Below are 56,066 nucleotides of genomic sequence, written 5' to 3'. Positions count from 1 at the left end.
CGTTGCTGGCTGCCACGCTGGCGCTCCACGCCAGCGAGAAGGACAAGCGGATCGCCACCGTCACCTTCTTCACCACCCAGACCGACTTCACCCATGCGGGCGATCTGAAGGTCTTTGTCGACGAGGAGCAGATCTCCGCGCTCGAAGCGTCGATGAAGCGGACCGGCTATCTCGAGGGTTCGCAGATGGCGACGGCGTTCAACATGCTGCGCGCCTCGGACCTGATCTGGCCCTATGTCGTGAACAACTATCTCAAGGGCAAGGATCCGATGCCCTTCGACCTGTTGTACTGGAACTCCGATTCGACCCGGATGCCGGCGGCCAACCACTCCTTCTACCTGCGCAATTGCTATCTCGAGAACAATCTTGCCGAGGGCAGGATGAAGCTGGCCGGCCACACGCTGAACCTGAAGGACGTGAAAATCCCGGTCTACAATCTCGCGGCCAGGGAAGACCATATCGCCCCTGCCCGCTCGGCCTATGTCGGCTCGAAACTGTTCGGCGGCGAGGTGACCTATGTGATGGCGGGCTCGGGCCATATTGCAGGCGTCGTCAATCCGCCGTCCTCGGGCAAGTACCAGTACTGGACCGACGGTCCGCCCGACGGCGAATTCGACGACTGGGTGGCCGGCGCGACCGAAACGCCCGGCTCCTGGTGGCCGCACTGGCACGACTGGATCGTGGCGCAGAACGACAAGACCGTGCCGGCCCGCGAACCCGGCGGCGGCAAGGTCAATCCGATCGAGGACGCACCCGGTTCCTATGTGCGGGTGCGCGCCTGATCACACGACGGGGATCGTTCCGCCGTCGATGACGTGATCGGCGCCGTGGATGGCGGACGCACGCGGCGAGACCAGGAACGCCACCAGCTCCGCGATCTCCTCCGGCCAGGCCGGACGTCCGATCGAAATGCCGCCCAGGGCATCCATAATCCCCTGCCGCGCCGTCGCCTCGTCCGTACCGCCGCTTCGCGCAAGTCGCTCGACCATCCGGTCGGCCGCATCGGTGCGGATCCAACCCGGCGAGACGCTGTTGACCCTCACGCCGAGCGGACCGAGTTCCTTGGAAAGCGATTTCGAATAGCTGACGAGCGCCGCTTTGGCCGCAGCATAGGGCGTGGTCGAATCGTGGAGCGGGAGGCGGTGCTGGATCGACGCGACGTGGACGATGGCCCCCTCGCGCCGCGCGATCATGGCGGGAACCAGAAGCCGGTCCAGGCGGACCGCAGGCCAGAGATTGAGCGAAAAGTCGTCCTGCCAGACATTCTCGGTCGCAGCCCGAAAGCCTCCCCCAGGCGCAGCCGAACCGCCCAGGCAGTGAACGATGATATCGACGCCGCCAAACTCGGCCTGAACTTTCCCGGCAAGGGCCGAAATGCCGCTTTCCTGTGTCAGATCGGCAGCGACGAACAGTTCGGCGGGGCTGTCCGATACCGCGGAACGCGCCTCGGTGGCCACGCGCGCGCCGGCTGCGGCGAAGCGGCGGACGATTGCCGCACCCGCACCCTTCGAGCCTCCGGTCACCAGGACACGGCGGCCGGCGAACTCGTCCGGATGGACGCTGAAGACCGGCGCGTTCATGAACCGATCTCCAGCGTGACGATCCGCTCGCCCGAAAAGGCGAAGCGATAGGTAAGGTTTGCGGGCGACCCGGGAAAATTTCCGCTGACCCGGGCGACAACCACAAGCGTTTCGCGCTCCCGGCGACTTTCCACGGGCTCGCTGAGCTCGTCATACCTGGCACTCGTTGCTGCCATCCAGGCAGCGATTTCGGCGTGCCCCCGGTGCTTTTCGGTTTCGTCGCCGACAACAGCGTCGCCTGTGAAACCGGAAAGTGCGCGTTCCGGATCGCGGGCATTCTTGCCGTCGAAATAGGCCTTTACCGCGGTGGGGAGATTGACAGGCATCGGGGCATCCTTTTCCAATTCCGGTTACGGAGTTTGATCTGCCACCAAGTTGGTTTTATGCTGCAGGTATGGCAAGAACCGACGAAAAAGTAAGGTACATACGAAAAAGTAAGTCTGATGCGCAGCCCCCCGGAAGTGGGGCGGCACGCGTCGACAATGCCTTGCGAAAGCTCGAAGGGCGCTGGAAACTGGTGCTGCTGTTTCACCTTTTCGGCGGCAAGGTGCTCCGTTTTTCCGAGCTCGAGCGCCAGACGCCCGGAATTTCCCAGAAGATGCTGATCCAGCAGCTGCGCCAGCTCGAGGCGGACGGTATCGTCCGCCGCATCGTTTATCATCAGGTGCCGCCCAAGGTCGAATACGCACTCACCGATTGGGGTCAGGCGCTGTGCCCTGCGCTCGATGCCCTCGTCACCTGGGCCGAAAGCAAGCCGGAAAATGCCGGCATCGAGACCAACTGAGCAATCCATGCAATTTCCCACTCCCCTGACGCCCGCGCGGCTCGTCCGCCGCTACAAGCGCTTTCTCTTCGACGCCGAACTCGAAAGCGGCGCCTTCATCACCGGATCCTGTCCGAACACCGGCTCCATGCGCGGACTGACGACGCCCGGATCGCAGATCTGGCTGGAAAACCACGACAACCCGAAGCGGAAATATCCGCACAGTCTCGAAATCGTGGAGGCTGACGGCACGCTCGTCGGCATCAATACCGGCCGGCCGAACAAGCTGGCGGAGGAAGCCATCCGCGCCGGACTGATCGGCGATCTCGGCGATTACGCGGAGCTGAAGCGCGAGCAGAAATACGGCGTCAATTCGCGTATCGACATTCTTCTCGACGATCCGGAGAAGGGCCGCGCCTATGTCGAGGTCAAGAACGTGCACTTCCGCCGTCGTGGCCGGATCGCGGAATTTCCCGACAGCGTGACGAGCCGCGGCGCCAAGCATCTCGAGGAGATGGGCGACATGGTCGAGGCCGGCCATCGGGCGATCATGGTCTATCTGATCCAGCGTGCCGACTGCGACAGTCTCTCGCTCTGCCGGGATCTTGACCCGGCCTACGGGGCGGCCTTCGATCGCGCCATGAAACGCGGGGTTGAAGCCTGCGCCATTCGGTGCAAAATCACCCCGGAGGAAATTCGGCCCGAATTGCGCATTCCGGTCACCGAGAACCTCGTCAACGAAGCCCGCTGACAAGCGGCGGCAACTTACGGACAGCATCCCCGATGGTCACCTATATCGACGCCGACCAGGCAGTTCAGAAAAATACCGGTCAGATCCGGCTTTACGGCGCGGAGGCTTTCGAAGGCATGCGCAAGGCGTGCCAGCTGACCGCCCGTTGCCTGGACGAGCTCGCGGCCCTCACCAAGCCCGGCGTGACCACCAACGAGATCGACCGCTTCGTCTTCGAATTCGGCATGGATCACGGGGCGCTTCCGGCGACCCTCAACTACCGCGGCTATACCAAGTCGACCTGCACCTCGATCAACCATGTCGTCTGTCACGGCATTCCGAACGAGAAGCCGTTGCGCGAGGGCGACGTCGTCAATATCGACGTGACCTACGTGCTGGACGGCTGGCATGGCGATTCAAGCCGCATGTATCCGGTAGGCGAAATCAAGCGCTCGGCCGAACGGCTTCTGGAAATCACCCATGAGTGCCTGATGCTCGGCATCGCCGCGGTCAAGCCCGGCGCCCGCACCGGTGCGATCGGCGAAGCGATCCAGACATTTGCCGAGGGTGAACGCTGCTCCGTCGTCCGCGATTTCTGCGGCCATGGCGTCGGACGGCTGTTCCACGACGCGCCGAACATCCTCCACTACGGCCGCGCCAACGAAGGCCCCGAAATCCGCGAGGGCATGATCTTCACCATCGAACCGATGATCAATCTCGGCCGGCCGCATGTGAAGGTGCTCTCCGACGGCTGGACGGCGGTCACACGCGACCGCTCGCTGTCCGCCCAGTACGAGCACACGGTCGGCGTGACGGCGGATGGCTGCGAGATCTTCACGCTCTCGCCAGGGGGGCTCGACAAGCCCGGCCTGCCAAAATGACATCCAGGCCGCCGCTCGAAGCTGACGACCAGACCGGCGGCGAGCCCGACGAACGCGGCTATTTCGGCGACCATCCCACCCCCGCACCTCCCTCCCCGTCATCCGGCCGCAAAGCCGGATTGGGCAAGGCCGCCCACTATCACGGCCACCGGGACCGGCTGCGCGAGCGGTTTCGCCAGACCGGCGACCGGGCGCTGGCCGACTACGAACTCCTGGAACTGCTGCTTTTCAGCCTGATCCCGCGGCGGGACACAAAGCCCATCGCCAAGGCGCTTCTGGACCGCTTCGGCTCTTTACCCGAGATCTTCGGCGCGCCGATCGAGCGGCTGATGGAAGTCAGCGGCATCGGCGAGATCGTGGCCACCGACCTTAAGCTCATCGGTACGATCTCGCACCGCATGCTCAAGAGCGAGATCAAGGCGCGGCCGGTTCTGGCTTCCTGGAACGCGGTGATCGACTATTGCCGCGCCGCGATGGCCTTCGAAGCCCGCGAACAGTTCCGCATCCTGTTTCTCGACAAGAAGAATGCGCTGATCGCCGACGAGGTGCAGCAGACCGGAACCGTCGATCACACGCCGGTCTATCCGCGCGAGGTGGTCAAGCGGGCGCTGGAACTCTCCGCCACCGCCATCGTCCTCGTTCACAATCATCCCTCGGGCGACCCGACCCCGTCACGCGCCGATATCGACATGACGCGGATGATCATCGATACCGCCAAGCCGCTCGGCATCACCATCCACGACCACATCATCATCGGCAGGAACGGCCATGCGAGCCTGAAGGGACTGCGGCTGATCTAGGCGCCATCACGCGATGCTGGGGCCAAGACCGCCTTTTCCGCAGCCGCCTTTCGCCGTCCCACGACATGCTCGCGCCAGACCGTGAAGGCGCCAGCGGCGATGACGATGCCCGCGCCGATCAGCAGATTGAGGTGGATCTGCTCGCCGAAGACGAGCACGCCGATAAAGCCGCCGACGACGAGCTGGAAATAGCTCACTGGCTGAACTGCGACGGCATCAAGATATTCGTAGGCCTTGATGAGGAAGAAATGGCTGCTCATTCCGGTCACGCACAGGATCGCGATCCAGACCCAGTCACCCGGCGTCGGATCGGCCAGGAAGAACGGCCCGATCACGATCAGCACCAGCCAGCCGATAATGCCGGTATAGAGAAAGCTCGTCATCGAACTGTCGCTACGCCCCGCAAGCCGCGTCGAGACCGCATAGGCGCCCATCATCACGGCTCCGCCGAGCGGCCAGAGCACATTCCAGTTCAACGCGTCGGAGGCATCCGAAAACCCGGGATTGAGCAGGATGACCACGCCGACGAGCCCGATCACGATGGCGAGCCAACGCCGCCACCCCACCCTTTCGCCCAGCACCGGCATCGACAGAAGCGCCACGAAGATCGGACCGGAAGCAAAGATCGCCTGCGACTGGATGAGGCCGACAACCGCGAAGGCCTGAATGGCGACGACGATCTGAAGCACCAGCAGAAAACTGCGAACAACCTGGACCACCGGACGCTTGCTGCGCGAGGCCGCCTTGATGCCTCCCGGCGCCCGGGCCGCCAGCACGAGCGCGAAGCCGGCAAAGGCGAAATAGCGGATCATCGCGATGAAGATCGGCGGATATTGCTCGCCGAGATATTTCGAGATGCCGTCCTGAAGCGCGAAGATCGTGACCGCGAGAAAAGCGAAGGCATAGCCGTATTTGCTGGAAGTCATCAATTCTTGCACCGAAACCGTGTCGCGCGGGGATGGCGCGAGTTTGCACACTTTCGGCGGAAGCCCGCCAGGGCTTTCCGATAGATGCGCGTGAGCCGAACCGTCTCCCTAGCACGACAATGGCCAGAGCGTGACCATTCAATGCCGAATTGCTGCCATGCGGGGCCCGAACAACGTCCCTTTGACAAATCTCCTACTGCGGTGCAGCGTAACGGCTCAGTCAGGGGAACAATCCGAAGATTCGGGGACAGATCATGCACAGCTACGATCTGGTGGTCGTGGGCAGCGGGCCCGCGGGACGCCGCGCAGCGATTCAGGCAGCCAAACTCAACAAGAAGGTCCTGGTCATCGAGAAGGGAACGCGTGTCGGGGGCGTGTCCGTTCACACCGGCACGATTCCCTCCAAAACGCTGCGCGAAACCGCGCTCAACCTGACGGGCTGGCGCGAGCGCGGCTTTTACGGCCGGGCCTACCGCGTGAAACAGGAGATCAGCGCCGCCGATCTTCGCCGTCGCCTCCTGATCACGCTCGACCATGAGGTCGACGTGCTCGAACACCAGTTCTCGCGCAACCGCGTGCACCAGATGCGCGGTACGGCGCGGTTCGTCGACGCCCACACGCTCGAAGTCACCAAGGATGACGGTGAAGTCGTCCGGATCGACAGCCGGTCGATCCTGCTCGCCGTCGGCACCAAGCCCTTCCGTCCCGCCCATATTCCCTTTGACGGCAAGTCGATCGTCGACAGCGACGAGATCCTCGAGATCGAGGGCCTGCCGCGCTCGATGATCGTCATCGGCGCAGGCGTCATCGGCATCGAATATGCCACCATCTTCTCCGCGCTCGACACCGCGGTCACGGTCGTGGAATCGCGCGACACCATGCTCGACTTCATCGACAAGGAGATCGTGGACGACTTCGCCTATCAGCTGCGCGACCGCAACATGAAGCTGATATTCGGCCAGGCGATCGAGAGCGTGGTCAAGGACGGCGACCGCTGCCACGTCACGCTCCAGAACGGCCGGCGGCTGTCTGCCGAGATGGTGCTGTTCGCGGCCGGTCGCGTCGGCGCCACCGAAATGCTGGATCTCAAGAATTGCGGACTGGAAGCCGACAAGCGCGGACGCCTCGCGGTCGATCCCCTCACTTTCCAGACTTCGGTTCCCAACATCTATGCCGCGGGCGATGTGGTGGGCTTCCCCTCGCTCGCATCCACCTCGATGGAACAGGGACGAATCGCGTCGCGCCATGCGGTCGGCGTTCCGGCGATCGAGCCGCCGAAATTCTTCCCCTATGGCATTTATGCCGTGCCGGAAATCTCCACCTGCGGCTTCACCGAGGAAGAGGTGATCGAGCGCAAGATCCCCTACGAATGCGGGATTGCCCATTTTCGCGAGACCTCGCGCGGTCACATCATGGGCCTCGACACCGGTCTTCTGAAACTGATCTTCTCGCTCAAGACGCGCCGGCTTCTGGGCGCTCACATCGTCGGCGAGGGTGCGACCGAGCTCGTCCATATCGGCCAGGCGGTGCTCAATCTGAAGGGCACGGTCGACTATTTCGTCGAAAACACCTTCAACTACCCGACGCTCGCGGAAGCCTACAAGATCGCCGGCCTCGATGCCTGGAACCGGATGGGCGAAGCGCCGGGCCACGCGACAGGCGAAGACCCGGAATAGGCCGGGCATGACGATCCGCCCCGGCTTCCCGGGACGGATTCGTCCGAAACACCTGTCCGGCAGGCCCCGCCGGCCTCATCCCAGTCCTGCAATCCCGTCGAGCCGGGCGACCTGGTCGTCGCTCAGGGAAAACGTCGCGGCCGCCACGTTTTCCCTCAGATGCGCGCGCTTCGAAGTGCCGGGGATCACAAGGATGTTGGGGCTGCGCTGAAGAAGCCAGGCGAGCGCCACGGATTGCGCCGACTTGCCCATTTCGGCGGCCACGGCGCTCAGCGCTTCGGCCTGGAGCGGGGCAAAGCCGCCCAGCGGGAAGTAAGGCACATAGGCGATCCCCTCTTCGGCCAGCAAGTCGATCATCGCATCGTCACCGCGATTGGCGAGATTGTAGAGGTTCTGCACGCAGACGATAGGCGCGATGTCCCTCGCCGTCTCCACCTGTGCCATGTCGACGGTACTGATCCCGATGTGACCGATCAGACCTTCGTCCTGCATCCTGCGCATGGCCCGCATGGGGGGAACGATATCCACACCGGGACCTTCGAGGCGCAAATTGACGATCGACATCTTATCGAGACGGAGGTTTTCGAGATTGTCCTCTACGGACTTGCGGAGAAAATCCGGCGAGCAGTCGAGGATCCAGTCGCCCTTCTCATTACGCCATGCGCCGATCTTCGTGACCAGCGTCAGCTTTGCCGGATAGGGAGACAGGGTCTCGCGGATCAGACGGTTGGTGACGCGGGGACCGTAGAAATCGCTGGTGTCGATATGGTCTATTCCGAGAGTGATCGCTTCGCGCAGCGTTGCGCGGGCTTCCTCGGGATCCTGCGGCTCGCCGAAGACGTGCGGACCGGCGAGCTGCATCGCGCCGTAGCCCATGCGGTTGACGCTTATTCCGGTGCTGGGAAAGGTGAAGCGGCCTGCTGCCGCGGCGGTGATTTGCCGTGTCATGTCGAACTCCTTGCTTTCCCCATATGGCTGATCGGTCTTTCATTGATAATCAGGGTCATTCCGAATAGTTTGTCCGGCATGGCGAACAATCCATTCCAGCCCTCACTCGATGACCTATCCGTCTTTCTGGCGGTGGCGACGAGCGGCGGATTCCGCACCGCCGCCAGGCATCTTGGCCGCTCCCCCTCCACCGTCAGCGACGCGATCTCGCGCCTCGAAGGCAAGCTCGAGGTTCCGCTCTTCGCCCGTACGACGCGAAGCGTCCGGCTGACGGAGGCAGGCCAGGCGCTCGCCGCCCGCCTCGACCCGCTGATCGCCGAAGCACGCGCCGCACTCGACGAGGCCGCCAGTTCGCGGTCGCGGGTGCGCGGACGGCTGAAGCTGAATGCGCCGGGCGCGGTGATGGTCGATATCCTGCCGCCGCTGGTGGCGAGCTTTGTCGAAAGACATCCGGACGTGCAGGTCGAGATCGTCGTCGATGACCGCTTCGTCGACATTGTCGCGGCAGGCTGCGACGCGGGCATCCGCTATGGCGAGCATCTTGCCCAGGACATGATCGCCGTGCCGATCGGCCCGCGCCGGCAACATGCGGCACTTGCCGCCTCCCCGGACTATATCGAGCGCTTCGGCGCCCCCTCGCACCCGCAGGAACTGCTCGGGCATCACTGCATAGGCGGGCGATTCGCAAGTGGCGCACTCACCCGCTGGGAATTCGAGAAGAACGGTGAGACGCTGATCGTCGATCCTCCATCGCGGGTGATCGTCAGCCTCGCAGGCCCCCTCGCCCTCGTGGATCTGGCGCTCCAGGGCGCCGGGCTCGTCCAGACCTTCGGCAACTGGCTGGAACCCCATTTCGCCAGCGGCCAGCTCGTTCCGGTCATGAAAGACTGGTGGGACGAATTCGACGGCCCGAAGCTCTATTTCTCGAGCCGGCTGACGGCAACCCCGCTTCGCGCCTTCATCGACCACGTTGCCGCCAGCCGCTGAGAGTCACCATCAACCTCTTATCGAGATCATTTTCAGCGATCTGACGCTCGCTGAGGCTCCACAAGGCCAACTGGCTTGGCGCAGGAACCGAAACGGGGCTCGTGTCTACAGTTCAACGATCAGCGGACAGTGATCGGAGACTTCCGGCGACCGGATGACGTCGAAGGACTTCACCGCAGCGGCATCATCGACCAGCATGTAGTCGGCGAATTTTCCGGCCTTGGCGTAGGATGACGTTCGTGTGCCCTCAAAGCCACGCCCGGTCACCAGTTCCTCCATGCCGGCCTCTGCCAGCAGGCGCAGCGTCGCGCTGTCAGGTTCGACATTGAAGTCGCCGCACATAACGACGCGGTCACCGGGTACGGCGATCTGCCGGGTCAGCGCAAGGAAGCGCTTCGCCTGTTCCAGACGCTCCGGCGTATCGCCCTTGCCGCCAAGATCGCGCAGCCCCTGCATGTGCGAGACCACGACCGCGCGTTCGCCCACATGGTCGAACAAGCGAATCGCGTGCGCATTGCGTGATCTGGGATGTGCCCCGAAGCCGTCCGCTCCATACCCCTTGTGGACGAACCCCAGGGCCTGGCCGATAACCGCAGACGAACGGTGCACAAAAGTCGCGAGGCCCCAGCGCGACGGAACCGGTCGATCGCCGTCCCAGAGATCTCCCTGCGCCGCCGGACAAAAATACGCTTCATGATGCGGTAGCGCTCGTCGGATTTCAGTGAACAGGTTGGCCTGCTGGGGGAGCACATGGTCTTTGTCGCGATATTCCAGCCACGCGCGATCGGTCTCCGGGCTGTCGATGATCTCCTGAAGGCAAAGCACCTCGGGCGCCGAGTTCCCGAGATAGGACAGGAGCTGTGCATGCATTGTGCCGCCCCAGGCATTCAGTGACATGATCCGCATCTTCCCGCTCCTCTCGGCTCCATTCCAACCCATTCGTCCAAAAAGAAAAACCCCGCTGTCTCCAGCGGGGTTCTTTAGCTCGGCCTGGCGGCGCCGCTTATTCGGCAGCGTCGTCCTTCGCGGCAGCCTTTTTCTTCGGCGCGGCCTTCTTCTTGGCCGGCTTGTCGTCCTTGACGGCAGCCAGCTCGTCTTCTTCCTCGGCCATCAGCTCTTCCTTCGAGACCTTCTTGTCGGTCACGTCGAGAACGGTGAGCATGTGGTCGATGGTCTTTTCCTCGAAGATCGGAGCGCGCAGCGATGCGACGGCGCCCGGGGTCTTCTGGAAATATTCGTAGATCTGCTGTTCCTGGCCCGGGAACTGACGGACCTGGTTGTACAGGGCACGGTTGAGTTCGTCGTCGCTGACTTCGACGCCGGCCTGCTCACCGATCCGCGACAGCACGAGGCCCAGACGAACGCGGCGTTCCGCCAGCTTGCGGTAATCTTCGCGCGCGGCTTCCTCGGTCGTGCCTTCGTCCTCGAAGGTCTTGCCGTTGTCGGTGAGCTCCTGGTTGATCTGACGCCAGATGTTCTCGAACTCGGCATCGACCAGCTTGGAGGGGCTTTCGAACTGATGACCGGCATCGAGCGCATCGAGAATCTGACGCTTCAGCTTCTGACGGGTCATCTGGCCGTACTGGCTCTCGATCTGGCCGCGAACGATCTCGCGCAGCTTGTCGGCGCTTTCCACGCCGAGCTTCTTGGCCAGTTCGTCGTTGATCTCGAGTTCACCGGGGGCAGCCACTTCCTTGACGGTGATGTCGAAGGTGGCTTCCTTGCCGGCCAGGTGAGCGGCCTGGTACTCGGCCGGGAAAGTCACGGTGATGACCTTCTCGTCGCCGGCCTTGAGACCGACGAGCTGTTCCTCGAAGCCCGGAATGAAGCGGTTGGAACCGATGACGAGGTCGGCATCCTGATCGGCGCCGCCGTCGAAAGGCTCGCCGTCGAGCTTGCCGAGGTAATCGATGGTGACCTTGTCACCGTCCGCGGCCTTGCCCTTCTTGGTTTCGAAGCTGCGGGCGCTTTCGGCGACGCGGATGACCTGCTCTTCGATTTCGGCGTCCGGAACATCGACCACTTCGCGGGTGATCTTGATCTTCGAGATGTCGGAGACTTCGAAAGCCGGGATCACTTCGTAGGCCATGGTGAATTCGAAGTCGGCATTGCCGGCCAGAATCGCTTCGGCTTCCTTCTCGTCCTCGGTCATCGAGATTTCAGGCGTGGTTGCTGCCTTTTCGCCGCGCTCGGAGAGAATCTCGGTCGGCTTCTTCTGGATCGTCTCGTTGACCAGGTCGGCCATGATCGAGCGGCCATAGACCTTCTTGAGGTGGCTGACCGGTACCTTGCCCGGACGGAAGCCGTTGATACGGACCTTGTCCTTGGCGTCAGCCAGCTTCTCGTTCATCTGCGATTCCATGTCCTTGGCCGGAACCACGACTTTGAGCTCGCGCTTCAAGCCTTCGGACAGCGTTTCAGTCACCTGCATGTTCAAACCTTCATCTGTTCAGGGCCAGCATCCGCAAAACCTCCGTTTTGAGGACGCTGAACCGAAATTTCCGACACCGTCTGGTATCTTCGTCAGCCTGCCCGCGGGTTCTCCGCCGGCCCTGCTCCGGCCGGCCCCGTCGCAGTGCGCCGTTGGACCTCCGGGACTTCATCAATCTGGTGCGGGTAGAGAGACTTGAACTCCCACGCCTTACGGCACCAGAACCTAAATCTGGCGTGTCTACCAATTTCACCATACCCGCGCTCAGCGACGGCTTGGCCGCCGCCTCGGAACGCGGGCGTCTCTATATCACCCGAACCGCAGGGTTCAAAGGAAAAATGACGCAACCCGCTCTGTCCCCCAATATAAGGGGTTGCGCGACCTTGCCGCCCCGCTCGCGGGCCCTATTTCAACCGTCAGCAATGCCATTTCGCCACATCAAGATGTTTGCCATGCACCATCCGCATGTCTCATATGATAATATTGCACTGCACAAATCACCTAAAACGATCTAAATATCTTCTCAACGGAACGCGAGACGAAGCGTGAAGGCAAATGCGGCGCCAAGGCGAGACGAAGCTTACAAGCTCCTACCTCAGCTGGCGTAAATATCGCGAGACCTGCGAGAAGCTCCAGAAGCTCTCGGATAGGGAACTCAGCGAGCTCGGGATCACCCGAGGCGACATACCCTTCATCGCACGCCGCGCGGTCTGACAAAATTCGGAACGGCAAACTCCTCCTCCCATTGTCGTTTCGATGTGATTGACAACCACCTCCTCCTCCCAGGTTGTCAATTGTGCAAAATGGCGCCCACCGGATCCTCCTCCCCCGGTGGGCGTTGTTTTTTCAGCTCCCACCTTTTCATCCATCCGTCCATTGCGCAGCTGATCCATCGCGTCGTCCCGCGGGGACCGCAGGCATGCGAAAAGCAAGGCCCGATTAACCGGCCGTGCAAAACACGCATGTCTGATTTGAAGTTTTTTGCACTGCACAAACGCCCCTCGAATGCATAGATTGCGGTCAACCGATGAGGCGCGAAAAACGGCGCCACAAACTGCAAGAAAGGAAGACACCATGAACATCCGCAAGTCCTTCCGCGAATGGCGCATGTACCGCGAAACCGTTTCCGAACTGTCCCGCATGTCCGATCGTGAACTCTCCGATCTCGGCATCTCGCGCGGCGACATTCCGTTCGTTTCGCGTCGCGCTGCCCGCTAAGACGCACAGGCTCCGAAACCCGGAGCAGCAAGACTTTCGGTCTGATCCGATTCAAGGCGCCCTCCGGGGCGCCTTTTCTGTTTGCCGTGGGCTTGTCTTTTTATGGGAGGCCTGTCTTATTGCCGGAAGTCTGGCGCATCGTTTTCGCTCGGAGCAATGGCGAATTCGCTCCTGAAAAGTAAATGCTGCAGCCGTCGAATTTCTGCTCAATAAATAACCACGCCCAAGAATGCGCCTTCCGCCTGTGCGAGCCCCTCACGCCGCGCATGGCAGGTTCGCTTTCTTTGCGCTGCACAATTTCGATGCAAATGCCTATATGCGGGGCATACAGACATAGCCCCGGGGACCCGGGAAGAAACCGAGGACAAGACCATGAAATTCATCGAAAGCGCACGCAACTGGATGCGCAGCCGCCGCACCGTCAACGAACTCTCCAACCTGTCGAACGACGCTCTGGCCGATATCGGCCTGACGCGCCTCGACATTCCGACCGTCGCCCGTCGCCTGGCCCGCTAAGAGCTGCGACAGCACGGATCGTGTAAAACGGCGCCCTCGAGGCGCCGTTTTCTATTTCGGCACACTGTCTGCCTCCATTCGCCGCGCATCGTGATCGCCGCCCACTTTATCGCCCGCGCCAAAGCGTGCTAATCCCCGCCCATGACACACAAACAGATCGACCCCATCCATGTCGTCGGCGGCGGACTCGCCGGTTCCGAAGCCGCCTGGCAGATTTCCCGCCGCGGCATCCCGGTGATTCTGCATGAAATGCGCCCCGTCCGCCCCACGGAGGCGCACAAGACGGAAGGTCTGGCGGAACTCGTCTGCTCGAACTCCTTCCGCTCCGACGACGCGACCACCAATGCCGTCGGCGTCATCCATGCGGAAATGCGTCTTGCCGGTTCGTTGATCATGGCTTCGGCGGACAGCCACCAGGTTCCCGCCGGCGGCGCGCTTGCCGTCGACCGCGAAGGTTTCAGCCAGGCCGTCACCGCCGAACTGGAAGCCAACCCGCTGGTCGAGATCCGTCGCGAGGAGATCTCCGGCCTGCCGCCTGTGGAATGGGGCAGGACGATCATCGCCACCGGCCCGCTGACCGCGCCGGGCCTCGCCGAGGGCATATCGGCAGAGACCGGCGAAACGGCGCTCGCCTTCTTCGACGCGATCGCGCCCATCGTCCACACCGATTCCATCGACATGTCGGTATGCTGGTACCAGTCGCGCTACGACAAGGTCGGCCCCGGCGGCACCGGCAAGGACTACATCAACTGCCCGATGGACAAGGCCCAGTACGAGGCCTTTGTCGACGCCCTCATCGCCGGCGACAAGACCGAATTCCGCGAATGGGAAGGCACGCCCTATTTCGACGGCTGCCTGCCGATCGAAGTCATGGCCGAACGTGGCCGGGAGACCCTTCGTCACGGTCCGATGAAGCCGATGGGCCTGACCAATGCCCACAAGCCCGACGAAAAGCCCTATGCGGTCGTCCAGCTCCGGCAGGACAACGCGCTCGGCACGCTCTACAACATGGTCGGATTCCAGACGAAGCTGCGCTACGGCGCGCAGAGCGACATCTTCCGGATGATTCCGGGACTGGAAAATGCCGAATTCGCGCGTCTGGGCGGCCTGCACCGCAACACCTATCTCAATTCGCCGGTGCTGCTCGATCCGACGCTACGGCTGAAATCGCGCCCCGACATTCGCTTCGCCGGCCAGATCACCGGGTGCGAGGGCTATGTGGAAAGTGCCGCGATCGGGCTTCTGGCCGGTCGCTTCGCCGCGGCCGAAGTGCTGGGCGAGGACATGACGCCGCCGCCGGTCACCTCGGCCTTCGGCGCCCTGCTCAACCACATCACCGGCGGCCACCGCGTCAGCGACGACGAGCCGGGCAAACGCTCGTTCCAGCCGATGAACGTCAATTTCGGCCTCTTCCCCCCGCTCGATCCGGGTGCGATCGAAAAGCCGGAAGGCCGGCGCTTCCGCGGCAAGGAAAAGGCACTCGCCAAGAAGCAGGCCATGGCCCGACGGGCGCTGGCCGATTGCGCGGCATGGCTGGGAATAGAGCGCGCTGCCGACGCAGCGGAATAGCTACTCCCCCGGCGCCACGCCCGCCTGCCGGGCCTGAAGAGTATCCGCACCCGGCAATCCGGGCGAACCGGCGGTCTCGGGATGGCGGGCGACATAGTCCGCCTTCAGCGCTTCCGACCCCATGCGCGATCCGTCATGGCTCCATCCAGGCGGCGCAACGAGATAGCCGAGGCGCTGTTTCAGCGTCAGTCCCGGACGGCTCGCATCCTTGAACATGTCGACCCATTCGTGGAACGCCACCCGCAACGGATTGTAGGTGCCGATATTCTTCACGATGCCGTAGCGCGGCATGTCTTCGTCGAGTTCGGGCACGAAAGTGCCGAACATCCGGTCCCAGACGATCAGCGTCCCGGCATAGTTCGAATCGAGATAGCGCGGGTTGGTGGCGTGGTGCACCCGGTGGTGCGACGGGGTGTTGAAGATGAACTCGAAGGGACGCCACATCTTGCCGATCGCCTCGGTATGGATCCAGAACTGGTAGACGAGGTTGAGGCCGCCGACGAAGACGATCAGCAGCGGATGAAAGCCGACCAGCACGAGCGGAATGCGCAGGATGAACATGCCGGTGAAGGTCGATGTCCAGCTCTGCCTGAGCGCCGTCGAAAGATTGTAGTGCTGCGAGGAATGGTGGATGACGTGCTCGGCCCACACCCAGCGGGAGCGGTGCGCGATGCGGTGATAGATGTAATAGCGCAGGTCATCGAGGATGAAGCAGACCGCAATCGCCACCCATGAGGTGCCCCAGTCGGTGATGCGGAACTGCCAGGCCCAGAGCAGCACACCGTAGGCAATGAAGCCGAGCAGCAGCCCGGACACGACATTGCCGGTTCCCATCAGGAGCGAGGTCAGCGTATCGCGGGTCTCATAATCGCCGCGGTCCGGCACCAGCCGTATGATCGTAAGCTCGACCAGTATGGCGAGAATGAAAAACGGTATGGCCAGTTGGGTGACGTCCGGCAGTGAATTGACGTCGAATGTCATCGCATTTCCTCCGAATGCCGAGAAACATTGCTGCTACGTCCGTGGCGGCTCCTCCTCGTGCGCTGCCATTGCGAACGTACCGCACAGCCAGAGCGAGACTTCCGCCGCGTCCTGCTCCGATTCGAAATGATAGACCCCACCGGGAAATCCCGCCTCGCGGAAATCGATCTTCAGTGCCCGGGCGTCGTCCATCGGCCCGACGTGGATCGAGCCGGCCTCGATCAGACGGGCAACCGAGTGGTGGCCCATTTCCTGCAGAAAACCGGTCTTGCCGCCATGAAGCCGGTAGAAATGCGCACGGCCATCGGTCGTATTGACGACCGATCGGATCGCTTCGCCCGGATAGACGCGATTGAACTCGATCAGCGCGGTGCCGGTATCGGGGTCGTCACGCTTGACCCAGCGTCCGGTGACGTGAACCATGAAGATGATGAATATGATGCCGCCGATGACAAGCGCGGCCAGCACTTCCAGTGCCATGAACGCTTCCTTCTCCTCCGGTCACGTCCCGCGCGCGCCGCCTGGGCAGACTATGCCGCGAGGCGACCGCGTGTTGCAAGATCGATCGGATATGCGCTCAAAGCGTGTTGCGTCGCGCAAAGCGCCACATCTGCCACTGACGGGCGAGCAGCGAGGGCTGCACCGCGCGGCTGAGCGCGGCGGCGCCTGCCTTTCCGGCACGTCTGAAAACGAGATCTGCCGTCGCGACCGGCAGGAAGGCACCCCTGCCCTCTTGCGGCAGGCCCTCGAAGCTCTCCCGAGCCTTCGCCAGATGTTCACGCCCGAAAGCAACGAAGCCCGATATGGCGGCGCCAAGCGATTCGGTCCGGTCCTGCGCCAGGAAGCTTTCCCGCTCGAGCCCGGTCGCAGACAGCAGATCGCCGGGCAGAAAGACCTGGCCGCGCGATGTATGGACCGGCAGCAGCATCAGGTGGCCGGCGACAGATTGCGCCACCCCCGCATGGCCCGCGGCCTCCGCGTAGCTCTGTGAGCTGTCGGGATCGAGGATCATCGCCGTCATCTGGATCAGGACGGAAGCGGTGTGACCGGCATAGGCCTCATAGGCGCCGCGGTCGGGCATCGGGTCGTCGTACAGATCGAATTCCCGGGCTTCGAGCATGCCGAGAAATGGCTCGCGCGGCAGATTGCGCCGGTCGATCATCTCGATCAGCGCAGTCGCGGTCGGGTTGGCTGCCACTTCCTCGGATCGTTCGCCGCTGAGCGCGTCGCGCCACCATTGCAGGCGGATCTCGCCGGCGATTGCCTCGCGGATGCGATCGCGAATGGCCGCGATCTCCGCATTGAACAGATAGAGGGCCGCAACATCGGCCTGAACCGCCTCGGGCAGAAGCAGGCATGCGAGATAGCGGTCGCGATCGACGGACCGGAGTTCGTCACGCAGTCTGGCGAGGTCGGCCATCAGACCGCGATCAGCGCCGCAGCCACCGGCCGCGATTCCGCCAGCATCACGTTGAAGGTTCGGACGGCCGCACCGGTGCTCATCGGGTCCGACGAGATGTTCCTGCCGCGCAAAGCCGTTTTCAGCTCAGGATCGAGAAGGCGGATATCCATGCCGGTGCCCACAAGGAGGAACTCCACCTCGCCGGCCTCGGCCAAAACCTTCTGAAGCGTCTCGGTGTTGATCTCGGCCGGGTCGCTGACGTCCCAGCCGTAGATGCCGGAAGGAAGGCACAGAATCGAACCGCGATGCGACATGTCCGCGAAACGGAACCCGCCATTGCCATAGGCATCGATGGGGGCCCGTCCGGGGAAATGCGCCTCGCGTAATTCGATTCCACCGGCCATCAGGCTGTGCTCTTGGCCGGTGCGGTCTTGTCGTCGGCCGCGTCGTCGAAGGCATCAGGGCGGAGCTTGAAGAGGATCAGCACCGGTGCCGCGATGAAGATCGACGAGTAGGTGCCGACCGCCACGCCGAAGATCATGGCGAAGGTGAAGGAGCGAATGACCTCGCCACCGAATGCATAGAGCGCAACGAGGGCCAGCAGCGTCGTCAGCGACGTCAGGATCGTCCGCGTCAGCATCTGGTTGATCGACAGGTCGATCAGCTCGGGCAACGGCTTCTTCTTGTAGCGCCTGAGGTTTTCGCGGACACGGTCATAGACGACCACCGTATCGTTGAGCGAGTAACCGACGATCGTCAGCACGGCCGCGATACTGGAGAGATTGAACTCCACCCCCGATATCACGAATATGCCGATCGTCAGCACCACGTCGTGGAGCGTGGCGACAATCGCGCCGAGCGCGAACTGCCACTCGAAGCGGAACCAGATATAGACGAGGATCGCCATAAGGGCAGCGATCACCGCGATGGTACCGGCGCGCGCCAGTTCCCCCGACACCGTAGGCCCGACGACCTCGACGCGGCGGAAGTCATAGGCGTCTTCCAGCTCGCTGCGAATCGTGGTGATGACGGACTGCTCGGCATTGTCGCCGCCATCCTGCGCCTGGACGCGGATGAGAACCTCGCGCGGGCTGCCGAATTCCTGCACCTGCACGTCGCCGAGATTGAGCTCGGAGAGACGGGCGCGGATATCACCGATATCGGCCTGTTCCGCCTTCGACTGCAGCTCGATCATGGAGCCGCCCTTGAAGTCGATGCCGTAGTTCATGTTGACGGTCGCAAACAGCACCATGGAGGCGACGGAAAGAGCTGCCGACGTCATGAAGGTGAAGCGGCGAATGCCCATGAAACGGATGCGGGTATCGCCCTTCAGGCGATCCAGCAGGCCGCGCGGCAGCACCTTGGGACGACGACGGCGTACCCATTCGGCCACCAGCCAGCGGGTCAGCGTGAATGCGGTGAAGACCGTGGTCACGATACCGATGGCGAGCGTGATGGCAAAACCGCGGACCGGACCGCTGCCGAGATAGAACAGGATGACGGCCGCGATCAGGGTCGTGATGTTGGCATCGAGAATGGTTGCGAACGCACGGCTGAAACCGACATCGATCGACTGGATCAGCGAACGGCCGGCCTTGTGCTCTTCCCGGATGCGCTCGTAGATGAGCACGTTGGAATCCACCGCCATGCCGACGGTCAGCACGATACCGGCGATGCCAGGTAGCGTCAGGGTCGCCCCGAGCACCGTCAGGAGAGCGATGATCATGATGACGTTGGCGATCAGCGCGACATTGGCGACCAGACCGAGGAAACCATAGGCCACCAGCATGAAGCCGACCACGAAGATCGCGCCGATCACGCCGGCGATCTCGCCGGCTGCGATCGAATCCGCGCCGAGACCCGGACCGACGGTCCGTTCCTCGATCACCGTCAGCGTTGCCGGAAGCGCACCGGCGCGCAGCAGGATCGCGAGGTCGTTTGCCCCCTGAACCGAGAAACTGCCGGAAATCTGGCCGGTACCGCCGAGGATCGGCTCGCGGATCACCGGTGCCGAAATCACCTGATCGTCGAGCACGATGGCGAAAGGCAAGCCGACATTCTGCTGCGTGATCTGACCGAAGCGCTGGGCACCCTTGGTATCGAACTTGAAGGTGACGATCGGCTCATTGGTGCGCTGGTCGAAACCGGCCTGCGCATCGGTGAGGCTTTCGCCCGAAACTTCGACGGCCTTCCTGATGAGATAGGGAACGGGCGGATCGTCGGTCGAATAGAGAACTTCCGAACTGGCTGGCGGACGACCGTCCATCGCCTCCTGCACCGGCATCGACGTGTCGACCAGATGGAAGGTGAGCTTCGCTGTCTGGTTCAGAAGATCCTTGAGACGCTGCGGATCGTCGAGCCCCGGCACCTGCACGAGAATGCGGTTGTCGCCCTGGCGCTGGATGATCGGCTCGGTGGTGCCGAGTTCGTCGATACGGCGGCGGACCACCTCGATCGACTGGCTGACGGCGTTGGAGACGCGATAATCGACCCCCTCGTCGGTCAGCGTGAGCCGCAGAAGCTGCGGCTGCGGCTCTTCCAGCGTGACTTCACGCAGGGTACCGCCGGCAAACAGGCCGGAACTCACCGGATCGGTGAGATCGCTCAACGCTTCCTTGGCTTCCCCGGTGCGGCTCTCGTCGCGGATGCGGACCTGCACAACCTGTCCGGTGCCCGAAAGCCCGGTGTAACCGATGCCGGCGGCACGCAGGGTGCGGCGCACTTCATCGGCGGTGGATTCGAGCCGTTCCTTGACGATGTCCTGGCGGTCGACCTGCAACAGGATGTGGGAACCACCCTGGAGGTCGAGGCCGAGCGTCATCTGCTGCGACGGCATGAACTCGGGAAGATTGGCGGCTTCATCCTTGGTCAGCAGGTTCGGAAACGCAAAAAACGCGGCGAGTACGACCGCGAGCCAGATCAGGACGGTTTTCCAGCGGGAAAAGTAAAGCATTGGGCCTCTCGGCGTCATCTCCGGCTCGGGCCGGATAGAAAGACGGGGCGGCCTGCATGACCGCCCCGCGGGTTCAGGGACTTATTCCTTGACCGGCTCGCTCTTGGTCCGGACATCGGCGATCAGCGAACGTACGGAGCGGACCTTGACGCCTTCGGCGATCTCGATCTCGAGTTCGTCGTTGTCGAACACCTTGGTCACCTTGCCGACGAAACCGCCGCCGGTCACGACCTGGTCGCCGCGGCGGATGTTCTTGATCATCTCTTCGCGCTTCTTCATCTGGGTCCGCTGCGGGCGGATGATCAGGAAGTACATGATGACGAAGATCAGCAGGAACGGCAGGATCGACATGACGATGTCGCCACCGCCCGCAGCGCCCGGCGTCTGCGCGAAGGCTTCGGTGATAAACATGGAAAACTCCTCAACTGGCGCCAGCAGCAGCCGGCGCATGAAATCGAGCGGAATATAGTGACGAGGGCCGCGAATGCAACGTAAAGCTTGGGCGCGCGGGGCCTATTTTCCCCGGTTGCGCGCTTTTGTCCGGGGTTATTGCGTGCTAACCGCGCCTCAGCGAGTTCATTTTCAGCCAGGAGGGGTCAGATGAACGACGAGACCGCGCGTCAGATCATGGAGAGAATCGAGAAGCTGACGCATGCCGTCGAAAGCCTCGGCGGTCCGCCCCGGGCCGACAACGACATCACCAGGGCCGACTGTTTCGTCTGGGAGCCGAAGCGCGCGTGGCTGCAGCCGGTTGGAAAACCCAACAGGATCGAACTGTCGCTCATCAAGGGCGTGGACCATGTCCGCGACATCCTGCAGGACAACACGGAGCGTTTCGCCAGGGGATTTGCCGCCAACAACGTGCTTCTGTGGGGCGCGCGCGGCATGGGCAAGTCCTCGCTCGTCAAATCGGTCCACGCGGCAACCGCCGCCCTCCCCGACATCGCAGCGCCATTGAAGCTTGTCGAAATCCACCGAGAGGACATCAATTCGCTCCCCGGCCTGATGGCCATCCTGCGGGAGGCGGAAGCGCGCTTCATCCTCTTTTGCGACGATCTTTCCTTCGACCATGACGACACCGCCTACAAGTCGCTCAAGGCGGCTCTCGACGGCGGCATAGAGGGCCGGCCGGACAATGTGATCCTGTACGCCACCTCGAACCGCCGGCACCTGCTGCCGCGCGACATGATCGAAAACGAGCGCTCGACCGCCATCAATCCTCACGAAGCCGTCGAGGAAAAGGTCTCGCTGTCCGACCGTTTCGGCCTCTGGCTCGGCTTCCACAAATGCAGCCAGGACGATTATCTCGACATGGTGAAGGGCTATGCCGATCACTACGCGTTCGGAATCGGGGAAGACGACCTGCGCGCCCAGGCGCTGGAATGGGCAACGACCCGTGGCTCGCGCTCGGGTCGTGTAGCCTGGCAGTTCGTCCAGGATCTGGCGGGACGGCTCGGCAAGCGGCTGTGAAGCCGCCTGCCCAAACGCCTATTCCAGGAAGTCTGACGGGTTGACCGGGGTCGCGTTCTTGCGCACTTCGAAGTGAAGACGCGGGGTCTTGGCGTTGCCGCTCATGCCCGAGGAGGCGATCGTCTGACCGCGGGTCACCTTGTCGCCGCGATTGACCTTGAGTTCCGAGGCGTGGGCGTAGACGGTGACGAGACCGTCATCGTGACGCACCAGAACCGTGTTGCCATATTCCTTCAGACCGTCGCCCGAATAGATGACCACGCCGTTCTCGGCGGCCTTGACCGGGGTGCCGACCGGCAGCGACAGGTCGATGCCGTCATTGCGCTTGCCGTCTTCGCTCTTGGCATAGCCGGTGATGACCTGGCCGCGGGCCGGCCAGCGCAGCTTGTCGATGCCCGTGGCCTTGGGCGCAACCGCGTTGGTATCGACCTTGGCGGTCTCGATGATGTTCGACTTGGTTTCGGTCTTCGCGGGAGCCGCGTATTCCTTCGGCTTGTCGGCGGCCGGCTTCACGGAGGCGGTCGTCACGCTGTCCGTGGCCGCAGCCGGTGCGCCGCCGGACGGGATCGAGAGCGTCTGGCCGACACGGATCATCTCGGTCGACATGCCGTTGGCGGCCTTGAGTGCCGCAACGCTGACACTGTGGCGAGACGCGATGCGCGACAGGGTATCGCCAGACTGCACGTTATAGACGCCGCCCTGGCCACCGGCCTGCGGGGCGGAAGCGGTATCGGCCGGAGCGGCCTGCGATGACTTTTCCTTGAGGCTCGGCGAGGTCGGAAGCACGGCCACCTGCTGTTCAGGGGTCGTGTTCGGCTTCGGAGCCGGCGTGCCGCGCGAGGCGGTGGCATCGCGGACATTCGGATCTGCATCCGGCGCGGAAACCGGCGCCTTGTCGCTGTAGCCGTAGACCGGGATCACGATCCGCTGACCGGCATTGACGCGCGAGGCATCGGTGATGTTGTTGGCGGCCATGATGTCCTTGACCGGCACGCCATAGCGGCGCGACAGGTTGTAGAGCGTCTCGCCGTCATTGAGGGTCACGCTCGTGCCGCCATTGCCGCTCCAGCCATTGCCGGACCGGGCCGGTGTGGAGCCGGTGGTGATCGGATCGCTCGGCATGCCGGTCGAGACGGACGCATTGCTTTCGACACGCGCGGTGCGAGTCGGGAAAGGCTGCGGCTCGGTTACCGGCCGGGTGGCCGGGCCGACGGGAATGCGGGACGCCGACTGCTCGGCCGTCGGCAGCGACTGGCGCGAGACGATCTGCGAGGACGATGCCGTCCGTGCCGAGGAGCCTACCGAACCGGTATAGGTCTGATCGTAGCCGGACTGCCGCGCATCACCGGGATAGGCCTGCGAGACACTGGAAGGCGCGGTGCCTGCCTGGGCGTAACCCGCGTTGGGAACGGAGCCGACAGGCTGCAACGCATTCGATGACGGCCCGGGGACCGAGGCGGTGTTGATGCCGTCAACGCCGCTATACATGAAGCGGCTGGCGTCCGAGCTGCAACCTGCAGCGGTTCCGGCCAAGAGCACGACACCCAGCAGCTTCAATGTCGTCGATTTCGTGATTTTCGATACATTCCGACGCATGATTTCAACCCATGAACGCAACACCAATTGGATTGAATTAAACAGCGTTAATGTTACCGCCCGGTTAAATCCTGGGCGCACATCGTGTTTTTTCGGAAAAGCCGGGAATAATCAGAGAGCCGAAGCCCGTCCGGCGATCATCGGGAGGTAGGGAACCTCGAAGAAATCCTCACGCTCGAAACGGCTGCCGATCTTGGTGAACCGCGACAGGCGGATCGTTCCGTCCTTGTCTCTGAGCGGCGCAACCATGATGCCTTCGGAGACGAGGAAGTCGACATAATGGCGCGGCATCGTCTCGAAAGCGGTCGTCACCACGATACGGTCGAAGGTCCCCTCGCCCGGAACGCCTTTGATGCCGTCACCCTGACGCGCCACCACGTTGGTGATCGCCAGATGGCTGTACCGCTGTTGCGCAAGCTGGACGAGCGTCTTGTAGCGGTCGATCGTGAGAACCCGCTCGGCAATCCGTCCGATCACACCGGCGGTGAATCCCGAACCCGTGCCGACATCCAAGACACGCTGGCCGGGCGCCAGACTGGCAAGAGAGAGAAGCCGTGCGATCAGATCCGGGCTTTCGGCGAAACTGCCGCAATCGATCGGCAGCAGGCGGTTTTCATAGGCATGCGGGGCATGGGCGGCCCCCACGAACATGGTCCGCGGCGTCTGCTCCATGGCCGAAAGCAGCGTGGTGTCGGCAACACCCTCGGCACGCAGCCGCAGGACGAGAGCGGCAAAACCTTCCTTCTCGACCAGACGAATGTTCACAGATCAGTCCTCGAACAGGCCCGAAAGCTCGTCGTGGAGCTTGTGGTCGGTCAGATCGAGCATGAGCGGCGTGACAGATATGTATCCGTTGTTGAGCGCGCCCACATCCGTTTCGATGTGATCCGGAATCGCGCGGCGGCCGAACTTGAGCCAGAAATAGGGAAAGCCCCGACCATCCTCGCGCTCGATGATCTGCAGCCCGTGGGTCAGCTGCCCCTGGCGGGTGACGGTGATGCCCTTGACGTTTTCCGGCGTGCAGTTCGGAAAATTCACATTCAAGAAACGGCCCTGCGGCAGTTCCGTCTTCATGAGCTTCTTCAGAAGTTCCGGGCCATGGGTCTCGGCCACTTCCCAGGGAACGACACGGCCGTGGTTCTCGAAATTGTAGTGCTGGCTCAGCGCAATCGAGCGGATGCCCAGAAGCGTTCCCTCGATTGCCGCCGCGACGGTCCCCGAATAGGTCACGTCGTCGGCCGCGTTCGGGCCGGAATTGATACCCGAGAGAATGAGATCGGGCGGATTGTCCTTCATGACCTTCCGGGCCGCCATGATGACGCAGTCGGTCGGCGTGCCGCGCAGGGCGAAACGCTTTTCCTCGATCTGGCGAAGGCGCAGCGGCTCCGACAAGGTCAGCGAATGGGCAAGCCCGCTCTGGTCCGTCTCGGGGGCGACCACCCAGACATCATCCGAGATGGTGCGCGCGATCTTCTCGAGCGAGGCGAGGCCCGGCGCATGGATACCGTCATCATTGGTGAGCAGAATTCGCATGGTCGGGCCGGTCCTTTCTCAGTCCGCTTTCTCGATCCGGGTGATACCGCCCATATAGGGCAGCAGCGCCTCCGGCACGGTGATGGAACCGTCTTCCTCGAGATAATTCTCCATCACGGCAATGAGCGCGCGACCGACCGCAACGCCCGAGCCGTTCAGCGTGGTCACGAAGCGCGTGCCCTTGCCGTCCGGATCGCGGTAGCGTGCGTTCATGCGGCGGCCCTGGAAATCGCCGCAGACCGAGCAGGACGAAATCTCGCGATAGGTATCCTGCCCCGGCAACCAGACTTCCAGATCGTAGGTCTTCTGCGCGCCGAAACCCATGTCGCCGGTGCACAGCGTCATGACACGATAGTGCAGACCGAGGCGCTTCAGCACTTCCTCGGCACAAGCGGTCATGCGCTCATGCTCCTCCACACCATGCTCGGCATCGACGATGGAGACGAGTTCGCACTTGTTGAACTGGTGCTGGCGCAGCATGCCGCGGGTGTCGCGACCGGCAGACCCGGCCTCCGAGCGGAAGCACGGCGTGAGAGCCGTGAAGCGAAGCGGCAATGTGTCGTGATCGAGCAGTTCGCCGTAAACGAGATTCGTGAGCGGCACTTCGGCCGTCGGGATCATCCAGCGACCATCGGTCGTCTTGAAAAGATCCTCGGAAAATTTCGGAAGCTGGCCTGTGCCGTAGAGCGCATCGTCACGTACGAGAAGCGGCGGATTGACTTCCGTGTAGCCATGCTCGGTCGTATGAAGATCGAGCATGAACTGGCCGAGCGCACGCTCGAGCCGTGCCAATTGTCCCTTGACCACCGTAAAGCGCGCGCCTGAAATACGGGCCGCCGCCTCGAAATCGAGAAGACCCAGATCCTCGCCGATCTCGTAATGTTCGGCAGCCTTGTGAGCCCAGCCGGGCTTCGCGCCGACCTTGCGCTCTTCGCGGTTGTCGTTCTCGTCGGAGCCGACCGGCACACTTTCAAGCGGCACGTTGGGAAGACGCATCAGCATGTCGTCGAGGGCGGCATCCGCCTGGCGGGTGCCCTCCTCGGCGTCCTGCATCCTGCCCTTGAGTTCGGCGACTTCAGCCTTCAGGGCTTCCGCGCGATCCTTGTCGCCCTTGCCGAGCGCCTGACCGATTTCCTTGGAGGCGGCGTTGCGGCGGGACTGCATGTCCTGCAGCGACTGAACGAGCGAACGGCGCTTCTCGTCGGCGGCTATCAGCTCGGCCGAAAGAGCTTCCGCTCCACGGCTTTGAAGCGCCTTGTCCAGCGCTTCGGAGTTCTCACGGATCCATTTGATGTCAAGCATTTCGGGTCATCCCGGCAGGAGTTTCGCGTCCGACCGGAAAGACCCCGCCTGATGCGGGCGTCAGCTGTCCGGCGTCACGTCGGAAGCTGCTTCCTCTTCGCTTTCCGCCTGCGCATCACCACGCTGGCGCTCCACGAGTCGGGCGCAATAGATGGCAATCTCGTAAAGAAGGATGGTGGGCAGCGCAAGCCCGATCTGGGACACCGGATCCGGCGGCGTCAGCACGGCCGCGGCCACGAATGCGGCAACGATGGCGTATTTGCGCTTCTCGGCAAGTCCCGTTGACGAGACGAGACCGACACGTGCCATCAAGGTGGTCACGACAGGCAGCTGGAAGACCAGGCCGAAGGCGAAGATCAGCGTCATCACCAGCCCGAGATATTCCGAGACCTTCGGCAGGAGCTGGATGGTCGCCTCGGCGGAGCCGCCGGTCTGTTCCATCGACAGGAAGAACAGCATGACCATGGGCGTGAAGAAGAAATAGACGAGCCCGGCGCCGATGAGGAATAGGATCGGCGACGCGATCAGGAATGGCAGGAAGGCCATCCGCTCGTTCTTGTAGAGGCCGGGCGCCACGAACTTGTAGACCTGGGCCGCGATCATCGGGAAAGCGAGCACCAGGCCGCCGAACATGGCGATCTTGATCTGGGTGAAGAAGAATTCCTGCGGCGCGGTGTAGATCAGCTCGATCTTGCGATCGCCGAGCCCGGCCCAGTGCACCGCCCAGGTGAATGGCAGGACCAGCAGGTTGAACAGCTGCTTGGCGAAATAGAAGCAAATCAGGAATGCGATCATGAAACCGCCGACCGCCCACATCAGGCGGTTGCGGAGCTCGATCAGGTGCTCGACGAGCGGCATGGGCCGGTCTTCGGAATTATCGCTCATGCCTTGTCATCCGTCTTGCGCGACGTCTTCGCCTTTGCGGCGGAAGTCTTGCCGCCTGCACTCTTGCCGCCCGCACTCTTGGCAGCGCCCTTCGAGGACGTCGTCTTCGCCGCTGTTTTCGCGGACGCAGGCTTCGAGGTGGCGGCACCGGTCGATCTGGTGCCGGCAGTTCCGGAAGCGGACGACTTGGCGGCGGTCGCCTTTGTCGCCGGCTTCCTGGCGGGGGATTTAGCCGAAGCCGACTTTGAGGTGGCCGACTTGGAGGCTGCAGACTTGGAAGTTGCAGATTTGGAGGCTGCAGACTTGGAGGTTGCCGCTCCCTTCGCGGGTGCCTTGGGTTCGGCCGCTTCCGATTTCATGATCCGGGCGGCGGAGGTCTTGTGCGTCGCCGGCTGTTCGGTGGGCTGGACCGGCCCCTTGAGCGGTTCGGCTTCCACCGCCTTGCCGGCCTCGACTTTCGGCTCGCCGTCGAGCTTCATGCCTGAATCAGGCACGGCAATCGGCTTGACCGTGTTCTCGAGATCCTTGCGGATATCGTTCCCGGTCTGGCGCAGCGGGTTCACCGCATCCCGGATCTGGTTCATCGGGTTGAGCGAACGGGCGTCCGAAAACGTCTTGCGCACGTCGTCGAGGTCGGCTTCACGAAGGGCCTCATCGAACTGACCACGGAATTCGTTGGCCATCTTGCGCAGTTTGGTCGTAGTGCGACCGAAAGCCCGCAGCATCGGCGGAAGGTCCTTCGGACCGACCACGATGATGAGAACGATCGCCACGACCAGAAGCTCTGTCCAGCCGATATCGAGCATCGGGTATCCTTTCCCGGAGCGGGGCCGAGGCCCCGCCAGACCGGGCGCGTCAGTCGCGCCCGGCGACCGCTACCTTCAGGCGCGGTCCTTCTGTTCGGTGGTCTCGGCGGGCTGATGATCGACGGTCTTGGCCGTGGTGGCGTTGTCGTCCTTGTCGTCGTCCGACATCCCCTTCTTGAAGCTCTTGATGCCCTTCGCGACGTCACCCATCAATTCGGGAATCTTGCCGCGGCCAAAAAGCAGAAGCACGACCACCAGGACGATGATCCAGTGCCAGATGCTGAAGGAACCCATGATACTCTCCTGTTCGAATTCCTATTCGATGTATGATGTTTGAGATCAAGATTCAAACACCAATATGTCTTTCTCGTTGACCACCAGGCCGACCTCGCGGGCGCCGGCGGGCACATCGCCCGCCCTCACCCGGGCCTCGACCCGATCGCCGCCGTCCGGCACGGCCAGCGTGACGTGCTCTTCCATGCCGAGAAACCTGCGTGCCACGATACGTGCCGGGGAGCCCTTCCCCGCTTCGACGACACCTACGCCCGAATGACGCACGGCGACCGAAACGGCGGCCCGTTCGGCGATGTCGGGGGATTTTACAGGACCGAGCGGCGTCATTGCCATTCCGTCGTGAACCTCGGATGCAAAAACGTTGATTTCCGAGAAAAAGCCGGCCGCAAAGAGATCGGCAGGCCGGTGATAGAGGTCCTCCGCCGTTCCCGTCTGCACCAACTGGCCATTGCGCAACAATGCGATGCGGTCGCCGAGCCGCATGGCCTCCTCCGCGTCATGGGTGACGACGATCGCCGTCGCCCGCGCTTCGCGCAGGATGGCCAGGGTTTCGATGCGCACGGCATCCTTGAGGCGTGAATCGAGCCCCGAAAAGGGTTCGTCCATCAGGAGAACGCCGGGACGCGGTGCGAGCGCGCGCGCCAGCGCCACGCGCTGCTGCTCGCCGCCCGACAGAAGATGCGGATAGCTCATGGCGTGATGGGCCATTCCGACGCGCTCGAGCGCGACCATGGCCTCGCCGCGTCCGTCCTTGCGCGACAATTGCGTCAGCCCGAAGCGCACATTGTCGATGATGGTCAGATGCGGAAAGAGCGCGAAGTCCTGGAACATCAGCCCGATGCCGCGCTTTTCGGGCGGGAGCGACAGGTCAGGACCGGAAATCTCGCGCTCGTTGAGAACGAGCCTGCCAGATGTCTGGGTCTCGATACCGGCTGCGATGCGAAGCAGCGTGGTCTTGCCGGATCCGGAGGGTCCGAGCAGGCACAGAACCTCGCCCGGCTCGGCCTGCAGGCTCACGCCCCTGAGGATGTGGCGCTTGCCGTAATGGTGATGGATGTCATCGAAAACCAGACGAGCGGCGAAGGTGACGCCGGCAGTGCGCCGGCTTGCCGTGCCCTGGGAAACCGGTTTGGGGGATGATTTGCTGTCGGCCACGTCGATCCACTCACTGCCTTCCGGTGTCGTCGCGGGATCGCTTACACGGTATTGCGGACCGACGAAACTGTTTCGTGCCTTGTGACACGGGGTCTATTGTCGCGCCCGGCCGCAGGCACGGCCTATTCCTCTTCCTCGCCCATCGGCGAGAGGAGGCCGAGTTCCTCGATATCCATCTGCGTGATGGGATCTTCCTCGTCCGAGAGGTCGTCATTGGCGGGCGGCTGCGGCATCGAGAAATTGGCCGGAATGCGGTTCGACAGAAGGCCCGCGCCCTTGAGCTCATCCATGCCCGGCAGATCGCGCAGTTCCTCGAGCCCGAAATGATCGAGAAACTGGCTCGTGGTGCCGTAGGTCACCGGACGACCGGGCGTGCGGCGACGGCCGCGCATTCGTACCCAGCCGGTCTCGAGCAGCACGTCGAGCGTGCCCCTGGAGGTTGCGACACCGCGAATTTCCTCGATCTCGGCACGGGTCACCGGCTGGTGATAGGCAATGATCGCCATGACTTCGAGGCCGGCACGCGAAAGCTTGCGGACCTCGCTCTGCTCCTGACGAATGAGAAAGGACAGATCGGCAGCGGTGCGGAAGGCCCAGGCGCCGGCCACACGGACCAGATTGACGCCGCGGGTGGAATAGGCGCGCTCGAGCCGGGCCATGACATCGGCCGCATCGCTACCGCGCGGCAGCTTTTCTGCGATGACGGTCTCCGCAACCGGTTCGGAGGAGGCAAAGACCAGAGCTTCGGCGATGCGCATCGCCTCCGCCAGCGCCCGTTCCCGCAGCTTGTCGACTGCGGCGCTGTCGGCGTCCTCGCCGGACGCGGCGGCATCGATCTCCGGTTCATCATAATCAACCGGATTGGGCTGGCCGGAATCGGTCGTCATGGCCTCGATCCTTTCGGTGCGTCGGCATTGGCTCCCCGTCTGAGATAGATCGGCTGGAAGGCGCCCTCCTGCCGGATCTCAAGGCGCCCTTCGCGAACCATCTCGAGCGATGCAGCAAAGGAACTCGCAATCGCCGTTGCGCGCTCCTGCGGTTCGGACATGTAACGCACGAGGAAGTGGGTCAGTGCCGTCCAGTCGGATATTTCGCCCAGCATGCGGATCAGGATGGTGCGCGCATCGGCGAGCGACCAGACGCGGCGCTTGGAGATCGTGACATGCGACAGGCTCTGGCGCTGCCGCTGCGAGGCATAAGCCGTCAGGAGATCGTAGAGGCTCGCATCGAACGCCATCGTCTTGTCGATGACGAGAGGCTGCGGCGCACCGCGCGCGAAGACGTCGCGACCCAGGCGATTGCGGTTGACGAGACGCGTCGCCACCTCGCGCATCGCCTCGAGGCGCTTGAGCCGGAAGGCGAGCTGGGCGGCCATTTCCTCACCGGAGGGTTCGTCGCCCTTGGCCTGCTGCGGGATCAGAAGCCGCGACTTCAGGAATGCGAGCCACGCCGCCATGACCAGATAGTCGGCGGCGAGCTCGAGCCGGAGTTCACGGGCCCGCCCGATGAAATCGAGATATTGCTCGGCCAGCGCCAGCACCGAGATGCGGGCGAGATCCACCTTCTGTGTACGGGCGAGATGAAGAAGAAGATCGAGCGGGCCTTCGAAGCCTTCGAGGTCGACGACTAGCGCGGGATCGCTCAGCGCGCGGTCGGCATTCTCCTCCCACAGCTTCTCCATCGGAGCTGCGGCGGGTTTCCTTGCCTTGTCGTCTCGCGCGCTGGCGGCCACGTGTTCGTCCCGTTCAGGCCGTCCCTGCTGCCAGGAGGCTCGCGAATTCCTCGCGCAATGCCGCCTCGTCGCTATTGTCCGGCGTTTGAATGCTCGCAGTCACACGGTCTGCCCGCCGTTTCGCCTCGCCCTCGAGTACAGGGCTTGCCGAGGCAATGGCACGCATTTCGTCCATGTCGCCGTTGCAATGTAGCGTCACATCGCAACCAGCGGAAATGATTGCTCGGGTCCGGTCGGCGAAATCCCCAGAAAGAGCCTTCATCGAGGCATCATCCGACATCAAAAGCCCGTCGAAACCGATTTCGCCGCGAATGATCTCGGAAATCATCTTCCGGGACGTGGTCGCGCACTCATCCGGATCGATATCCGAATAGATGATGTGCGCTGTCATCGCCATGACCTCCTTGTTGAGCCGCTTGAACGGCACAAAGTCGGTTTTCGACAGTTCCGCATGGGGCGTATCGACCACCGGAAGATCAAGGTGGGAATCCGCATTGGCCCGACCATGACCCGGAATGTGCTTGATGATCGGCAGGAGACCACCGGCCTTGAGACCGCGCGCAACCGCCGTTCCCATGGCCGCGACGATGTTAGGTTCATCGCCATAGGCCCGGCTGCCGATGATGTCGTGGGCGCCGGCGACCGGAATGTCGATCAGCGGGAGGCAGTCGACATTGATGCCGAGAGGGGCGAGATCGAAGGCATGAAGACGGCCGAGCACCCAGGCGGCCCAGAGCCCCCTCTCCTCGTTCCGCCGGTAGATCGCACCGAGCTCCGCACCGGAGGGATAGTCGATCGGGACCAGAGGCGGGCGCAGGCGCTGCACGCGACCGCCTTCCTGATCGATCAGCACAGGCGCGTCGGGCCGGCCGACGCAATCGCGCATTTCGGCGACCAGGTCGGCAATCTGCGCCTTCTCGACGAGGTTGCGGAGAAAAAGGATGAAGCCCCAAGGCCGCTCACCGGAGAAGAAGGCCTTCTCCTCTGCACTGAGCCTGGGACCGAGACTACCGAATATAACTGCTTTTGATTCGCTCATGGCGCGATCATAGCGGATCGGCGATATTTCCCTAGAGGATGGGACTGTCGGCAAACAAAAAAGCCGGACAGTCTCCTGCCCGGCTTTGGTTGGTTTCGGCTTGCGATCAGCGCGTCACGATACAGCTGCCGCCTGCGGCCTTGTAGCGCGCGCACAGCGCGTTGGCCTCTTCCCGGGTGCCCGCCGGAATGCGGACGCGGTGATAGGTGCCGCGATTGGGAATTTCGGCCGACTTGATGTCCACGCCACGGCCGCCGATGATGCTCGAATAGCGGCGCGAGAGATCGTCGTAGGAGGTCTGCGCCCCCGCCGCGCTCGGCTGCGAGGCGATCTGCATGTAGTAGCCGCCGGGATTTGCCGCCGCCGTCGTCTGCGCTGCAGGCGCAGCGGGTGCGGCCGTCTGGGGGGCTGCCGATGCAACTTCGCTGACGCGGCCGTTGCCGCTGACCTGTCCGACGACATTGACCGGCTGCTCGGACGGGCGGCTGGTCGGAACCGGAACCGTAGTCACGGTCTGCGTCGGGATCGTTGGGTTCGCAGCGACTTCGCCTTCGGCGGCAGCCGTCCCGGCAATCTCGCCATCAGCCGTGACCGTTGCCGGTGCAGACAGGCCGATTTCCGGGTCCGCGGACGCAACATCGGTTGTCGAAGCCTCGGGGGCGACCGGTGTCGCCGGAACGGTTTCGACGGATGCGGCGGCCGGTGCAGGCGTTTCCGCCGCCTCTGCCTGGGGCTCGGAGCGCGGCACGATGGTCCCGTCAGGACGGACGATCATGGTGCGGACACGGCGCGGCGAGAGAAGCTGCTCGGCACTGCTGCCGGCGGCGGCGGATTCGGTATCGCCTTCGGTCAGCCGGTCTTCGACCTTCTCGGTTGCACCGGCTGCGGTTTCCGCCTCGCCACGACCTTCAAGCGGTAACACGTCAGGATCGATCGTGCGCTGAACCACATCGACGGGCTCTTCCGCGCTTTCCACCAGACGCGGCTGGCTAGCGGCGCCTGTATCATTGCCCTCGACCTTCTCGTAGACCGCCTTGTCCTGGTTGGGGACCTTGGCCCCACCGGGATTCTCAGGCACGACCTTGACCGGGTCCTTGTCGGCCATGATGACCTTGGGGCCATCATCCGAACTCGAACCGCCTGCAATCCAGTTCCAGGCGAGCGCGGTACCGCCGAGCAGCACGGCCACACCGAGCACCACGCCGGCGATCAGCGGCTTGCGACGATCGTCGGCTTCGCGCTCCCGGACCGTCTCATAGGGTATGTCGGCATCCACAGGCTGCGGGTGAGGACGATATGCGGTATCGGAAGCCCCCGTGAAGCCGAGGTCGCTTTCCATGTCGTCATAATTGTCCTGCTGGGCCGCAGGCTCCGTCTGGGGGGCATACCAGCCGGCATCGGCAGCAACCGGCTCCTCGGTCTGCGCCTCGCCTTCGACCAGATCGGCGAATTCCCGATCGAGTTCGCTTTCGAACAGGGTTTCGAAATCATCCTCCGCGGGTGCCTGATCGGAGGGAAGGTCCGGAATTTCGAGATCGCCGATGCTGCCTGGCATCTCGTCGACCGGCGTAATGGCGCTCTCGTCGAAAGCCATGTCGTGGCCTTCGGCGGCCACGGCATAGGGCATTTCAGGTTCCGGAAGCTCGGCGGCCTCGGGTTCAGCGTCAGCCTGACCGGCCTGGATGGTCGCTGATTCCTGCTCGGCCACGTCTTCTTCGACCTGCGCCTCCAGGGACGCAAGCCAGTCGTCGTCATCGGCTTCCTCGGCCTGTGCCGGCCCGGCCGGCGACGCTGTTGCGATGGAGGCCGCGGCAGCTGCGGCAGCGACGGCAGCAACAGGTTCCACCGGCTGCTGGGGGAAGAAGGCGTCGAATTCGGAATCGCCGAATTGCGGCCGTGCCGGTTCCGGCGCGATGTCCGCGGAAAGCTCGTCGACCGGCATGTCCGGTGTTTCGTCAGCCGGTGTTTCGTCAGCCGGTGTAGCCTCGGCTTCGTCGAAGAAGCGCGAGAATGCCACCGCCATGTCATCGTCCGACGTCTCCAAGTCGGCGGGATCGGCATCGGGCTTATCGACAGGGATTGCGGCGGCAGTGGCGGCTTCATCCGGCGCGAAGGCATCTTCGAGAGCGACGATTTCCTCGGCCGTTGCCTCCACGGTTTCCGAAGCATCTTCCTCGATGTCGTCGACAGGATTGAAATCATCCAGGGCGAGATCGAAATCTTCCTCGGCGAGGAAATCCTCGACCTTTTCGTCGAAAGCCTCCTCGATCTGCGGGTGTTCGCCAACCGCAAGCGCAGGCTCCGCCGGAACGTCTTCGATCGTCATCTCACCGGTTTCGAGCCGGCTGCGATAGTCATCGAGTTCCGCGGAGAGCTCAGCCTCGAAGGGATCGAAGTCGCTCGTATCCGGCTCGACATTCTCCAGCGAGGCTTCGTCCTCGGCCAGAAAAGCCTCAACCGTGGCGGCGAGCTCGGGCGCATCGACCAGCGCGGACTGATGAAGCTGATGGCTCCCGGCGGACGCGATATCGGTCTGCTTAGATTCCGGATGCCCATGTGAGGGCAGATCGAAGCGGGAAATGTCGGCAAGAATGTCGTCGCCGTCATAGGCTCCGGCCTGCGCAGATGCTTCGACCGTGTAGGCATCGGCAATCTCGCCGGCGACCGGCGACGAACCGGGGAAAACCGGAATTTCAAGCGCCTCGGGCGCGGATATTGCGTCGTCGGCCGTCTCCGGCTCCAAATCAGGCTCCCACGCGATGGACGGCTCGGCCTGCAGATCATCAGGCTCCTGCGCCAAATCCGCGGAATTCTCATCCGTCGCCGCGGCCTCGACGAAGGCGTCCCATTCGGCGAATACATCGTCGAAATCCTCGGCATCGGGTGCTTCGGCAGAAAGTTCCTGCTCGGCCTCTTCAACGGGATCGCTCACAGCATGCGGGTCGCTGAACTCCGAACGCAGCTCCTCTTCCGGGTAATAGGGCTCTTCCGGGTAAAAGGGCGCATCATCTTCGCTTCCGGCATCCGGCGCCACGGCCTCTTCGGCGTTATGCGCGAAAGCTGCCTCGGAAGCGGGCAGCTCCTCATCGCCGAAATCGGCGACAAGCGGCTCGGGGTCCTCGGTTTCGGACGCATAGTCAGGGAGGTCGTCCGCGGTGATGGTCAGTTCGTCCTCGAGCGCCTGATACAGTTCGTCCTCGGGAAGATTGAGCTCGTCGTCCATCAATGACGTGAACGGCGTGTCGTCAGTCTCGATCGACGGCGCTTCGGCGACAAAGGGATCGAAGGGCTGCTCTTCCGGAGCGCCGGCAACGGGCTCGGCAGACACATCTTCCGCCTCGGGTTCGGGCACATGCTCCTCGAACTGCGATGTCTCTTCCAGATGCGGCATGGCATATGGGTCGTAAGCCTGCGCGGGAGCCGGCTCTATTGCGGGCTCGGGGGCCGCAACGGCCTCAGCGGAGACGGTTTCCTCGTAGGAGGTCTCGAGTTCGCGGAGGAGTTCCGCCTCGAGATCGATCTCGTCCGGATCGACGTGAGTCGTCGCGCCGGCAGCATCAGCCTGAGGCTTTGCTTCGGCGGGCCGGTCATAACCGATGATCCGCGCCAGTTCCGCAAGAGGATCGTCATCGTCGATCACGCTTCCGGCGCTTCCGGTCTTGTCGTTATACTGATCAGCCATATTAACTCACATACTCGACTTAGGCGTTACTGCCAGAGCAATGTGGGTAAATGGTGGCGTTACCGCATTTCCTCTGGTGCGTCGGTACCGGTTATCTGCAATCCGGACTTCAGCACGCAGGCGACGGCATAGACCAACCCCATTCTGGCTAGGCTGGATTCTCGGTTTTTATCGTTAATAAACCGTAATTCCGGGTTTTCGCGGCCCTTGTTCCACTGCGCATGGAAAGAACTTGCGAGATCGTAGAGGTAAAACGCCACGCGATGCGGCTCCTGGCCACGTGTCGCGGCCTCGATGACGCGCGGAAATTCGGCCAGCTTGCCGATGAGCGCGAGTTCGCTCTCGTCGCGCAATGCGGATACGTCCAGCTTGGAAAGCGCCTCGTCGGAAAGATCGACATCCGGGAAGGCTTCGGCAGCCTGGCGGAAGACCGAACGGCACCGGGCATGGGCATATTGCACGTAGAAGACCGGATTGTCCTTGGACTGCTCGGTAACCTTCGCAAAGTCGAAATCGAGCGGCTCGGAGCTCTTGCGGAAAAGCATCATGAAACGCACTGAATCGCGTCCCACTTCGTCGACCACGTCGCGGAGCGTGACGAATTCCCCTGCCCGCTTGGACATGCGGACGGGCTCGCCGTTGCGGAAGAGCTTGACGAGCTGGCAGAGCAAGACGGTGAGCTTGACCGAGCCGCCGGACACGGCGCGAGCGACAGCTTCGAGCCGCTTGACGTAGCCGCCGTGATCGGCGCCGAGCACATAGATCATCTCGTCGTAGCCGCGCTCGAACTTGTCGTAGAAATAGGCCACGTCGGCTGCGAAATAGGTATAGTCGCCATCCGACTTGATCAGCGGCCGATCGATGTCGTCCCCCACCTCGGTCGAGCGGAAAAGCGTCTGCTCGCGATCTTCCCAGTCTTCCGGCAGCTGGCCCTTGGGCGGCGGCAGCTTGCCCTTGTAGACATGCCCCTTGTAGGTCAACTCGTTGATCGCGTGACGGATCGCCTTGGCGCCGTCGGCATGCAGCGTGCGCTCGGAATAGAAGACGTCGTGGTGAATGTTGAGCGCGGCCAGATCCTCGCGGATGATCCCCATCATGAGCTCGATGGTCCGTTCCTTGACGAGCGGCATCCACTGGTCTTCGGGCATTTCAAGGAGCTTCGTGCCGTAACTTGCAGCCAGTGCCTTGCCGACGGGCTTGAGGTAGTCACCGGGATACAGCCCCTCCGGTATGGCGCCGATATCCTCGCCAAGCGCCTCGCGGTAGCGAAGGAAGGCGGAATTGGCCAGAACCTCGATCTGCACGCCGGCATCGTTGATGTAGTATTCCTTGTCGACCTCGTAACCGGCGAAGGCGAGCAGGTTGGCAAGCGCGTCGCCCACCACCGCGCCACGGCAATGGCCGACATGCATCGGGCCTGTCGGGTTGGCCGAAACATATTCGACGTTGATCTTCTTTCCCGCGCCGATATCCGACCGACCGTAGTCGAGCCCCTTGGCCGAAATATCCTTGAGCACTTTCTGCCAATAGGCAACGGAGAGGCGGAAATTGAGAAAGCCGGGACCGGCAACCGAGGTTTCGGCGACATCGGGATCGTCCGCGAAGGCCGCGGCCAGCGCGTCGGCAAGCGCGCGCGGGTTCGACTTCAGGGGCTTGGCCAGCACCATTGCCGCATTGGTCGAAATATCGCCATGGGCGGGATCGCGCGGCGGCTCCACGGTCATGCGGTCGAGCTGGACCTGTTCGCCGCTGTCGCGGACGATGTCGAGCGCCATCACGGCGTCGCTAATTCTCTTCTCGAAATCCTTGAACAGGTTCATGGTACGTCGACTTTACTGCAATGATCTGGATGGATCGCCCGGAAACCGGGCCGGTTCGGGCGCTGCCTAGCTCAAATCCGGTGAGCGGTCAAACAAGCGCCTATGCGCGCTCATGGCATAGGTATCGGTCATCCCGGCTATATAATCGCGGACATAGCGGACCAGCTTCTCCTTCGGCAGCTCGGCCAGAAGGTCGCGCCAGCGCGCCTCTCCGATCAGTGACGGCTGCTCCATATAGGCATGGAAAAGATCGTCGACGATCCTCGCCGCATCCTCACGCACCCTCATGACCGTCGGGTGGCGGTAGAGATTGGCAAAGAGAAAGGATTTGATCTCGCTCTCCCATTGGGCCATCCGGGAACTGAAGGTGACGATCGGCCGCCCAGCCAGCCTGACGTCGTCCGCGCTCCCGGGCCTGATCTCGGCGAGGTTTCGCTGGGCCATGCCGATCACATCCTCGACCATCGCGGTGATCTGGCGGCGGGTGATCTCATGAACGAGCCTGACTTCCTCGATGTCGGGATAGCGGTCACGAACCTCCCGGATAAAGCCGGAGATCAGCGGCAGGTCTTCCAGCATATCGACCGTGATCAGTCCCGAGCGCAGCCCGTCGTCGATGTCGTGGGTATTATAGGCGATATCGTCGGCGATGGCGGCGGCCTGGGCCTCAAGGCTCGCATGGCTCCACAGCCAGAGATCGTGCAACTCGTTGTAATGACGGATCTGTTCGGCGACGGGCTTGGTTCCGAGCGAATTGCCCTCGCGATCGGTCAGCGGTCCGTTGTGCTTGACCAGTCCCTCGAGGGTTTCCCAGGTGAGATTGAGCCCGTCGAATTCGGCGTAACGCGCCTCAAGCCGCGTGACGATCGCCAGCGACTGCGCATTGTGGTCGAAGCCGCCATGATCCTTCATCAGTGCGTCGAGCGCGTCTTCGCCCGTATGGCCGAAAGGGGTGTGGCCGAAATCATGGACGAGCGCCACGCCTTCGGCGAGATCCTCGTCGGCTTTCAGCGCGCGCGCGAGCGCCCGGGCAATCTGCGCCACCTCGATCGTATGGGTGAGTCGCGTGCGGTAATGATCGCCCTCGTGGGCGACGAAGACCTGGGTCTTGTGCTTGAGGCGGCGGAAAGCCGTCGAATGGACGATGCGGTCGCGGTCGCGCTGGAATTCCGACCGGGTGGCACTGCGCGATTCGCGATAGAGGCGGCCGCGGCTCGCCCACGCGTCCGATGCATAGGGCGCGAGTGCACCCGTCCCGAATCCCAGTTTTGTCCCGTCGAATTCCATAGTCGCCTGCCCGGTATTCCATGGGCGCCCCCGCCCGTTTCGTCGCATCGATCCGCAATCGTCGTGCCGGCCGTCCGCCGGCACCCATTGACGCCCGTTGCAAGCCTTCATACCTATGGGCAACGACATTTCAAAGACGACTCTCCGGATCTTGACCCCGGCAAGGAGCGGACAATGAGCGAAGCAAACCCAGTTACCATCACAGAAGCAGCCGCACGGCGCATCGGCGACATCCTCGCCGCGGAAGTCGGCAAGTCGGCGCTGCGCGTCTCCGTAGAAGGCGGCGGATGTTCGGGCTTTTCCTACAAGTTCGATCTCACCGACGATCCCATCGGCGACGACCTCGTGCTTGAAAAGGGCCAGGCGCGCGTGATCATCGACCAGATGTCGCTGATCTACATGCAGGGCTCCGAGATCGATTTCGTCGACAACCTGATGGGCCAGTCCTTCCAGATCAACAATCCGAATGCGGTCGCCTCCTGCGGCTGCGGCACCTCCTTTGCCATCTGAGCAGACCGAAAGAACCTTACGCGCATGAAGATCGCCACCTGGAACATCAACGGCGTCAAGGCGCGCATCGAAAATCTGGTCGCCTGGCTGAAGGAATGCGATCCCGACGTCGCCTGCCTGCAGGAACTCAAATCGATCGACGAGGGTGTGCCGCGCGAGCGCCTGGAAGAACTGGGCTATCACGTCGAGACCCACGGACAGAAGGGTTTCAACGGGGTGGCGATCCTCTCCAAGAAGACCCCCGACGAAGTCAATCGCGGCCTGCCCGGAGATGACGGCGACGAGCAGTCGCGTTTCATCGAAGCCGTGTTTTCGACCGAAAAAGGCGTGGTGCGGATTTGCTGCCTCTACCTGCCGAACGGCAATCCGGTGGACTCGGAGAAATACCCCTACAAGCTCAGATGGATGGAACGTCTGCAACGCTTCGCCGAGGATCGTCTGGCGCTCGAGGAGCCGCTGGTGCTGGCCGGCGACTACAACGTCATTCCCGAGCCCGTCGACTGCCACGACCCGAAGGTCTGGGAGGGCGATGCGCTGTTCCTGCCGCAGACGCGCGCCGCCTTCCGCAAGCTCGAAAATCTCGGCTTCACCGATGCGCTGCGCTCGGTCAACGACAAGGCTGAAACCTATACGTTCTGGGACTATCAGGCCGGCGCCTGGCAGAAGAACAACGGCATCCGCATCGACCATCTGATGCTGTCGCCGGAAGCCGCGAGCCGATTGAAATCTGCCTATGTCGAGCCGCATGTCCGCGCCTGGGAAAAGCCTTCGGACCACGTTCCGGTGATCGTCGAGCTCGACGTCTAGGGGGCGCCTGCTCCACAGACCGCTTGCCAAAACGCATTTCCGGTCGCAGACTTCACGTCATGACGGCCTTGAGAGGAATGCCTTTTGTGAATGCATTCGCTGTGCTCGCGCTGCTATCCGGCGCCAGCCCCGTTTCGGCTGCGGAATGCCAGTGCGTGACCAAGGGACAGCGCGTCGATCTTGGAACGGTCATCTGCCTGGAAGTCAGCCCGTCCGTTCGCTATCTCGCCCGCTGCGAAAGGGTTCTCAACAATACGAGCTGGCGAAAGCTGGGGGACGGATGCCCTTCGGCCGGGCTTTGCCTGCCTGAACCCGCGCGCCATCAGTCGTTCCGCACCGGCTGACGTTCAATATAACTAAATCAATATTTAGCGATATCAATATCATCCAAGGATTTCCTCATGCGACGCGTGAGGAAAACAGGATCAGTTGAGCCCCTTGGCCAGCATGTCCTGTGCGAGCGCTATGGCGGTGCGGCGATCGTTCTCGTCGGAGAGCAGGAAGGCCTGTTCCTGCATATCGCGGATCCAGAGCTTGTCCTGGGTGCCCGAACGTTCCAGTGCCGCTGTCATGAAGGCCAGGCCGCGAACCGCCTCACCTTCCTGGAAGATCAGGTTTCCGAGAACGGCGGCGGCGGCGGCATGGCCATTGAGCCGCGCACGGTTGAGCCACTTCTTGGCCTGCTGAAGGTTGTTCTCGCCGCCCTGCCCGTCGAGAATCATGCGTCCGAGACGATACTGCGCCTCGGGCATGCCGAAGGCGGAGGCTGCCTGGAAATAGAGCTGGCGGGCAGCGCCCATGTCGGGCTTGATCGGGCTGTCGGGAATGCCGTTCTGGTAGTAATGGGCCAGGGAAACGAGCGCGTTGACGAAATAGCCGGTATCGGGCGAGCCGGGCTCGACCCCCTGGCGCGCGATCTCGTCATAGATCTTGAAGGCCTCATAGTCGTTTTCGACCACACCGTCGCCATAGGCATACATGTTGGCAAGGGCCCAGCGTGCTCCGCGATGGCCCTTCTCCGCGGCGTAGCGGTAGGCCTCGACGGCCTCGTCCTTGCGGCCCTTCTTGTAGGCCGAGAAACCGAACTTGAAGAGAGCGAAGGGACCGGAATTTTCAGAAACGCCGCTGTCGGGATCGAAGGCCGAGGCCGGCGCGGCATAGCCGGCGACCGCCAGGGCGAGCGCCGCCGCCAGACCTATGCCCGATGTTTTCCCCATTCGTTTCGATGTCAGCATGTCACTGCGTCTCTTTCGTGCCCGGCGGCCGATCGCAACAATTGCGCCGATGCCGCCCACTGGGCAAATCCACCAAAACTCCGCTGGCGACACATGCGCCTTGCGAATTTTCCACCTTTCGCCTCGAAAGCACCCCTGCCTCCGAGACATCCCCCTCGATCGGGCCACATGGCCTCGAACCGAGATGTTCATATTACACTTCCATATATGAGCGGTTTGTGACCGCAATGGAGCGTAGCTGCCTGACGGCGTCGGTTCCGCATCGACCGCAATGATACGGCGGCGCGTTCCCGCGTGCTGAGCGAAAGTCCTTCCGGCCCCTCAACACGTCCTGCCTCCACCCCCCTGGCTTCAGCAGGCATCCATGCGATGCGCCCGGTTTGTGGCGCAAAATGGGCACTTCCCCGTCCCCCGAATTCATAGCAGACGAGATGTGAAATGTGTGTTGCGAATCCGTCACATTGCGTGATGACCTCGCGTTCCCCTCAGGGCCGGCCCGCGAAGGGCAAAACGAAAAAGCCCCGCCGATGGCGGGGCTTTCCGGGAAATCTGCAGTCTCAAACTACAATCAGAACTTGACCTTGATCGCACCCGATACGGCGCTGACAAGGTCGTTGCCGTAGTCATAGCTGATATGTTCGTCGATCGACGAACCGGAGGTCAGGACACCGAGTGCACCGCCCAGGCGGATCTCGACATTCTCGCTCGGCGTGAAGGACGCGCCTGCTGCGAAGGTCCAGGTATCGGACTGGGTTCCCAGGAACGTGGAAGTGCCACGATCCCAGCTCACCGCCACGAGACCGGAGATGGTGTCGGTGAACTTGTGGCCCACGCCGCCAGTCACGGTCCAGCCGTCGCGGTAATAGAGATCAAGAGAGGTTGCCTCGGTCGGCCCGCCGGAAGTGCAGGCAACACCGGACGTGAAGGTCGGGCAAAGCGCAATGCTCTGCATCACGCTCCAGTCCACCCACTTGACGGAACCGAAAGCCAGCCACCCGGGTGCGATACCGGACTGGACCTTGAGCTCGAAAGACTGCGGCATCGTGGTCGAACCGAAAATCGGCGTGGTCGCGCCGCCGAGTCCGCCCGGTATCAGGGGCGAGACCTCGGTCAGGTCCAACGAACCCGAGAGGTTGTCAAGCTCGACTTCGGAGTAGTACATCGCGCTGACGCGCAGAGCGATTTCCGGCATTTCGTAGGCGACACCCGCGCGCCAGCCCACGCCGGACGCATCGAGATCCACGCGGCCGACGCCTGTGCCGTTGCCGGGAAGCGGAATCCCCAGAACCAGACGCTCCTTGAACCCTCCGATTTCAAGGTAGGACACGCCGCCGATGATGCGGAACTGTCCCTTGCCCGCCTGAAACTTGTAAGAGCAGGTCGCCGCGTAGTTGTCAGAGTCGATCTTGGTCTCGATGTTCGAGTTCGCACCGGCCCAGTTCGATCCCGGATTGGAATGCGCGCCGAAGGGCTGGCTGTAGTCGGCCATGCAGTCGACCGCCTCGCCGATGCCGACTTTCGCGCCTACGCGCGGAATGGCATAGGACGACGTATCGCGAACGCCATCAGTCGGACCGACCCCGCCGCCATCGGCCGGGTTCAAGTCCGTGACATTGTTCAGATCACGCTCCGGCATGACGTAGGTGACACCGGCTTCGGTCGTGAAACGCGATGAATCGAACAGAAGATCGACGTTATATCCACCACGCTCCAGGCCACCCGCCTGCGCGGCGCCTGCCGCAGCCAGCGATGCGACGAGTGCGGCGCCGACCAGTTTTTCAGGCTTGAATACCATTAGAAACTCCCCTCCCGGTAACAAGTTTACCTGTCTAAGGCATAGGTCAGTTTTTAACATTTGCTGTCGACAGGGAAAAGCCGGGCTTTCCATCGGCAAGACTGGCCCAGCAGACGACATTATTCTTTTGCGGGGCTTTCCTTCGTGGTGCGGAAGGATTTTTGCTTCAAATTGCCAAAAAATTGTCCAAATTGCCCCATTTTCCGGCCCAAACGGTCATTTGTTGCAAAAGCGTCACATATCGATGATTTCGCGAATGAAATGCCCGGAACGCCTTATCGGGCGCCCGGGCATCGGGTTTTACAGCTTCTCGAATCGGTCAGCCGGCGTCGCGCACCCGCTCCAGCGCCTGCGCCACCTGCGCCTTCTCGGTTTCCAGTTCGACGAGCTTCTCGCGCTCGGCCTCCACCACTTCGGGCTTGGCATTGGCGACGAATTTCTCGTTGTCGAGCTTTTTGACGATACGCCCGATATCGTCCTCGATCTTTCCGAGCGACTTCGCCAGGCGCTTTTCCTCGGCCTCGAGATCGATCAGGTCGCCAAGCGGCAGGCACACGGTCAGAGAGCCGATGACGAGCTGTGCGGCACCGCGCGGGGCTTCGTCGGCCTTCGAAAGGTCGCTCACCCGCGCCAGGCGACGGATAGCGGCGTCGTGCGTCGCGAAACGCCTGTCCGTCTCCGAATCGGCGCCCACCAGAACCAGGGGTGCCATGGCGCCCGCCGGTACGTTCATCTCGGCCCGGACGGAGCGAATTCCGCTGACGAGCTCGATCAGCCAGTTGATCTCCTCTGCCGCCGCCTTGTCGCTGAAATCGGCCTGCGGCCAAGCGGCGTGGCACAGGAGTTCAACGTCCTTGCCCTCCGTCAGGTGGTCCCAGAGTTCCTGGGTCATGAACGGCATGAAGGGCTGAAGCAGCTTGCAGCTCTCGGCGATCACATGGGCCGCGCACGCCCGCGCCTCGGCCTGCTCTTCCGGCGTGCCGTCGGCGAAAACAGGCTTGAGCAGCTCGAGATACCAGTCGCAGACCTGGTTCCAGACGAAGCGGTAGAGCGCGCCCGCCGCCTCGTTGAAACGATAGGCCTCGATCCCTTCGGTCACATCAGCGGTGGTGCGCGCCAGTTCGGTCAGGATCCAGCGGTTGATCTGCATCTTGCAGCCGGCCGCATCGAAACCCGGGTCGAGCGCGGCTCCGTTCATGTCGGCGAAACGGGTCGCGTTCCAAAGCTTGGTGCCGAAGTTGCGGTAGCCGGCGACACGGCTCGGGTCGAGCTTCACGTCCCTGCCCTGCGCGGCCATGATGGCCAGGGTGAAACGCAGCGCGTCGGCGCCGTATTCGTCCATCAGCTCCAGCGGATCGATGACGTTGCCCTTCGACTTCGACATCTTGGCGCCGTGCTTGTCGCGCACCAGCGCATGAACATAGACGGTCTTGAAGGGCTCGACCGGGCGACCGTAATCGTCCTTCATGAAGTGGAGCCCCATCATCATCATCCTGGCCACCCAGAAGAAGATGATGTCGAAACCGGTGACCAGAACGCTGGTCGGGTAATAGGTTTTCAGCGCCTCGGTCTGATCGGGCCAGCCGAGCGTGGAGAACGGCCACAGCGCTGAGGAGAACCAGGTGTCGAGCACGTCCTCGTCGCGGGTGAGAATCTCGCCCGGCTTGTAGTTCTCGAGCTTCTCCTCGACCCAGGCCTTCCAGGGGCCCTCATGGGCGATGTAGTGCTGGATGGCGGCCTGAAGCGCGTCTTCCTCGTCCTTCTCGACGAAGACCTGGCCGTCCGGGCCGTACCAGGCCGGGATCTGGTGGCCCCACCAGAGCTGCCGGGAGATGCACCAGGGCTGGATGTTTTCCATCCATTCGAAATAGGTCTTTTCCCAGTTCTTCGGAACGAACTCGGTCCGTCCCTCGCGCACGCTCTCGATCGCCGGCGCGGCCAGCGTCTTGGCATCCACATACCACTGGTCGGTGAGATAAGGCTCGATCGGCACACCGCCCCGGTCGCCGTGCGGGACCATGTGGGTATGCGGCTCGATTTCCGCCAGGCAACCAATCTCATCCATCTTCTCGACGATCGCCTTGCGCGCCGCGAAACGCTCCATGCCATCAAGTTCCTCGAGTATCTCGAGCAGCTTGCCTTGCTGGGTCAGCCCGTCGAGAAAATCCTCGTTGTCCTTGAGGGTGACATCGCCCTTGACGGTAAGGATGTTGATCGCCTTCAGACCGGTCCGCTTGCCGACGTCGAAATCGTTGAAATCGTGTGCGGGCGTCATCTTCACCGCGCCGGTACCGGCTTCCATGTCCGGATACTCGTCGCCGACGATCGGGATGCGGCGGCCGACGAGCGGCAGGATGACATCCTTGCCGATCAGCGACTGGTAGCGCGGATCATCCGGGTGGACAGCGACGCCGGTGTCGCCCAGCATGGTCTCCGGCCGGGTGGTGGCAACGACCAGATAGTCTCGCGTCTCGTAGCCCGCGGGATCGCCATCCGAGGGCTTCCAGGCGATCTTGTTGCCTTCCTTGTCCAGATTATAGGGATGCTCGTAGGTCAGATCGTCGGCCAGCGGATAGCGGAAGTGCCAGAGATTGCCCTTCACCTCGACCTGCTCGACCTCGAGATCGGAGATCGCGGTCAGAAGCGCGGGATCCCAGTTGACCAGCCGCTTGTCCTTGTAGATCAGTCCGTCCTTGTACAGCTTGACGAAGACCTCGCGAACCGCCTTCGACAGGCCGTCATCCATGGTAAAGCGCTCGCGCGACCAGTCGCACGATGCCCCCAGCCGCTTGAGCTGGTTGAAGATCATGCCGCCGGATTCGTCCTTCCACTCCCAGATGCGCTCGACGAAACGCTCGCGCCCCATCGCGTGGCGATCGGGCTCCTGGCGCTGAGCCAGCTGCCGCTCGACGACCATCTGCGTGGCAATGCCGGCATGATCCATGCCCGGCTGCCACAAGACGTTCTTGCCGCGCATGCGTTCGAAGCGGATCAGGATGTCCTGGATCGTGTTGTTGAGCGCGTGGCCCATGTGCAGCGAACCGGTGACGTTGGGCGGCGGGATCACGATCGTGTAGGGATCGGCCCCTTCCTTCGCACCGGCACCGGCGCGGAACGCATCCGCTTCAGCCCATTTGCGGGCGATCTGCGGCTCGACGGCCGCTGCGTCATAGGTTTTCTCAAGCATGTCGACGAATATCCGATCGATGGTGGGAGGCGCATGCGCCCCGAATAGGCGTTCGTGTAAACCGGATGGTCAAAGCGGTGTCAACACGAGCAAAAGCCGCAGTCGACGTCCGGCAAGCTGCGCCGGGTCGACTGCGGCCTTGATATAACACGAAAGGTGCCGCCCTCGTTCCGGCAGCTCCCTCATGCAAAGACTTGCATTCTAGCCGCGCGTGCCGCGTGAAACGCGCTCGATCTCTTCGCGTACCAGCCGCTCGACGAGCGTCGGAAGATTGTCGTCGAGCCAGGTCTGGAGCATCGGACGCAGCAATTCCTCGGCGATTTCGTCGAAGCTGCGCTGCGAGCCCGCGGTGATCGCCGCATCGAGATCGGCGAAGGAGCGGGCGACCTTCTGCCCGGCTTCCATCGAAATGAGCTGGCCAAGACCCGAGGCCGCGCCATTCGGCCGGGCTGCGGGCGTTTCGGACTTTGCCCACTGTTCGGCGCGCGGCTCGTCGGATTGCGCGCTTTCAGCCTTGGCGCCATCGTCGCGGAACCGCGGCTCGGTTGCCCGTTCCGAAGCTGCGGCCATTTCCTGCGCGAGTTCCGGTGTCATGGATGCAATGGCACGCGCGACTTCTTCCAGACCGTCTTCGGCGTTGACCTCGTGGCGCATGCCGGTCTCGACAGTTTCGTCGTCGAGCGCCTCTTCCATCTCAGCGACGGCGGGCTCGTTCGGCACCCTGCCGATCGCAGAAGACTTGTCGGTGCGCATCCGCGCCGCGATGTCGGCAAGCGAAACCGAGGACGAGTCGGAACCGGCGGCCTCCGCCCTTTGCATGGGAGCGGCAGCCGGAGAGGATTGAAAGGAAGCGGGCGCGGAATGCCGCGGCACAGGTGCAGATGCTGGCGCAGGGGAAGGCGCGGCTTGCGCCATGCTCGGCTCGGGCCGTTCAACGGCAGCTTCCGGCCGGTCGCTGTCGTTATTCTCGATAATCTTGCGGATGGAAGCGAGGATTTCTTCCATCGAAGGTTCGCGCTGTGCGGCCTGTGCCATGCCTACTCTCCGTTACGCCACGGGTTCGCACGCAGCGGCCCCGAATCACTCAACCATAATTCGAAACATGCCGGATTTGAATCCGGCATGAACAGCCGAACCCCTTGATTCACAAGATTAGAAGCCAATCGCCACACGACCTGCCCCGCCGCATAGGAAAAAGGGCCGGCAATGCCGGCCCTCCTATCAATTCTCTCACCCGTCGACGCCGGACGATTACCGTCCGTCGATGGTCCTGAGGCCGTACCAACGGTCCTTGGTCGCCTCGTAGTGCTTCTCGGGGCGATAGTTGGCGACCTGCAGGCCGAGGCGCTGAACGGTCAGACGACCGGTCGAGGCCAGCACAGAATAGGCGGCAACCACGTAGTTGCGCTCGTTCTGGGCGAGCGACTCCTTGGCCGTCAGCACGGTCTGCTGTGCGTTCAGCACGTCGAGCGTGGTGCGCTGGCCCACGCGGCGCTCTTCAACCACCCCGTTCAAGGCAAGGCCACCTGCGCGGATCTGCGCGCGGGTCGCGTTGATATTGGCCTTCGAGGCTTCCATCGCCGTCCAGGACGAAATCACGGCCTGCTCGACGGCGCGCCGGGCGCTGTCGACGAGAATGCGCTGCTGGCCGAGTTGCTCCTTGGCCTGGCGCACCTGGGCCGAAACAAGACCGCCCTGATAGAGCGGAACGGTCACGCGGGCCTGAACCTGGCTGATGGTGATGCCGGTATCCTGCTCGTTGACCGAGCCGGTAACGGACACGCCGGGCAGCATCGCGCCCTCGGTGGATTTCACGTTGTAGCCCGCGGCATCGACGCCGAACTCGGCCGCCAGAATGGTCGGGTGCTGCTTGAGCCCGGTCGCCACAGCCGCATCGAGCGAGTTCGGCAGCACGCGCGACGGCACGTCGATCGCCTGCATGTTGCGCGGCGCATTGCCGACGATCTGCGCATAGACCGCGGCGGAGGTCTTGGCCTGTGCGTCGGCCGCCGTCAGAAGCGCGCGGGCCGCTGCCAGTTCGGCTTCCGCCTGGCTGACATCGGTGCGGGTGCCTTCGCCCACATCGAACCGGGCCTGGGAAGCAGAAAGCTGCTCTTTCAGGAAGGCAAGGTTTTCCTTGCGGTATCCGACGATCTGGTTGTCGCGAATGACATTGGCGTAGGCCTCGGCGGTCGCCAGCAGGATGTCTATCTCGGTGCCGCGCAGGTCTTCGCGACCGGCAAAGACCGTAGCCTGGGCCGCGCGGACATTGTTGAGCGTCTGAAATCCGTCGAACAGCGTCTGCGAGATGGACACGCCGGCGGCCGCCGTGCTGACTTCGTTGCCTTCGGTATTGGTGTAGGTCACGGTGCCGGTCGCCGAGACAATCGGACGATATCCGGACTTGGCGATGGCCACGCCCTCGTCGGTGGCGCGGAGACCTGCGCGTGCGGCGTTCAGATCCGGATTGTTGGCATAGGCATTGGCCATCGCGGCGTAGAGCGATTCTGCATGGACGACAGCGGGCGCCAGGGCCAGTATGGCGGCGGGCGCTGCGGCAACGAGAAATTTGCGAAATTTTTTCACGAGAATATCCTCAAATGGTGCAAAGCACGCACCACACAAGCTTATCAGTCTTTGAAAGCATGAGCCTCCAAAAACCACAGAACGAGGGCCGTGGACCATAGCGCCCATAGCTCCGTCCCCACATTTCGGTAACTGTTCCGAAACTTATGCGCAGACTGACATTCCAAGACAATGGGTCAATCAGTCCCGCTCCGGCACTATCCAGTCAGGCGTTGCGCGAAGGCAACAGAACCCGCAGACGCCACAAAGCGCGGCATCAATCAATTCCCCATTCCGGCATAGTCACTATACGTCCGAGAATATCGGCCGCTCCGGACGAGCGTTTCAGAATACGAATTCGGGAGCGAGCTCGAATCCCGGAAGCAGCTTGATGCTGCAGTTGAACACCGGACGGCTGGAAATGTCGTTTCCGGTCCGCGTGAAGAGATGAGCCTGCGCGGCGTTGCCGGTGCCCACGACGGCGACCAGGCGGCCACCGTCACGAAGCTGATCGGTCAGGGCCTGAGGGACGGCCTCGACGGCGCCGTTGACGAAGATCACGTCGTAAGGCGCGGCACTCGGATAGCCGGCCTTCAGGTCGCCGGTGACGACGGCCACGTTGTCATATCCGTTTTCGCTCAGCGTGTCGGTTGCCTGATTGGCCAGCGCTTCGTCGCTTTCGAGCGCGACAACCGAATCCGAGACGAGCGACAGGAGGGCTGCCGCATAACCGGTACCGCACCCCACCTCGAGAACGAGATCGGTCTTCTTCACCGATGCAAGCTGCAGAAGCTTGGCGAGCGGCGACGGCTCCATGATGTAGCGCGCGGGACGGTCCTCGTTGGCCGAGGCGATCTCGAGATCATCGTCGATATAGGCGACGGCTGCCATGGTGGCTGGCACGAATTTCTCGCGCTCGACGGTCAGGAAGGCTTTAAGAACCGAATGGGACGTCACGTCGGTGGTCCGGATCTGGTTGTCCACCATCTTCTGCCGCGCGCCTACGAAATCCATTCCCATCGTCATGTCTCCACTGGCGCGCCCGCGGGCGATCTCTCAATCCCGGAACCGACGCGCGGATAATGTCGTCAAAACGGCGCAGGCGATCAAGACGCACCGAACCGCGAACCTTCGTGGCGTATTAGAACGCGACCCCGCCGAGTGCAAGCGCCCTCTCCCGTCTTACCCGGCTTCATGCGTGTTTCCTCGCCCCTTCATCGGCGCCGTCGCCAGGCAGAACCGGGCCAGTCTTCCGGCACGTTGCGTTTTGACGCGAATGTTTTTGAATTTGCCTCTTGCGGCACAGAATCGGAACGATTATTGAGTGCCACCGGAAGACGCGGCTGGTTCGGTTTCATTCGCTCGAATGTAAACCATTGATCCCGGAACGCTTTCCTCGAGGCCTCGTGGCGGAGTGGTTACGCAGAGGACTGCAAATCCTTGCACCCCGGTTCGATTCCGGGCGAGGCCTCCAAACTCTCCCATCATTTTCGGCAGGACCATGCACGCGCCGGCGTGATCGGCTCAGCGCGTCGGGGCCCTGCCCCTTTTTCGCCGGCCCTTCATCCGAAGCACGAAATTGCGGCGCATGCGCCGGATCCGCGGCACATCCTGCGACAGGACCAGGAGCCCGAGCGGGATCATCCAGAATCCGAGCACTGGAAGAAACCCCAGACATCCGCCGACGACCAGTGCCGTTCCGGTGGCGAGCCGGGCGGATCTCGCCCGAGGCAGCGCGAACCTGCGACCGAATGCAATTATTTCTCCGCGTGCCGGATGGTATGAAAAGGGACGTTCCATGGGCTTCCCAGATGGGTATGATGGCTTGAATACACAAGTTCGCGTCTTTTTTGATGCAATGGGGCTTGGCAAATCGGAAAAGCATTTGATATACGCCCGTCACGCCTCGATGAGGCAATGGTCCCCGGTAGCTCAGTGGTAGAGCAATCGACTGTTAATCGATCGGTCGCTGGTTCGAATCCGGCCCGGGGAGCCACCTTTTCAAATCGTCCGCCCGATACATTGCCCGCAAGTGTCTTTTGAAGACACGGCTTTGCTGCGCCGCATGCAACTCATCGCGGTTTTTCGATGTGAGCGATAATGCACAGCGGAACCAAATGGCCTCGGCGATCTTTCTACCACCAACAGGAGGTCGAAATGTTCGCCAGCGCATACATACTTACAGTTCTCGCTTGTTCCCCCGGTGGAATGGTCTGCCGCCCCACGGCGACGCAAGCCGAATTCGCTTCTCTCGATGACTGCCGTGCAGCCATCACGCGCGTCGAGGACACCGTCCGCCGGACATTCCCCTCCGATACGCGTTTCACCATCAAGGGCGGCTGCACCGAAAGCAGGCAGACCGAAGTCTCCGGCGTCGCATGGGCCGTCAGCCCCACCGGCGAGATGTTCACCAGCTTTGACCGCCTGCCCGCCGGAAGCGGCGTCGCGATGGCCAGCGGCTGGACCGGCGACATCATCGACACCACGGCGACGGCGTCCATCGAAGAGGACCGGAAGGCAGAGAAGACGCTTGAAACGGCCTCTGCCGATGATGACGGCTTCGATACGGACCGGCTTCTCGACCGCAAGCCCATCATTCGCGGCGAACGCCCGGACGGCAACTTCCGGCAGACGGTTTCGCTCTTCAACGGCGGTCAGCCCGTGCTGATCGAGACTGCCTCGCGGTAAGCAGCGATATAAAACCGTTTCGCCTCAAACCAGTAGGTCGATCGACAAAATAGCCCGGGAGCCCGGTTAGGCGAAAATTAAAGTCTTTGACGCAGAATGTGCTAATATAAGAATATGACGAAGGATACGTCATTGTCGGAAACCAAGCACAAACGTCACCAGCTCACCAAGATCGGCGACGAGCTGGAGCAACGGGTTTACTACCCGCGTGACGCCGGCTGTCCCGTCGCCGCCCATGTGCGCCGCTCCGGTCGCGACGAGCGCCTGGCGAAGAAGTGCTGGCTCGTCAATATCAGCGAAGACGGCTGCCTGCTCACCGGCGACGACTTCCCGGCTCGTCTCGCCGACGTCTATATCGTCTTTCCCGGACTGGGCGCCAAGGTGCTGGGCCATGTGCGCGGCCAGGGCGACTTAACCCTGCAGATACAGTTCGAAAAGCAGTTGCCGGTAGGCATCGTCACCCAGATCTCGCGCATCACGCCGGCAAAGTCCGAACACGCCAAGTGATAGAGGCCGAGAGGCCGCCGCGCCTGCCCTGAAACCGCGAACAGGACGCGGTCGAACACCTCCACGCATCGCCAGCCGCCAAGCCATGGCCGAGCGATAGCCAGGGCACATGGCAAAGACACGGCAAGCATTTCTGTTGCATCCGCCCACTGGCTTGGCCATTGTCTGCCGACACCGGAGGCAGACTTTCAGCATGGACCGCAAGATCAATTTCATTTCAGCATCCACCCCCGAGGCGGTGGCGGCTGCCGAACACCTCGCGGCCCTTTACGGCAATGTGAGACGTGAGGATGCCGACGTCGTCGTTGCTCTCGGCGGTGACGGTTTCATGCTGCAGACCCTGCACGACGAGATGGATACGGGCCGCTATGTCTATGGCATGAACCGCGGCTCGGTCGGTTTCCTGATGAACGACTACAACGACATCGACCTCAAAGGCAGGATCGACGCCGCGGTCGAGAACATCGTGCGTCCGCTCGAGATGCGCACGATAGCGGCCGACGGCTCGGAATCCATGGCGCTCGCCATCAACGAGGTTTCGCTGTTCCGCCAGTCGCACCAGGCAGCCAAGCTGAAGATTTCCATCGACGGCAAGGTGCGGCTCGAGGAACTGGTTTGCGACGGCATCATGGTCGCCACACCTGCCGGGTCGACCGCCTATAATCTCTCGGCCCACGGACCGATCCTGCCGCTCGACGCGCCGCTTCTGGCGCTCACGCCGGTCAGCGCCTTCCGCCCCCGTCGTTGGCGCGGCGCGTTGCTGCCAAACAAGGTGGCCGTCTCGATCGAGGTGCTCGAACCTGAAAAGCGCCCGGTCAACGCGGTTGCCGACCATACCGAGGTCAAATCCGTGCTGCGGGTCGACGTCGCCGCCTCCACCGATTCCGTCGCCCGCATCCTGACGGACGCATCCCAATCGCTCAACGAACGCATTCTCGCCGAACAATTCCAGTATTGAGGGTTCCCATGACCGGTTTTCATTCGACTACCGCAGCTCTTGCCCTTCTTTCCGCGACATGGCTGGTCGGCGGGACCATGCCCTCGCCTGCCCAGGATGCAGGCACCGCAATCACCGAGGTATCCGACCGGCTGCTCTTCGTGGTGAGCGGCGGGTTCTGGGAAAAACTGCCGGAATCAGCCCTCGCGGTCGAGCCGTCAGAGGAACAGACGGCCAATGAACCGGCCGAGGCCGCCCCGGACGAAACCCCGAGCGCGGAGACTGCGGATACGGAGGAGACGGCGCCTGCCGTCTCCAAGCGCGGCTATTATCGCCTCGTGGCATTCCGCGCGGAGGACAACACGTCACGCGTCTACCTCCAGCAGATGGCCCTGACCGATGACGGCCCGGCGGTGGAAACGACAACGGAGATCGAGGAACTCAACGCCTCGTCATCCTATGTCACCAACATCGTGCAGGAAGGCACGGGAGAAATGGGGTTCTCCGCATTCATCGCCGCCAAGACCGATCCGTCGCTGCCCGAGCCGGACACATGGACAGTCTTCATCGACGAATTCGGCGCGATCACCATCGAGAAAGCCACCAACTGACGGCACCAATCCCGTCCCTCACCTCAAGAGGTCCATCGTGTGTTCTGCGCCGGTGACGCAAGCGCGTTTACGCCTCTTGCTGCGATGACTGCCGACCGCTCTTCCGGTCGGTAAAAACGCCAGCCGGGAAAACATGCAACCAACCGGCCCGCGCTCCGTTCTACTGGCAGATGCACCAGGCGCCGATCCCCCTCCGAGGCGCCGCTGCGCTACCGCCACCAACAACAATCACGACCAGACGGAAGGATACCCATCATGGCCAAACTGGACGGAAAGAAGATCGCCATTCTCGCCACCAACGGTTTCGAACAGTCGGAACTCGAAGTGCCGCTCAACAAACTCCGGGAAGCCGGCGCCACGGTCGAAGTCATCTCGCCCGAAAGCGGTTCGATCCGCGGCTGGGACCAGAAGGACTGGGGCAACGAAGTCCCTGTCGACCGTGCCCTATCGGACGCCAAGGTCGAAGATTACCATGCGCTCGTCCTGCCGGGCGGCCAGATCAATCCGGACCTGCTGCGCGTCGACGCTGACGCCGTGAAGTTCGTGCACGACTTCTTCAACACCAAGAAGCCGCTCGCCGCGATCTGCCACGCCCCGTGGCTGCTGATCGAGGCAGGCGTCGTCAAGGGCCGCAAGGCGACCTCCTACAAGTCCATCGCTACCGACATGAAGAATGCCGGCGCGGTTTGGGAAGACAGCGAGGTCGTCGTCGATCAGGCGCTCATCACCAGCCGCAATCCCAACGACCTCGACGCCTTTGTCGGCAAGATCATCGAGGAAGTGCTGGAAGGCAGGCACGAAGGCCGCAAGGTCGCCTGAGTGTTGCATTAAGTGGCATGATGGAGGGCGGCATCGGCCGCCCTTCTTTCGTGTCGACCCTTCGAGCCCAGAGCCGCGGCGGCACGGAACTCGATGCAATCGGCGCACAGTTGCGCGATGACGGCCTCGCCTACCGCTACCGGACCGATGACGGCCTCGCCGGCGAGAAGGCGCATTCAGCACCTGCACGTTCTGGTACGTCGAACCGGTAGTTCGAATGCGTGGCGCGCGCGGGCCATCTTAATGAGGCACAGCTGATGCTGGAAAGGGCCTGAAATACGCCAACGACCTCGGGCTGTTCTCCTAAGAAATCGACAGGCGCGGACTGCCGCTGGGCAACTTCCCGCAGGGCCTGACCCACCTCGCCTTCATCAGCGCCGCCCATTTCCTCGATCGCCGACTGGACCCCTATGGGAAGCGAACCGGGCAGTGGTGATCTCGTGGACCACCTTTCGCGTCAGACGCCATAGAAAAAGCTGATGGCCATCACGGTCGCGATGCCGACGATGATGTTCATCGGCACGCCGATGCGCAGGAAGTCTGCAAAGCGATAGTTCGCGGCACCGTAGACGAGCGTGTTGGTCTGATACCCGATCGGCGTGGCGAAGCTGGCGCTGGCGCCGAACATCACGGCAATCACGAGGCTCCGCGGATCGAGGCCGATCTGGGTGCCGAGCGCGATGGCAAGCGGCGTCAGCACGACAGCCACGGCATTGTTGGTGACCACCTCGGTCAGGAAAGACGACAGCGCGTAAAACGCTGCAAGCACCAGGATGGGCGGCAGATCCTTGAACCACGGCGTGAGCACGTCGACGATCAGCGCCACGGCGCCCGAATTTTCGAGCGCCTTGCCGACGATCAGCATGGAGAAGATGAGGACGAGAATTCCGCCATTGATGGAACTCCACGCCTCGTCCGGATCCATGCAGCGGAAGATCAGGAGAACGGCGACCGCGATCATCGCGAGGATGCCGATATCGGCCACACCGAAAGCGGCCAGGCCGACGACGGCGGCGATGGCAATCAGCGCCAGCGGCGCACGCGAGCGCCGAAACTCCCGGCCGGTCGGGCGCGATACGGAAACGAGCGCCGCGTCCTCCGACAGCTGGTCGAAGCCTTCCGCCGGACCTTCCAGCAGCAGCTTGTCCGCCGGTTTGAGACGGACATTCGACAGATCGGGCCCGGCAATGTGACGGTGGCGGTGGGCGCCGAGCACCCTGACGCCGAAACGGCGCCCCAGCCCGAGATCGGCAATGCGTGAACCGGCATCGCGCTTGGCGGGCGCGACCACGGCCTCGACGATCACGCCATGCGGGTCGCCGGCGCGGCGGCGGCCGACGAGGACGGCAGGATTGTTGTTGAGTGTCAGGATCTCCGACGTCGATCCCATGAGGATCAGCGCATCGCCCTTTATCAGCTCCATCTCGCCGAGATTCGAGCGGT

55 protein-coding genes and 3 tRNA genes (2 of these 58 cut by a window edge) are annotated in these 56,066 nt (G+C 62.7%); 23 read left to right on the top strand and 35 right to left on the bottom strand.

Features of this window, described 5'->3' with window-relative positions; translation table 11 throughout:
- Positions 1–782 carry the final stretch of a PHA/PHB synthase family protein gene (locus E2A64_RS09145; protein ID WP_133284047.1) on the top strand. 1,054 nt of this gene lie to the left of the window's left edge, so only the last 782 of its 1,836 coding nucleotides appear in the window; the start codon falls outside the window, past its left edge; it ends in the stop codon at positions 780–782.
- Here E2A64_RS09145 and E2A64_RS09140 read toward each other — a convergent pair whose 3' ends face one another.
- Both E2A64_RS09140 and E2A64_RS09135 read right to left on the bottom strand, forming a co-directional pair.
- A complete protein-coding gene (locus tag E2A64_RS09140; RefSeq protein ID WP_133284046.1) occupies positions 783–1,580 on the bottom strand; it encodes an SDR family oxidoreductase in 798 nt (265 codons plus the stop codon).
- Positions 1,577–1,906, bottom strand: a complete 330-nt coding sequence (locus E2A64_RS09135; RefSeq protein WP_133284045.1) for a nuclear transport factor 2 family protein — start codon at positions 1,904–1,906, stop codon at positions 1,577–1,579. The genes E2A64_RS09140 and E2A64_RS09135 overlap by 4 nt, the downstream gene beginning before the upstream one ends.
- 68 nt (positions 1,907–1,974) lie before the next feature.
- Here E2A64_RS09135 and E2A64_RS09130 point away from each other — a divergent pair, with 68 nt between their 5' ends.
- From E2A64_RS09130 to radC, 4 genes are read left to right on the top strand one after another with little or no spacing between them, the layout of a single operon-like run.
- Positions 1,975–2,364: a winged helix-turn-helix transcriptional regulator gene (locus tag E2A64_RS09130; protein ID WP_133284044.1), complete on the top strand. Its 390-nt coding sequence runs from the start codon at positions 1,975–1,977 to the stop codon at positions 2,362–2,364.
- A 7-nt stretch (positions 2,365–2,371) separates the two neighbouring features.
- Positions 2,372–3,094, top strand: coding sequence for a DNA/RNA nuclease SfsA (sfsA, locus tag E2A64_RS09125; RefSeq protein ID WP_133284043.1), 723 nt, complete (start codon positions 2,372–2,374; stop codon positions 3,092–3,094).
- 32 nt (positions 3,095–3,126) lie between these two features.
- Positions 3,127–3,954, top strand: coding sequence for a type I methionyl aminopeptidase (map, locus tag E2A64_RS09120; RefSeq protein WP_133284042.1), 828 nt, complete (start codon positions 3,127–3,129; stop codon positions 3,952–3,954).
- Positions 3,951–4,754 carry a RadC family protein gene (gene radC / locus E2A64_RS09115; protein ID WP_133284041.1) on the top strand — a complete coding sequence of 268 codons (804 nt, stop codon included), beginning with the start codon at positions 3,951–3,953 and terminating at the stop codon, positions 4,752–4,754. Before map ends, radC begins: the two co-directional genes overlap by 4 nt.
- Here radC and E2A64_RS09110 read toward each other — a convergent pair.
- Positions 4,751–5,680: a DMT family transporter gene (locus tag E2A64_RS09110; protein WP_133284040.1), complete on the bottom strand. Its 930-nt coding sequence runs from the start codon at positions 5,678–5,680 to the stop codon at positions 4,751–4,753. The two genes, radC and E2A64_RS09110, sit on opposite strands and share 4 nt — an antisense overlap.
- A gap of 254 nt (positions 5,681–5,934) precedes the next feature.
- On the opposite strand from E2A64_RS09110, the gene sthA reads away from it, so the two are divergent.
- Entirely contained in the window at positions 5,935–7,356 is a 1,422-nt protein-coding gene (sthA, locus tag E2A64_RS09105) for a Si-specific NAD(P)(+) transhydrogenase (protein WP_133284039.1), read from the top strand.
- 75 nt (positions 7,357–7,431) lie between these two features.
- On the opposite strand, the gene E2A64_RS09100 is transcribed toward sthA, so the two are convergent.
- Positions 7,432–8,304, bottom strand: a complete 873-nt coding sequence (locus E2A64_RS09100; RefSeq protein WP_133284038.1) for an oxidoreductase — start codon at positions 8,302–8,304, stop codon at positions 7,432–7,434.
- 78 nt (positions 8,305–8,382) lie between these two features.
- On the opposite strand from E2A64_RS09100, the gene E2A64_RS09095 reads away from it, so the two are divergent.
- Entirely contained in the window at positions 8,383–9,291 is a 909-nt protein-coding gene (locus tag E2A64_RS09095; protein WP_133284037.1) for a LysR family transcriptional regulator, read from the top strand.
- 105 nt (positions 9,292–9,396) lie between these two features.
- On the opposite strand, the gene E2A64_RS09090 is transcribed toward E2A64_RS09095, so the two are convergent.
- The 3 genes from E2A64_RS09090 to E2A64_RS09080 form a co-directional block, all read right to left on the bottom strand.
- Positions 9,397–10,197, bottom strand: coding sequence for an endonuclease/exonuclease/phosphatase family protein (locus E2A64_RS09090; protein WP_133284036.1), 801 nt, complete (start codon positions 10,195–10,197; stop codon positions 9,397–9,399).
- A 97-nt stretch (positions 10,198–10,294) separates the two neighbouring features.
- Complete coding sequence (gene tig / locus E2A64_RS09085; protein WP_133284035.1) at positions 10,295–11,722, bottom strand: trigger factor; 1,428 nt, start codon at positions 11,720–11,722, stop codon at positions 10,295–10,297.
- A 177-nt stretch (positions 11,723–11,899) separates the two neighbouring features.
- A tRNA-Leu gene (locus E2A64_RS09080) sits at positions 11,900–11,984 on the bottom strand.
- Positions 11,985–12,277: 293 nt separating this feature from the next.
- Between E2A64_RS09080 and E2A64_RS09075 the strand changes: the two genes are divergently transcribed.
- From E2A64_RS09075 to trmFO, 4 genes are all read left to right on the top strand, one after another.
- Positions 12,278–12,436, top strand: a complete 159-nt coding sequence (locus tag E2A64_RS09075) for a DUF1127 domain-containing protein (RefSeq protein ID WP_133284034.1) — start codon at positions 12,278–12,280, stop codon at positions 12,434–12,436.
- Positions 12,437–12,796: 360 nt separating this feature from the next.
- The gene (locus E2A64_RS09070) at positions 12,797–12,940 is read left to right on the top strand and encodes a DUF1127 domain-containing protein (RefSeq protein ID WP_133284033.1); all 144 of its coding nucleotides are present in this window, start codon (positions 12,797–12,799) and stop codon (positions 12,938–12,940) included.
- A gap of 372 nt (positions 12,941–13,312) precedes the next feature.
- Positions 13,313–13,456, top strand: coding sequence for a DUF1127 domain-containing protein (locus E2A64_RS09065; RefSeq protein WP_133284032.1), 144 nt, complete (start codon positions 13,313–13,315; stop codon positions 13,454–13,456).
- Between the two features lie 141 nt (positions 13,457–13,597).
- Positions 13,598–15,025, top strand: a complete 1,428-nt coding sequence (trmFO, locus tag E2A64_RS09060; RefSeq protein ID WP_133284031.1) for a methylenetetrahydrofolate--tRNA-(uracil(54)-C(5))-methyltransferase (FADH(2)-oxidizing) TrmFO — start codon at positions 13,598–13,600, stop codon at positions 15,023–15,025.
- On the opposite strand, the gene E2A64_RS09055 is transcribed toward trmFO, so the two are convergent.
- The 6 genes from E2A64_RS09055 to yajC all read right to left on the bottom strand — a co-directional run bounded on the left by E2A64_RS09055 (position 15,026) and on the right by yajC (position 20,772).
- Complete coding sequence (locus E2A64_RS09055) at positions 15,026–16,006, bottom strand: sterol desaturase family protein (protein ID WP_133284030.1); 981 nt, start codon at positions 16,004–16,006, stop codon at positions 15,026–15,028.
- Positions 16,007–16,039: 33 nt separating this feature from the next.
- On the bottom strand, positions 16,040–16,486 hold the full coding sequence (locus tag E2A64_RS09050) for a hypothetical protein (protein ID WP_133284029.1): 447 nt from the start codon (positions 16,484–16,486) through the stop codon (positions 16,040–16,042).
- Positions 16,487–16,583: 97 nt separating this feature from the next.
- On the bottom strand, positions 16,584–17,426 hold the full coding sequence (locus E2A64_RS09045; RefSeq protein ID WP_133284028.1) for a phytoene/squalene synthase family protein: 843 nt from the start codon (positions 17,424–17,426) through the stop codon (positions 16,584–16,586).
- The gene (locus E2A64_RS09040; RefSeq protein WP_133284027.1) at positions 17,426–17,812 is read right to left on the bottom strand and encodes an Mth938-like domain-containing protein; all 387 of its coding nucleotides are present in this window, start codon (positions 17,810–17,812) and stop codon (positions 17,426–17,428) included. Before E2A64_RS09040 ends, E2A64_RS09045 begins: the two co-directional genes overlap by 1 nt.
- The gene (gene secDF / locus E2A64_RS09035) at positions 17,812–20,361 is read right to left on the bottom strand and encodes a protein translocase subunit SecDF (RefSeq protein ID WP_133284026.1); all 2,550 of its coding nucleotides are present in this window, start codon (positions 20,359–20,361) and stop codon (positions 17,812–17,814) included. The genes E2A64_RS09040 and secDF overlap by 1 nt, the downstream gene beginning before the upstream one ends.
- Positions 20,362–20,442: 81 nt before the next feature.
- Positions 20,443–20,772: a preprotein translocase subunit YajC gene (gene yajC, locus E2A64_RS09030; protein ID WP_133284025.1), complete on the bottom strand. Its 330-nt coding sequence runs from the start codon at positions 20,770–20,772 to the stop codon at positions 20,443–20,445.
- A 189-nt stretch (positions 20,773–20,961) separates the two neighbouring features.
- On the opposite strand from yajC, the gene E2A64_RS09025 reads away from it, so the two are divergent.
- Positions 20,962–21,831, top strand: coding sequence for an ATP-binding protein (locus E2A64_RS09025; protein WP_133284024.1), 870 nt, complete (start codon positions 20,962–20,964; stop codon positions 21,829–21,831).
- 18 nt (positions 21,832–21,849) lie between these two features.
- Here the strand turns inward: E2A64_RS09025 and E2A64_RS09020 are convergent, their stop codons facing one another.
- The 14 genes from E2A64_RS09020 to E2A64_RS08955 form a co-directional block, all read right to left on the bottom strand.
- Positions 21,850–23,427, bottom strand: coding sequence for a peptidoglycan DD-metalloendopeptidase family protein (locus tag E2A64_RS09020; RefSeq protein ID WP_133284023.1), 1,578 nt, complete (start codon positions 23,425–23,427; stop codon positions 21,850–21,852).
- 111 nt (positions 23,428–23,538) lie between these two features.
- Positions 23,539–24,192, bottom strand: coding sequence for a protein-L-isoaspartate(D-aspartate) O-methyltransferase (locus E2A64_RS09015; protein ID WP_133284022.1), 654 nt, complete (start codon positions 24,190–24,192; stop codon positions 23,539–23,541).
- A gap of 3 nt (positions 24,193–24,195) precedes the next feature.
- Positions 24,196–24,960, bottom strand: coding sequence for a 5'/3'-nucleotidase SurE (gene surE / locus E2A64_RS09010; RefSeq protein WP_133284021.1), 765 nt, complete (start codon positions 24,958–24,960; stop codon positions 24,196–24,198).
- 18 nt (positions 24,961–24,978) lie between these two features.
- Positions 24,979–26,262: a serine--tRNA ligase gene (gene serS / locus E2A64_RS09005; protein ID WP_133284020.1), complete on the bottom strand. Its 1,284-nt coding sequence runs from the start codon at positions 26,260–26,262 to the stop codon at positions 24,979–24,981.
- A gap of 60 nt (positions 26,263–26,322) precedes the next feature.
- Positions 26,323–27,147 (bottom strand): twin-arginine translocase subunit TatC, encoded by an 825-nt coding sequence (gene tatC / locus E2A64_RS09000; RefSeq protein WP_133284019.1) that lies wholly within the window; start codon positions 27,145–27,147, stop codon positions 26,323–26,325.
- The gene (gene tatB / locus E2A64_RS08995; protein ID WP_133284018.1) at positions 27,144–27,953 is read right to left on the bottom strand and encodes a Sec-independent protein translocase protein TatB; all 810 of its coding nucleotides are present in this window, start codon (positions 27,951–27,953) and stop codon (positions 27,144–27,146) included. The genes tatC and tatB overlap by 4 nt, the downstream gene beginning before the upstream one ends.
- A gap of 75 nt (positions 27,954–28,028) precedes the next feature.
- Positions 28,029–28,247 carry a twin-arginine translocase TatA/TatE family subunit gene (locus E2A64_RS08990; RefSeq protein WP_133284017.1) on the bottom strand — a complete coding sequence of 73 codons (219 nt, stop codon included), beginning with the start codon at positions 28,245–28,247 and terminating at the stop codon, positions 28,029–28,031.
- Positions 28,248–28,292: 45 nt separating this feature from the next.
- Positions 28,293–29,402: an ABC transporter ATP-binding protein gene (locus E2A64_RS08985; protein ID WP_244598195.1), complete on the bottom strand. Its 1,110-nt coding sequence runs from the start codon at positions 29,400–29,402 to the stop codon at positions 28,293–28,295.
- A gap of 122 nt (positions 29,403–29,524) precedes the next feature.
- On the bottom strand, positions 29,525–30,160 hold the full coding sequence (gene scpB / locus E2A64_RS08980) for an SMC-Scp complex subunit ScpB (RefSeq protein ID WP_428977471.1): 636 nt from the start codon (positions 30,158–30,160) through the stop codon (positions 29,525–29,527).
- Between the two features lie 125 nt (positions 30,161–30,285).
- Positions 30,286–31,083: a segregation and condensation protein A gene (locus E2A64_RS08975; protein WP_133284333.1), complete on the bottom strand. Its 798-nt coding sequence runs from the start codon at positions 31,081–31,083 to the stop codon at positions 30,286–30,288.
- A 64-nt stretch (positions 31,084–31,147) separates the two neighbouring features.
- Complete coding sequence (gene nagZ, locus E2A64_RS08970) at positions 31,148–32,173, bottom strand: beta-N-acetylhexosaminidase (protein ID WP_133284015.1); 1,026 nt, start codon at positions 32,171–32,173, stop codon at positions 31,148–31,150.
- 106 nt (positions 32,174–32,279) lie between these two features.
- Positions 32,280–35,855, bottom strand: a complete 3,576-nt coding sequence (locus tag E2A64_RS08965; protein WP_133284014.1) for an SPOR domain-containing protein — start codon at positions 35,853–35,855, stop codon at positions 32,280–32,282.
- Between the two features lie 59 nt (positions 35,856–35,914).
- Positions 35,915–37,675 (bottom strand): arginine--tRNA ligase, encoded by a 1,761-nt coding sequence (gene argS, locus E2A64_RS08960; RefSeq protein WP_133284013.1) that lies wholly within the window; start codon positions 37,673–37,675, stop codon positions 35,915–35,917.
- Positions 37,676–37,741: 66 nt separating this feature from the next.
- Positions 37,742–38,962, bottom strand: a complete 1,221-nt coding sequence (locus tag E2A64_RS08955) for a deoxyguanosinetriphosphate triphosphohydrolase (RefSeq protein ID WP_133284012.1) — start codon at positions 38,960–38,962, stop codon at positions 37,742–37,744.
- A gap of 174 nt (positions 38,963–39,136) precedes the next feature.
- On the opposite strand from E2A64_RS08955, the gene E2A64_RS08950 reads away from it, so the two are divergent.
- From E2A64_RS08950 to E2A64_RS08940, 3 genes are all read left to right on the top strand, one after another.
- Entirely contained in the window at positions 39,137–39,472 is a 336-nt protein-coding gene (locus E2A64_RS08950) for a HesB/IscA family protein (RefSeq protein ID WP_133284011.1), read from the top strand.
- Positions 39,473–39,496: 24 nt separating this feature from the next.
- Entirely contained in the window at positions 39,497–40,279 is a 783-nt protein-coding gene (gene xth / locus E2A64_RS08945) for an exodeoxyribonuclease III (RefSeq protein WP_133284010.1), read from the top strand.
- Positions 40,280–40,365: 86 nt separating this feature from the next.
- Positions 40,366–40,623 (top strand): hypothetical protein, encoded by a 258-nt coding sequence (locus E2A64_RS08940; protein WP_133284009.1) that lies wholly within the window; start codon positions 40,366–40,368, stop codon positions 40,621–40,623.
- 81 nt (positions 40,624–40,704) lie between these two features.
- On the opposite strand, the gene E2A64_RS08935 is transcribed toward E2A64_RS08940, so the two are convergent.
- The 6 genes from E2A64_RS08935 to E2A64_RS08910 form a co-directional block, all read right to left on the bottom strand.
- A complete protein-coding gene (locus E2A64_RS08935; protein ID WP_133284332.1) occupies positions 40,705–41,496 on the bottom strand; it encodes a tetratricopeptide repeat protein in 792 nt (263 codons plus the stop codon).
- Between the two features lie 586 nt (positions 41,497–42,082).
- Positions 42,083–43,309 carry an OmpP1/FadL family transporter gene (locus E2A64_RS08930; RefSeq protein ID WP_133284008.1) on the bottom strand — a complete coding sequence of 409 codons (1,227 nt, stop codon included), beginning with the start codon at positions 43,307–43,309 and terminating at the stop codon, positions 42,083–42,085.
- A gap of 319 nt (positions 43,310–43,628) precedes the next feature.
- Positions 43,629–46,496, bottom strand: coding sequence for a valine--tRNA ligase (locus E2A64_RS08925; protein ID WP_133284007.1), 2,868 nt, complete (start codon positions 46,494–46,496; stop codon positions 43,629–43,631).
- A 201-nt stretch (positions 46,497–46,697) separates the two neighbouring features.
- Positions 46,698–47,531, bottom strand: coding sequence for a PopZ family protein (locus E2A64_RS08920; RefSeq protein ID WP_133284006.1), 834 nt, complete (start codon positions 47,529–47,531; stop codon positions 46,698–46,700).
- Positions 47,532–47,747: 216 nt separating this feature from the next.
- Entirely contained in the window at positions 47,748–49,082 is a 1,335-nt protein-coding gene (locus E2A64_RS08915) for a TolC family outer membrane protein (protein ID WP_280177528.1), read from the bottom strand.
- 324 nt (positions 49,083–49,406) lie between these two features.
- Positions 49,407–50,075 carry a protein-L-isoaspartate O-methyltransferase family protein gene (locus tag E2A64_RS08910; protein WP_133284330.1) on the bottom strand — a complete coding sequence of 223 codons (669 nt, stop codon included), beginning with the start codon at positions 50,073–50,075 and terminating at the stop codon, positions 49,407–49,409.
- 386 nt (positions 50,076–50,461) lie between these two features.
- Here E2A64_RS08910 and E2A64_RS08905 point away from each other — a divergent pair.
- A tRNA-Cys gene (locus E2A64_RS08905) sits at positions 50,462–50,535 on the top strand.
- 50 nt (positions 50,536–50,585) lie between these two features.
- Here E2A64_RS08905 and E2A64_RS18040 read toward each other — a convergent pair.
- Positions 50,586–50,861, bottom strand: a complete 276-nt coding sequence (locus tag E2A64_RS18040; RefSeq protein ID WP_133284005.1) for a hypothetical protein — start codon at positions 50,859–50,861, stop codon at positions 50,586–50,588.
- A 121-nt stretch (positions 50,862–50,982) separates the two neighbouring features.
- On the opposite strand from E2A64_RS18040, the gene E2A64_RS08895 reads away from it, so the two are divergent.
- The 7 genes from E2A64_RS08895 (at position 50,983) to E2A64_RS17975 (ending at position 54,835) form a co-directional block, all read left to right on the top strand.
- A tRNA-Asn gene (locus E2A64_RS08895) sits at positions 50,983–51,057 on the top strand.
- 161 nt (positions 51,058–51,218) lie between these two features.
- Complete coding sequence (locus E2A64_RS08890) at positions 51,219–51,749, top strand: hypothetical protein (protein WP_133284004.1); 531 nt, start codon at positions 51,219–51,221, stop codon at positions 51,747–51,749.
- 132 nt (positions 51,750–51,881) lie between these two features.
- On the top strand, positions 51,882–52,256 hold the full coding sequence (locus tag E2A64_RS08885; RefSeq protein ID WP_133284003.1) for a hypothetical protein: 375 nt from the start codon (positions 51,882–51,884) through the stop codon (positions 52,254–52,256).
- Between the two features lie 193 nt (positions 52,257–52,449).
- Positions 52,450–53,214 (top strand): NAD kinase, encoded by a 765-nt coding sequence (locus E2A64_RS08880; protein WP_133284002.1) that lies wholly within the window; start codon positions 52,450–52,452, stop codon positions 53,212–53,214.
- A gap of 8 nt (positions 53,215–53,222) precedes the next feature.
- Entirely contained in the window at positions 53,223–53,804 is a 582-nt protein-coding gene (locus tag E2A64_RS08875; protein WP_244598193.1) for a hypothetical protein, read from the top strand.
- 255 nt (positions 53,805–54,059) lie between these two features.
- Entirely contained in the window at positions 54,060–54,623 is a 564-nt protein-coding gene (locus E2A64_RS08870; protein ID WP_133284001.1) for a type 1 glutamine amidotransferase domain-containing protein, read from the top strand.
- Between the two features lie 50 nt (positions 54,624–54,673).
- Complete coding sequence (locus E2A64_RS17975) at positions 54,674–54,835, top strand: hypothetical protein (protein ID WP_206662424.1); 162 nt, start codon at positions 54,674–54,676, stop codon at positions 54,833–54,835.
- A 245-nt stretch (positions 54,836–55,080) separates the two neighbouring features.
- On the opposite strand, the gene E2A64_RS08860 is transcribed toward E2A64_RS17975, so the two are convergent.
- On the bottom strand, positions 55,081–56,066 hold the 3' portion of the coding sequence (locus tag E2A64_RS08860) for an SLC13 family permease (RefSeq protein ID WP_133284000.1). The gene runs 787 nt beyond the window's last position; only the last 986 of its 1,773 coding nucleotides appear in the window; its start codon lies off the right edge, out of view — the gene reads right to left on this strand; it ends in the stop codon at positions 55,081–55,083.

This window comes from Pseudohoeflea suaedae (genome assembly GCF_004354915.1).
GTDB lineage: Bacteria > Pseudomonadota > Alphaproteobacteria > Rhizobiales > Rhizobiaceae > Pseudohoeflea > Pseudohoeflea suaedae.
Note: the sequence above shows the minus strand (reverse complement) of the source record. Positions and strands in the feature narration are given on the sequence as shown.

What these genes read in the sequence shown, in the direction of transcription:
- E2A64_RS09095 (WP_133284037.1), top strand. Translation starts at nt 8,383, where the DNA reads ATGGCGAACAATCCATTCCAGCCCTCACTCGATGACCTATCCGTCTTT.
- E2A64_RS08930 (WP_133284008.1), bottom strand. Translation starts at nt 43,309, where the DNA reads ATGGTATTCAAGCCTGAAAAACTGGTCGGCGCCGCACTCGTCGCATCG.
- E2A64_RS09140 (WP_133284046.1), bottom strand. Translation starts at nt 1,580, where the DNA reads ATGAACGCGCCGGTCTTCAGCGTCCATCCGGACGAGTTCGCCGGCCGC.
- E2A64_RS08870 (WP_133284001.1), top strand. Translation starts at nt 54,060, where the DNA reads ATGGCCAAACTGGACGGAAAGAAGATCGCCATTCTCGCCACCAACGGT.
- radC (WP_133284041.1), top strand. Translation starts at nt 3,951, where the DNA reads ATGACATCCAGGCCGCCGCTCGAAGCTGACGACCAGACCGGCGGCGAG.
- E2A64_RS08990 (WP_133284017.1), bottom strand. Translation starts at nt 28,247, where the DNA reads ATGGGTTCCTTCAGCATCTGGCACTGGATCATCGTCCTGGTGGTCGTG.
- E2A64_RS09130 (WP_133284044.1), top strand. Translation starts at nt 1,975, where the DNA reads ATGGCAAGAACCGACGAAAAAGTAAGGTACATACGAAAAAGTAAGTCT.
- surE (WP_133284021.1), bottom strand. Translation starts at nt 24,960, where the DNA reads ATGCGAATTCTGCTCACCAATGATGACGGTATCCATGCGCCGGGCCTC.
- E2A64_RS09020 (WP_133284023.1), bottom strand. Translation starts at nt 23,427, where the DNA reads ATGCGTCGGAATGTATCGAAAATCACGAAATCGACGACATTGAAGCTG.
- E2A64_RS09045 (WP_133284028.1), bottom strand. Translation starts at nt 17,426, where the DNA reads ATGGCCGACCTCGCCAGACTGCGTGACGAACTCCGGTCCGTCGATCGC.
- E2A64_RS08910 (WP_133284330.1), bottom strand. Translation starts at nt 50,075, where the DNA reads ATGGATTTCGTAGGCGCGCGGCAGAAGATGGTGGACAACCAGATCCGG.
- E2A64_RS09025 (WP_133284024.1), top strand. Translation starts at nt 20,962, where the DNA reads ATGAACGACGAGACCGCGCGTCAGATCATGGAGAGAATCGAGAAGCTG.
- argS (WP_133284013.1), bottom strand. Translation starts at nt 37,675, where the DNA reads ATGAACCTGTTCAAGGATTTCGAGAAGAGAATTAGCGACGCCGTGATG.
- E2A64_RS09110 (WP_133284040.1), bottom strand. Translation starts at nt 5,680, where the DNA reads ATGACTTCCAGCAAATACGGCTATGCCTTCGCTTTTCTCGCGGTCACG.
- E2A64_RS09100 (WP_133284038.1), bottom strand. Translation starts at nt 8,304, where the DNA reads ATGACACGGCAAATCACCGCCGCGGCAGCAGGCCGCTTCACCTTTCCC.
- E2A64_RS09050 (WP_133284029.1), bottom strand. Translation starts at nt 16,486, where the DNA reads ATGGCACTGGAAGTGCTGGCCGCGCTTGTCATCGGCGGCATCATATTC.
- serS (WP_133284020.1), bottom strand. Translation starts at nt 26,262, where the DNA reads ATGCTTGACATCAAATGGATCCGTGAGAACTCCGAAGCGCTGGACAAG.
- E2A64_RS09090 (WP_133284036.1), bottom strand. Translation starts at nt 10,197, where the DNA reads ATGCGGATCATGTCACTGAATGCCTGGGGCGGCACAATGCATGCACAG.
- E2A64_RS08975 (WP_133284333.1), bottom strand. Translation starts at nt 31,083, where the DNA reads ATGGAGAAGCTGTGGGAGGAGAATGCCGACCGCGCGCTGAGCGATCCC.
- E2A64_RS08955 (WP_133284012.1), bottom strand. Translation starts at nt 38,962, where the DNA reads ATGGAATTCGACGGGACAAAACTGGGATTCGGGACGGGTGCACTCGCG.
- E2A64_RS08880 (WP_133284002.1), top strand. Translation starts at nt 52,450, where the DNA reads ATGGACCGCAAGATCAATTTCATTTCAGCATCCACCCCCGAGGCGGTG.
- E2A64_RS08925 (WP_133284007.1), bottom strand. Translation starts at nt 46,496, where the DNA reads ATGCTTGAGAAAACCTATGACGCAGCGGCCGTCGAGCCGCAGATCGCC.
- scpB (WP_428977471.1), bottom strand. Translation starts at nt 30,160, where the DNA reads ATGCGCATCGCCGAAGCTCTGGTCTTTGCCTCCTCCGAACCGGTTGCG.
- E2A64_RS08935 (WP_133284332.1), bottom strand. Translation starts at nt 41,496, where the DNA reads ATGGGGAAAACATCGGGCATAGGTCTGGCGGCGGCGCTCGCCCTGGCG.
- xth (WP_133284010.1), top strand. Translation starts at nt 39,497, where the DNA reads ATGAAGATCGCCACCTGGAACATCAACGGCGTCAAGGCGCGCATCGAA.
- E2A64_RS09135 (WP_133284045.1), bottom strand. Translation starts at nt 1,906, where the DNA reads ATGCCTGTCAATCTCCCCACCGCGGTAAAGGCCTATTTCGACGGCAAG.
- E2A64_RS08965 (WP_133284014.1), bottom strand. Translation starts at nt 35,855, where the DNA reads ATGGCTGATCAGTATAACGACAAGACCGGAAGCGCCGGAAGCGTGATC.
- E2A64_RS08875 (WP_244598193.1), top strand. Translation starts at nt 53,223, where the DNA reads ATGACCGGTTTTCATTCGACTACCGCAGCTCTTGCCCTTCTTTCCGCG.
- tatB (WP_133284018.1), bottom strand. Translation starts at nt 27,953, where the DNA reads ATGCTCGATATCGGCTGGACAGAGCTTCTGGTCGTGGCGATCGTTCTC.
- tatC (WP_133284019.1), bottom strand. Translation starts at nt 27,147, where the DNA reads ATGAGCGATAATTCCGAAGACCGGCCCATGCCGCTCGTCGAGCACCTG.
- E2A64_RS09040 (WP_133284027.1), bottom strand. Translation starts at nt 17,812, where the DNA reads ATGGCCGGTGGAATCGAATTACGCGAGGCGCATTTCCCCGGACGGGCC.
- E2A64_RS09055 (WP_133284030.1), bottom strand. Translation starts at nt 16,006, where the DNA reads ATGACATTCGACGTCAATTCACTGCCGGACGTCACCCAACTGGCCATA.
- E2A64_RS09065 (WP_133284032.1), top strand. Translation starts at nt 13,313, where the DNA reads ATGAAATTCATCGAAAGCGCACGCAACTGGATGCGCAGCCGCCGCACC.
- secDF (WP_133284026.1), bottom strand. Translation starts at nt 20,361, where the DNA reads ATGCTTTACTTTTCCCGCTGGAAAACCGTCCTGATCTGGCTCGCGGTC.
- E2A64_RS08920 (WP_133284006.1), bottom strand. Translation starts at nt 47,531, where the DNA reads ATGGCACAGGCCGCACAGCGCGAACCTTCGATGGAAGAAATCCTCGCT.
- trmFO (WP_133284031.1), top strand. Translation starts at nt 13,598, where the DNA reads ATGACACACAAACAGATCGACCCCATCCATGTCGTCGGCGGCGGACTC.
- sthA (WP_133284039.1), top strand. Translation starts at nt 5,935, where the DNA reads ATGCACAGCTACGATCTGGTGGTCGTGGGCAGCGGGCCCGCGGGACGC.
- map (WP_133284042.1), top strand. Translation starts at nt 3,127, where the DNA reads ATGGTCACCTATATCGACGCCGACCAGGCAGTTCAGAAAAATACCGGT.
- tig (WP_133284035.1), bottom strand. Translation starts at nt 11,722, where the DNA reads ATGCAGGTGACTGAAACGCTGTCCGAAGGCTTGAAGCGCGAGCTCAAA.
- yajC (WP_133284025.1), bottom strand. Translation starts at nt 20,772, where the DNA reads ATGTTTATCACCGAAGCCTTCGCGCAGACGCCGGGCGCTGCGGGCGGT.
- nagZ (WP_133284015.1), bottom strand. Translation starts at nt 32,173, where the DNA reads ATGAGCGAATCAAAAGCAGTTATATTCGGTAGTCTCGGTCCCAGGCTC.
- E2A64_RS18040 (WP_133284005.1), bottom strand. Translation starts at nt 50,861, where the DNA reads ATGGAACGTCCCTTTTCATACCATCCGGCACGCGGAGAAATAATTGCA.
- E2A64_RS08890 (WP_133284004.1), top strand. Translation starts at nt 51,219, where the DNA reads ATGTTCGCCAGCGCATACATACTTACAGTTCTCGCTTGTTCCCCCGGT.
- E2A64_RS09070 (WP_133284033.1), top strand. Translation starts at nt 12,797, where the DNA reads ATGAACATCCGCAAGTCCTTCCGCGAATGGCGCATGTACCGCGAAACC.
- sfsA (WP_133284043.1), top strand. Translation starts at nt 2,372, where the DNA reads ATGCAATTTCCCACTCCCCTGACGCCCGCGCGGCTCGTCCGCCGCTAC.
- E2A64_RS08950 (WP_133284011.1), top strand. Translation starts at nt 39,137, where the DNA reads ATGAGCGAAGCAAACCCAGTTACCATCACAGAAGCAGCCGCACGGCGC.
- E2A64_RS09075 (WP_133284034.1), top strand. Translation starts at nt 12,278, where the DNA reads ATGCGGCGCCAAGGCGAGACGAAGCTTACAAGCTCCTACCTCAGCTGG.